This is a genomic window from Citrobacter sp. Cm046 (assembly GCF_030333065.1).
In the GTDB taxonomy this organism is placed as follows: Bacteria; Pseudomonadota; Gammaproteobacteria; order Enterobacterales; family Enterobacteriaceae; genus Citrobacter; species Citrobacter murliniae.
The window spans coordinates 57672-114251 of record NZ_JAOWGP010000039.1 but is presented as its reverse complement, the minus strand read 5'-3'; the positions used below and the strand labels follow the sequence as shown (position 1 = coordinate 114251).

57 protein-coding genes and 1 other RNA gene (2 of these 58 running past the window's edge) are annotated in these 56580 nt (G+C 50.7%); 27 read left to right on the top strand and 31 right to left on the bottom strand.

Annotated features, from left to right (window positions below):
- The 7 genes from truB to mtr form a co-directional block, all read left to right on the top strand.
- A protein-coding gene (gene truB, locus OGX98_RS11720; RefSeq protein WP_286595320.1) for a tRNA pseudouridine(55) synthase TruB crosses the window boundary here: on the top strand, window positions 1-883 show its 3' portion. 62 nt of this gene lie to the left of the window's left edge; the window shows 883 of its 945 coding nt (coding positions 63-945); its start codon lies beyond the left edge, outside the window; it ends in the stop codon at window positions 881-883.
- 273 nt (window positions 884-1156) lie between these two features.
- Window positions 1157-1426, top strand: a complete 270-nt coding sequence (gene rpsO, locus OGX98_RS11715; protein WP_000059465.1) for a 30S ribosomal protein S15 — start codon at window positions 1157-1159, stop codon at window positions 1424-1426.
- 247 nt (window positions 1427-1673) lie between these two features.
- Entirely contained in the window at window positions 1674-3809 is a 2136-nt protein-coding gene (gene pnp, locus OGX98_RS11710) for a polyribonucleotide nucleotidyltransferase (protein WP_045448013.1), read from the top strand.
- 108 nt (window positions 3810-3917) lie between these two features.
- Complete coding sequence (nlpI, locus tag OGX98_RS11705; protein WP_040234121.1) at window positions 3918-4802, top strand: lipoprotein NlpI; 885 nt, start codon at window positions 3918-3920, stop codon at window positions 4800-4802.
- 105 nt (window positions 4803-4907) lie between these two features.
- A complete protein-coding gene (gene yrbN / locus OGX98_RS11700; RefSeq protein WP_010723222.1) occupies window positions 4908-4988 on the top strand; it encodes a protein YrbN in 81 nt (26 codons plus the stop codon).
- A complete protein-coding gene (locus OGX98_RS11695) occupies window positions 4981-6912 on the top strand; it encodes a DEAD/DEAH family ATP-dependent RNA helicase (RefSeq protein ID WP_045448009.1) in 1932 nt (643 codons plus the stop codon). Before yrbN ends, OGX98_RS11695 begins: the two co-directional genes overlap by 8 nt.
- 145 nt (window positions 6913-7057) lie before the next feature.
- Window positions 7058-8302 (top strand): tryptophan permease, encoded by a 1245-nt coding sequence (mtr, locus tag OGX98_RS11690; protein ID WP_045448005.1) that lies wholly within the window; start codon window positions 7058-7060, stop codon window positions 8300-8302.
- A gap of 88 nt (window positions 8303-8390) precedes the next feature.
- On the opposite strand, the gene OGX98_RS11685 is transcribed toward mtr, so the two are convergent.
- The 3 genes from OGX98_RS11685 to ubiU all read right to left on the bottom strand — a co-directional run bounded on the left by OGX98_RS11685 (window position 8391) and on the right by ubiU (window position 11359).
- Complete coding sequence (locus tag OGX98_RS11685; protein ID WP_045448002.1) at window positions 8391-9398, bottom strand: luciferase-like monooxygenase; 1008 nt, start codon at window positions 9396-9398, stop codon at window positions 8391-8393.
- 78 nt (window positions 9399-9476) lie between these two features.
- Window positions 9477-10355, bottom strand: a complete 879-nt coding sequence (locus OGX98_RS11680) for a U32 family peptidase (protein WP_045448000.1) — start codon at window positions 10353-10355, stop codon at window positions 9477-9479.
- A gap of 8 nt (window positions 10356-10363) precedes the next feature.
- Window positions 10364-11359, bottom strand: a complete 996-nt coding sequence (ubiU, locus tag OGX98_RS11675; protein ID WP_045447998.1) for a ubiquinone anaerobic biosynthesis protein UbiU — start codon at window positions 11357-11359, stop codon at window positions 10364-10366.
- Window positions 11360-11578: 219 nt separating this feature from the next.
- On the opposite strand from ubiU, the gene ubiT reads away from it, so the two are divergent.
- Together ubiT and OGX98_RS11665 are read left to right on the top strand one after the other, a co-directional pair.
- The gene (gene ubiT / locus OGX98_RS11670; protein WP_286595319.1) at window positions 11579-12103 is read left to right on the top strand and encodes a ubiquinone anaerobic biosynthesis accessory factor UbiT; all 525 of its coding nucleotides are present in this window, start codon (window positions 11579-11581) and stop codon (window positions 12101-12103) included.
- The gene (locus tag OGX98_RS11665) at window positions 12097-12600 is read left to right on the top strand and encodes a GNAT family N-acetyltransferase (RefSeq protein WP_045447993.1); all 504 of its coding nucleotides are present in this window, start codon (window positions 12097-12099) and stop codon (window positions 12598-12600) included. Before ubiT ends, OGX98_RS11665 begins: the two co-directional genes overlap by 7 nt.
- Here the strand turns inward: OGX98_RS11665 and OGX98_RS11660 are convergent.
- Window positions 12587-12895: a GIY-YIG nuclease family protein gene (locus tag OGX98_RS11660; RefSeq protein WP_286595333.1), complete on the bottom strand. Its 309-nt coding sequence runs from the start codon at window positions 12893-12895 to the stop codon at window positions 12587-12589. The two genes, OGX98_RS11665 and OGX98_RS11660, sit on opposite strands and share 14 nt — an antisense overlap.
- Before the next feature lie 43 nt (window positions 12896-12938).
- On the opposite strand from OGX98_RS11660, the gene OGX98_RS11655 reads away from it, so the two are divergent.
- Both OGX98_RS11655 and OGX98_RS11650 read left to right on the top strand, forming a co-directional pair.
- Entirely contained in the window at window positions 12939-13367 is a 429-nt protein-coding gene (locus OGX98_RS11655) for a YhbP family protein (protein WP_045447987.1), read from the top strand.
- A 38-nt stretch (window positions 13368-13405) separates the two neighbouring features.
- Window positions 13406-14041 (top strand): NAD(P)H-binding protein, encoded by a 636-nt coding sequence (locus OGX98_RS11650; RefSeq protein WP_045447984.1) that lies wholly within the window; start codon window positions 13406-13408, stop codon window positions 14039-14041.
- Window positions 14042-14076: 35 nt separating this feature from the next.
- On the opposite strand, the gene dolP is transcribed toward OGX98_RS11650, so the two are convergent.
- From dolP to OGX98_RS11630, 4 genes are read right to left on the bottom strand one after another with little or no spacing between them, the layout of a single operon-like run.
- Window positions 14077-14652: a division/outer membrane stress-associated lipid-binding lipoprotein gene (gene dolP / locus OGX98_RS11645; protein ID WP_045447981.1), complete on the bottom strand. Its 576-nt coding sequence runs from the start codon at window positions 14650-14652 to the stop codon at window positions 14077-14079.
- Between the two features lie 9 nt (window positions 14653-14661).
- Complete coding sequence (diaA, locus tag OGX98_RS11640; RefSeq protein WP_003024948.1) at window positions 14662-15252, bottom strand: DnaA initiator-associating protein DiaA; 591 nt, start codon at window positions 15250-15252, stop codon at window positions 14662-14664.
- A 34-nt stretch (window positions 15253-15286) separates the two neighbouring features.
- Entirely contained in the window at window positions 15287-15682 is a 396-nt protein-coding gene (locus OGX98_RS11635; protein WP_045447978.1) for a YraN family protein, read from the bottom strand.
- Window positions 15640-17694 (bottom strand): penicillin-binding protein activator, encoded by a 2055-nt coding sequence (locus OGX98_RS11630; protein WP_286595318.1) that lies wholly within the window; start codon window positions 17692-17694, stop codon window positions 15640-15642. Before OGX98_RS11630 ends, OGX98_RS11635 begins: the two co-directional genes overlap by 43 nt.
- Window positions 17695-17756: 62 nt before the next feature.
- Here OGX98_RS11630 and rsmI point away from each other — a divergent pair, with 62 nt between their 5' ends.
- Window positions 17757-18620: a 16S rRNA (cytidine(1402)-2'-O)-methyltransferase gene (gene rsmI, locus OGX98_RS11625; RefSeq protein WP_286595317.1), complete on the top strand. Its 864-nt coding sequence runs from the start codon at window positions 17757-17759 to the stop codon at window positions 18618-18620.
- 120 nt (window positions 18621-18740) lie between these two features.
- On the opposite strand, the gene OGX98_RS11620 is transcribed toward rsmI, so the two are convergent.
- The 12 genes from OGX98_RS11620 to garD all read right to left on the bottom strand — a co-directional run bounded on the left by OGX98_RS11620 (window position 18741) and on the right by garD (window position 32325).
- Complete coding sequence (locus tag OGX98_RS11620; protein WP_045447968.1) at window positions 18741-19802, bottom strand: fimbrial protein; 1062 nt, start codon at window positions 19800-19802, stop codon at window positions 18741-18743.
- A gap of 11 nt (window positions 19803-19813) precedes the next feature.
- Window positions 19814-22333: a fimbria/pilus outer membrane usher protein gene (locus OGX98_RS11615; RefSeq protein ID WP_286595316.1), complete on the bottom strand. Its 2520-nt coding sequence runs from the start codon at window positions 22331-22333 to the stop codon at window positions 19814-19816.
- A gap of 35 nt (window positions 22334-22368) precedes the next feature.
- Window positions 22369-23067, bottom strand: a complete 699-nt coding sequence (locus tag OGX98_RS11610; protein ID WP_286595315.1) for a fimbrial biogenesis chaperone — start codon at window positions 23065-23067, stop codon at window positions 22369-22371.
- 76 nt (window positions 23068-23143) lie between these two features.
- A complete protein-coding gene (locus OGX98_RS11605) occupies window positions 23144-23716 on the bottom strand; it encodes a fimbrial protein (RefSeq protein ID WP_045447960.1) in 573 nt (190 codons plus the stop codon).
- Window positions 23717-24173: 457 nt separating this feature from the next.
- Window positions 24174-24947: a DeoR/GlpR family DNA-binding transcription regulator gene (locus OGX98_RS11600; protein ID WP_045447957.1), complete on the bottom strand. Its 774-nt coding sequence runs from the start codon at window positions 24945-24947 to the stop codon at window positions 24174-24176.
- Between the two features lie 111 nt (window positions 24948-25058).
- Entirely contained in the window at window positions 25059-26102 is a 1044-nt protein-coding gene (gatD, locus tag OGX98_RS11595; protein ID WP_286493266.1) for a galactitol-1-phosphate 5-dehydrogenase, read from the bottom strand.
- 44 nt (window positions 26103-26146) lie between these two features.
- Complete coding sequence (locus OGX98_RS11590) at window positions 26147-27520, bottom strand: galactitol-specific PTS transporter subunit IIC (protein WP_045447951.1); 1374 nt, start codon at window positions 27518-27520, stop codon at window positions 26147-26149.
- A gap of 4 nt (window positions 27521-27524) precedes the next feature.
- Window positions 27525-27809, bottom strand: a complete 285-nt coding sequence (gene gatB / locus OGX98_RS11585; RefSeq protein ID WP_003828616.1) for a PTS galactitol transporter subunit IIB — start codon at window positions 27807-27809, stop codon at window positions 27525-27527.
- A gap of 29 nt (window positions 27810-27838) precedes the next feature.
- On the bottom strand, window positions 27839-28303 hold the full coding sequence (gene gatA / locus OGX98_RS11580) for a PTS galactitol transporter subunit IIA (RefSeq protein ID WP_045447947.1): 465 nt from the start codon (window positions 28301-28303) through the stop codon (window positions 27839-27841).
- Window positions 28304-28317: 14 nt separating this feature from the next.
- The gene (gene gatZ / locus OGX98_RS11575) at window positions 28318-29589 is read right to left on the bottom strand and encodes a tagatose-bisphosphate aldolase subunit GatZ (protein WP_286595314.1); all 1272 of its coding nucleotides are present in this window, start codon (window positions 29587-29589) and stop codon (window positions 28318-28320) included.
- Between the two features lie 133 nt (window positions 29590-29722).
- Window positions 29723-30577, bottom strand: coding sequence for a tagatose bisphosphate family class II aldolase (locus OGX98_RS11570; RefSeq protein ID WP_045447941.1), 855 nt, complete (start codon window positions 30575-30577; stop codon window positions 29723-29725).
- A gap of 176 nt (window positions 30578-30753) precedes the next feature.
- The gene (garD, locus tag OGX98_RS11565; protein ID WP_045447938.1) at window positions 30754-32325 is read right to left on the bottom strand and encodes a galactarate dehydratase; all 1572 of its coding nucleotides are present in this window, start codon (window positions 32323-32325) and stop codon (window positions 30754-30756) included.
- A gap of 402 nt (window positions 32326-32727) precedes the next feature.
- On the opposite strand from garD, the gene garP reads away from it, so the two are divergent.
- From garP to OGX98_RS11495, 14 genes are all read left to right on the top strand, one after another.
- Window positions 32728-34062, top strand: a complete 1335-nt coding sequence (gene garP / locus OGX98_RS11560) for a galactarate/glucarate/glycerate transporter GarP (protein ID WP_045447935.1) — start codon at window positions 32728-32730, stop codon at window positions 34060-34062.
- Window positions 34063-34077: 15 nt separating this feature from the next.
- Window positions 34078-34848, top strand: a complete 771-nt coding sequence (gene garL, locus OGX98_RS11555; RefSeq protein WP_048220501.1) for a 2-dehydro-3-deoxyglucarate aldolase — start codon at window positions 34078-34080, stop codon at window positions 34846-34848.
- 30 nt (window positions 34849-34878) lie between these two features.
- Window positions 34879-35769: a 2-hydroxy-3-oxopropionate reductase gene (garR, locus tag OGX98_RS11550; protein WP_225761427.1), complete on the top strand. Its 891-nt coding sequence runs from the start codon at window positions 34879-34881 to the stop codon at window positions 35767-35769.
- 65 nt (window positions 35770-35834) lie between these two features.
- Window positions 35835-36980, top strand: a complete 1146-nt coding sequence (gene garK / locus OGX98_RS11545) for a glycerate 2-kinase (protein ID WP_286595313.1) — start codon at window positions 35835-35837, stop codon at window positions 36978-36980.
- A 32-nt stretch (window positions 36981-37012) separates the two neighbouring features.
- An RNA gene (rnpB, locus tag OGX98_RS11540) (RNase P RNA component class A) lies at window positions 37013-37389 on the top strand.
- A 784-nt stretch (window positions 37390-38173) separates the two neighbouring features.
- Entirely contained in the window at window positions 38174-39112 is a 939-nt protein-coding gene (gene tdcA / locus OGX98_RS11535; RefSeq protein WP_045447923.1) for a transcriptional regulator TdcA, read from the top strand.
- Window positions 39113-39209: 97 nt separating this feature from the next.
- A complete protein-coding gene (tdcB, locus tag OGX98_RS11530; protein WP_045447921.1) occupies window positions 39210-40199 on the top strand; it encodes a bifunctional threonine ammonia-lyase/L-serine ammonia-lyase TdcB in 990 nt (329 codons plus the stop codon).
- A gap of 21 nt (window positions 40200-40220) precedes the next feature.
- On the top strand, window positions 40221-41552 hold the full coding sequence (gene tdcC / locus OGX98_RS11525) for a threonine/serine transporter TdcC (RefSeq protein WP_045447919.1): 1332 nt from the start codon (window positions 40221-40223) through the stop codon (window positions 41550-41552).
- Between the two features lie 31 nt (window positions 41553-41583).
- On the top strand, window positions 41584-42792 hold the full coding sequence (gene tdcD / locus OGX98_RS11520) for a propionate kinase (RefSeq protein ID WP_045447917.1): 1209 nt from the start codon (window positions 41584-41586) through the stop codon (window positions 42790-42792).
- A 28-nt stretch (window positions 42793-42820) separates the two neighbouring features.
- Window positions 42821-45115 (top strand): formate C-acetyltransferase, encoded by a 2295-nt coding sequence (pflB, locus tag OGX98_RS11515; protein ID WP_048220502.1) that lies wholly within the window; start codon window positions 42821-42823, stop codon window positions 45113-45115.
- 13 nt (window positions 45116-45128) lie between these two features.
- Entirely contained in the window at window positions 45129-45524 is a 396-nt protein-coding gene (locus tag OGX98_RS11510; protein WP_045447911.1) for an enamine/imine deaminase, read from the top strand.
- Between the two features lie 91 nt (window positions 45525-45615).
- Window positions 45616-46980: an L-serine ammonia-lyase gene (tdcG, locus tag OGX98_RS11505; protein ID WP_286595312.1), complete on the top strand. Its 1365-nt coding sequence runs from the start codon at window positions 45616-45618 to the stop codon at window positions 46978-46980.
- A gap of 382 nt (window positions 46981-47362) precedes the next feature.
- The gene (locus OGX98_RS11500) at window positions 47363-48694 is read left to right on the top strand and encodes an SLC5/6 family protein (protein WP_048220504.1); all 1332 of its coding nucleotides are present in this window, start codon (window positions 47363-47365) and stop codon (window positions 48692-48694) included.
- Between the two features lie 24 nt (window positions 48695-48718).
- Complete coding sequence (locus tag OGX98_RS11495; RefSeq protein WP_200010045.1) at window positions 48719-50029, top strand: L-cysteine desulfidase family protein; 1311 nt, start codon at window positions 48719-48721, stop codon at window positions 50027-50029.
- Between the two features lie 69 nt (window positions 50030-50098).
- Here OGX98_RS11495 and OGX98_RS11490 read toward each other — a convergent pair whose 3' ends face one another.
- Together OGX98_RS11490 and OGX98_RS11485 are read right to left on the bottom strand one after the other, a co-directional pair.
- The gene (locus OGX98_RS11490) at window positions 50099-50248 is read right to left on the bottom strand and encodes a protein YhaL (RefSeq protein WP_136345234.1); all 150 of its coding nucleotides are present in this window, start codon (window positions 50246-50248) and stop codon (window positions 50099-50101) included.
- Between the two features lie 25 nt (window positions 50249-50273).
- Window positions 50274-50975 carry a pirin family protein gene (locus OGX98_RS11485; protein ID WP_286595311.1) on the bottom strand — a complete coding sequence of 234 codons (702 nt, stop codon included), beginning with the start codon at window positions 50973-50975 and terminating at the stop codon, window positions 50274-50276.
- A 104-nt stretch (window positions 50976-51079) separates the two neighbouring features.
- On the opposite strand from OGX98_RS11485, the gene yhaJ reads away from it, so the two are divergent.
- A complete protein-coding gene (yhaJ, locus tag OGX98_RS11480) occupies window positions 51080-51976 on the top strand; it encodes a DNA-binding transcriptional regulator YhaJ (RefSeq protein ID WP_045447896.1) in 897 nt (298 codons plus the stop codon).
- 83 nt (window positions 51977-52059) lie between these two features.
- On the opposite strand, the gene OGX98_RS11475 is transcribed toward yhaJ, so the two are convergent.
- From OGX98_RS11475 to yqjA, 9 genes are all read right to left on the bottom strand, one after another.
- Window positions 52060-52425 (bottom strand): DUF805 domain-containing protein, encoded by a 366-nt coding sequence (locus tag OGX98_RS11475; protein WP_045449799.1) that lies wholly within the window; start codon window positions 52423-52425, stop codon window positions 52060-52062.
- A 126-nt stretch (window positions 52426-52551) separates the two neighbouring features.
- A complete protein-coding gene (gene yqjG, locus OGX98_RS11470; protein ID WP_284097010.1) occupies window positions 52552-53538 on the bottom strand; it encodes a glutathionyl-hydroquinone reductase YqjG in 987 nt (328 codons plus the stop codon).
- 178 nt (window positions 53539-53716) lie between these two features.
- Window positions 53717-54109 (bottom strand): DoxX family protein, encoded by a 393-nt coding sequence (locus OGX98_RS11465; protein WP_048220506.1) that lies wholly within the window; start codon window positions 54107-54109, stop codon window positions 53717-53719.
- Window positions 54110-54325: 216 nt separating this feature from the next.
- Window positions 54326-54625 (bottom strand): YqjK-like family protein, encoded by a 300-nt coding sequence (locus OGX98_RS11460; protein WP_045447887.1) that lies wholly within the window; start codon window positions 54623-54625, stop codon window positions 54326-54328.
- Window positions 54625-55020, bottom strand: coding sequence for a phage holin family protein (locus OGX98_RS11455; protein WP_045447884.1), 396 nt, complete (start codon window positions 55018-55020; stop codon window positions 54625-54627). The genes OGX98_RS11460 and OGX98_RS11455 overlap by 1 nt, the downstream gene beginning before the upstream one ends.
- A 2-nt stretch (window positions 55021-55022) precedes the next feature.
- The gene (locus tag OGX98_RS11450; protein ID WP_045447881.1) at window positions 55023-55328 is read right to left on the bottom strand and encodes an ElaB/YgaM/YqjD family protein; all 306 of its coding nucleotides are present in this window, start codon (window positions 55326-55328) and stop codon (window positions 55023-55025) included.
- 33 nt (window positions 55329-55361) lie between these two features.
- The gene (locus OGX98_RS11445; protein ID WP_045447878.1) at window positions 55362-55730 is read right to left on the bottom strand and encodes a DUF1090 domain-containing protein; all 369 of its coding nucleotides are present in this window, start codon (window positions 55728-55730) and stop codon (window positions 55362-55364) included.
- A gap of 147 nt (window positions 55731-55877) precedes the next feature.
- Window positions 55878-56261, bottom strand: a complete 384-nt coding sequence (gene mzrA, locus OGX98_RS11440; RefSeq protein ID WP_045447874.1) for an EnvZ/OmpR regulon moderator MzrA — start codon at window positions 56259-56261, stop codon at window positions 55878-55880.
- Between the two features lie 3 nt (window positions 56262-56264).
- A protein-coding gene (yqjA, locus tag OGX98_RS11435) for a DedA family general envelope maintenance protein YqjA (protein ID WP_045447871.1) crosses the window boundary here: on the bottom strand, window positions 56265-56580 show its 3' portion. 347 nt of this gene lie beyond the right edge of the window; 316 of the gene's 663 nt are visible here — the last part of the coding sequence; its start codon lies off the right edge, out of view — the gene reads right to left on this strand; the stop codon is at window positions 56265-56267.

Sequence of the window (56580 nt, the reverse complement as noted above, 5' to 3'; positions counted from 1 at the left end):
GGGCATGTCCAGCAATGACGTACTGCAAAAAGTAAAACGCATCTACAATGCCAACCGTGCCGGTCACACTGGTGCGCTGGATCCGCTGGCTACAGGCATGTTGCCTATCTGCCTCGGGGAAGCGACAAAGTTTTCGCAGTACCTGCTGGATTCTGACAAACGCTATCGTGTGGTTGCCCGTTTGGGACAGCGCACAGACACTTCCGATGCTGATGGGCAAATCGTGCAGGAGCGTCCGGTGACGTTTACCCCGGAACAGCTTGCGAATGCGCTGGACACTTTTCGCGGCGATATCGAACAAATACCTTCGATGTATTCGGCGCTGAAGTATCAGGGTAAAAAACTGTACGAATATGCACGTCAAGGCATTGAAGTACCGCGTGAAGCACGTCCGATTACTGTTTATGAGCTGCTATTTATTCGTCATGAAGGTAACGATCTGGAGCTGGAAGTGCATTGCTCCAAAGGAACTTACATTCGAACTATTATTGACGATCTTGGCGAGAAACTGGGATGCGGCGCGCATGTCACGTATCTGCGCCGTCTGACGGTCAGCAAATATCCGGTAGAGCGTATGGTCACGCTGGAGCATTTACGCAGTCTGGTTGAACAAGCCGAACAGCAGAACATTCCGCCAGCGCAGTTGCTTGATCCGCTGCTGATGCCAATGGACAGCCCGGCGTCTGACTATCCTGTTGTTAATCTTCCTTTAACGTCATCGGTTTACTTTAAAAATGGTAATCCTGTGCGTACGACGGGCGTGCCTCTGGAAGGACTGGTTCGCGTGACGGAAGGTGACGAAGGCAAATTTATCGGCATGGGGGAGATAGACGATGAAGGTCGTGTCGCCCCTCGTCGACTGGTGGTCGAGTATCCTGCGTAGCGCTCTCTGTCTTGCGATAAAAGGGCGCTGCGAGTAGAATACTGCCGCTTAACGTCGCGCAAATTATTTAACAGTTTGCGCGACGTGTACACAAAATCATTCGAGCTGCATCAAGGCGGCAAGTCTGAGAATCCTCAGGGGCTTACTTAAGTAAGTGACTGAGGTGAGCGGACGCAGCCAACGCAGAGTCAGTTTGAAGGATGAAGTGTATACACTGGGATCGCTGAATTAGAGATCGGCGTCCTTTCATTCTTAACACTTTGGAGTTTTAAAATGTCTCTAAGTACTGAAGCTACAGCTAAAATCGTTTCTGAGTTTGGTCGTGATGCAAACGACACCGGTTCTACCGATGTTCAGGTTGCTCTGTTGACTGCACAGATTAACCACCTGCAGGGCCACTTTGCAGAGCACAAAAAAGATCACCACAGCCGTCGTGGTCTGCTGCGCATGGTTTCTCAGCGTCGTAAACTGCTCGACTACCTGAAACGTAAAGATGTTGCACGCTACACCGCGCTGATCGAGCGTCTGGGCCTGCGTCGCTAATTCTTTCGAGTTTCAGAAAGAGGGGGCCTTCATGGCCCCTTTTTTCCAGCAGATGGCAGCAATTCGCTGGAAACTAATGTATTGTTGCTAAGTATGATCTTCCGTTGCAGAGGTTCGCGCGGCTAATGAGAGGCTTTACCCAATAAGCGTGGGTTAGGGTTGTCATTAGTCGCGAGGATGCGCAGAAGATCGGGTATTAACGATGGCGCATTTGTGTCGTCAAAAAAAATAGAGAAAGGATATTATTTTGCTTAATCCGATCGTTCGTAAATTCCAGTACGGTCAACACACCGTAACGCTGGAAACCGGCATGATGGCGCGTCAGGCGACTGCCGCCGTTATGGTTAGCATGGATGACACTGCGGTATTCGTTACCGTTGTTGGTCAGAAAAAAGCGAAACCAGGCCAGGATTTCTTCCCGCTGACTGTTAACTATCAGGAGCGTACTTACGCTGCTGGTCGTATCCCAGGTAGCTTCTTCCGTCGTGAAGGTCGTCCGAGCGAAGGTGAAACCCTGATCGCGCGTCTGATTGACCGCCCGGTTCGCCCGCTGTTCCCGGAAGGCTTCGTAAACGAAGTACAGGTTATCGCGACTGTTGTTTCCGTTAACCCGCAGGTTAACCCGGATATCGTGGCAATGATCGGTGCATCCGCTGCGCTGTCTCTGTCCGGCATTCCGTTCAACGGCCCGATTGGCGCAGCACGCGTTGGTTACATCAATGACCAGTACGTACTGAACCCGACCCAGGACGAACTGAAAGAAAGTAAACTGGACCTGGTTGTAGCGGGTACTGAAGCTGCCGTACTGATGGTTGAATCCGAAGCTGAACTGCTGAGCGAAGACCAGATGCTGGGCGCTGTAGTGTTCGGTCACGAGCAGCAGCAGGTTGTTATTCAGGCGATCAATGAGCTGGTAAAAGAAGCTGGCAAACCGCGTTGGGACTGGCAGCCAGAAGCCGTCAACGAAGCGCTGAATGCGCGCGTTGCAGCGCTGGCAGAATCTCGTCTGAGCGATGCTTACCGCATCACCGACAAACAAGAGCGTTATGCTCAGGTTGACGTGATCAAATCTGAAACCATCGCTACGCTGGTTGCAGAAGACGAAACCCTGGACGCTAACGAACTGGGTGAAATCCTGCACGCTATCGAGAAAAACGTTGTTCGTAGCCGCGTACTGGCAGGTGAGCCGCGTATCGACGGTCGTGAAAAAGATATGATCCGTGGTCTGGACGTGCGTACTGGCGTTCTGCCGCGTACTCACGGTTCCGCACTGTTCACCCGTGGTGAAACTCAGGCGTTGGTTACTGCGACCCTCGGAACCACGCGTGATGCGCAGAACCTTGATGAACTGATGGGCGAGCGTACTGACAACTTCCTGTTCCATTACAACTTCCCTCCGTACTGCGTAGGCGAAACTGGCATGGTCGGTTCTCCGAAACGTCGTGAAATTGGTCACGGTCGTCTGGCGAAACGCGGCGTGCTGGCAGTAATGCCGGACCTGGACAAATTCCCGTACACCGTACGTGTTGTGTCTGAAATCACTGAATCTAACGGTTCTTCTTCCATGGCTTCCGTGTGTGGTGCTTCCCTGGCGCTGATGGATGCAGGTGTGCCAATCAAAGCCGCTGTTGCGGGTATCGCGATGGGTCTGGTGAAAGAAGGCGACAACTTTGTTGTTCTGTCTGACATCCTGGGTGACGAAGACCATTTGGGCGATATGGACTTCAAAGTGGCGGGTTCCCGCGACGGTATCTCTGCACTGCAGATGGATATCAAAATTGAAGGTATCACCAAAGAGATCATGCAGGTTGCTCTGAACCAGGCTAAAGGTGCGCGTCTGCACATCCTGGGAGTGATGGAACAGGCGATCAACGCGCCGCGCGGCGACATTTCTCAGTTCGCTCCGCGTATCCATACTATCAAGATCAGCCCGGACAAGATCAAAGACGTTATCGGTAAAGGCGGTTCTGTTATCCGTGCTCTGACCGAAGAGACCGGCACCACCATCGAAATTGAAGATGATGGTACTGTGAAGATCGCGGCGACCGACGGTGAAAAAGCAAAATATGCTATCCGTCGTATCGAAGAGATCACCGCAGAAATCGAAGTAGGCCGTATCTACAACGGTAAAGTGACCCGTATCGTTGACTTTGGCGCATTCGTTGCCATTGGTGGCGGTAAAGAAGGTCTGGTACACATCTCTCAGATCGCCGACAAGCGCGTAGAGAAAGTGACCGATTACCTGCAGATGGGCCAGGAAGTACCGGTTAAAGTTCTGGAAGTTGATCGCCAGGGCCGCGTACGTCTGAGCATTAAAGAAGCAACTGAGCAATCTCAACCCGCAGCTGCACCGGAAGCACCGGTGAGCCAGCAGGGCGAGTAAGGTTGCCATTGCCCTCCGTGTGAGCGGAGGGCCTTTAACCCGGCAGGACGCCTTGTTAGCAACCGGGGAACTGGACGTTCATTCAATCGTTGTCTTCGGGAGTGGGAAATGAAGCCTTTTTTGCGCTGGTGTTTCGTTGCGACAGCACTCACGCTGGCTGGATGCAGTAATTCCACCTGGCGTAAGAGTGAAGTCCTCGCAGTACCACTGCAACCGACTTTACAGCAGGAAGTGATTCTGGCACGTATGGAACAAATTCTTGCCAGTCGGGCTTTAACCGATGACGAACGCGCACAGCTTTTATATGAGCGCGGAGTGTTGTATGATAGTCTCGGTCTGAGGGCACTGGCGCGAAATGATTTTTCACAAGCGCTAGCAATCCGACCAGATATGCCTGAAGTATTCAATTACTTAGGTATATATTTAACGCAGGCAGGCAATTTTGATGCTGCCTATGAAGCGTTTGATTCTGTACTTGAGCTTGATCCAACTTACAACTACGCGCACTTAAATCGCGGTATCGCATTGTATTACGGCGGTCGTGATAAGTTAGCGCAAGATGATCTGCTGGCGTTTTATCAAGACGATCCCAATGATCCTTTCCGCAGTCTGTGGCTTTATCTCGCTGAGCAGAAGCTCGATGAGAAGCAGGCTAAAGAAGCGTTAAAGCAGCGCTTCGAGAAATCGGATAAAGAACAATGGGGATGGAACATTGTCGAGTTCTACCTGGGCAACATTAGCGAAGCAACGCTGATGGAACGCCTGAAGGCGGACGCAACGGATAACACCTCGCTCGCTGAGCATCTCAGTGAAACCAACTTCTATTTAGGTAAGTACTACCTAAGTCTGGGGGATTTGGACAACGCTACGGCATTGTTCAAACTGGCGGTGGCTAACAACGTTCATAACTTTGTTGAGCACCGATACGCATTGTTGGAATTATCGCTCCTGGGCCAGGACCAAGATGACCTGGCAGAATCGGACCAGCAATAGCTGACGTACACATCAGCCCGTAATCTTTTTGATTGCCATCACCTTCGCGGGTGAGGGCGTTGTTGTTCGTTAATACACCTACTTTGAGCCGGTTCACACTTTTCAATGAAAATTGCAGATCAATTTCATGATGAGTTATGTAGACTGGCCGCCATTAATTTTGAGGCACACGTACTACATGGCTGAATTCGAAACCACTTTTGCAGATCTGGGCCTGAAGGCTCCTATCCTTGAAGCCCTTACCGATCTGGGTTACGAAAAACCATCTCCAATCCAGGCAGAGTGCATTCCGCATCTGCTGGGCGGTCGCGATGTTCTGGGTATGGCCCAGACCGGTAGCGGCAAAACTGCAGCGTTCTCTTTACCGCTGCTCAACAATCTTGATCCTGAGCTGAAGGCACCTCAGATTCTGGTGCTGGCACCGACCCGCGAACTGGCGGTTCAGGTTGCAGAAGCCATGACGGATTTCTCTAAACATATGCGCGGCGTGAATGTGGTTGCCCTGTACGGCGGCCAGCGTTATGACGTGCAATTACGTGCCCTGCGTCAGGGCCCGCAGATCGTTGTCGGTACGCCGGGACGTCTGCTGGATCACCTGAAGCGCGGTACTCTGGATCTCTCCAAACTGAGCGGTCTGGTGCTGGACGAAGCTGATGAAATGCTGCGTATGGGTTTCATCGAAGACGTTGAAACGATTATGGCGCAGATCCCGGAAGGTCATCAGACCGCTCTGTTCTCTGCAACTATGCCGGAAGCGATTCGTCGTATTACCCGCCGCTTTATGAAAGAGCCGCAGGAAGTTCGTATTCAGTCCAGCGTAACCACGCGTCCTGACATCAGCCAGAGCTACTGGACTGTGTGGGGCATGCGTAAAAATGAAGCTCTGGTACGTTTCCTGGAAGCAGAAGACTTTGATGCGGCGATTATCTTCGTACGTACCAAAAATGCGACCCTGGAAGTCGCTGAAGCACTGGAGCGTAGCGGCTATAGCAGCGCTGCACTGAACGGCGACATGAACCAGTCTCTGCGTGAGCAGACTCTGGAGCGTCTGAAAGATGGCCGTCTGGATATTCTGATTGCGACCGACGTTGCTGCTCGTGGCCTGGACGTTGAGCGTATCAGCCTGGTTGTTAACTACGACATCCCGATGGACTCTGAGTCTTACGTTCACCGTATTGGTCGTACTGGTCGTGCGGGTCGTGCGGGTCGTGCGCTGCTGTTCGTTGAGAACCGCGAGCGTCGTCTGCTGCGTAACATCGAACGCACCATGAAGCTGACCATTCCGGAAGTAGAACTGCCGAACGCAGACCTGCTGGGCAAACGCCGTCTGGAAAAATTCGCCGCGAAAGTACAGCAACAGCTGGAAAGCAGCGATCTGGATCAGTACCGTGCTCTGCTGGCAAAAATGCAGCCGGAAGAAGAACTGGATATCGAAACTCTGGCCGCAGCACTGCTGAAAATGGCTCAGGGTGAACGTCCGCTGATCCTGCCGCCAGATGCTCCGATGCGTCCGAAACGCGAATTCCGCGACCGCGATGATCGTGGTCCGCGTGACCGCAACGATCGTGGCCCGCGTGGCGACCGTCCAGAACGTGGTGGTGAAGATCGTCCACGTCGTGAACGTCGTGACGTTGGTGATATGCAGTTGTACCGCATTGAAGTGGGCCGTGACGACGGTGTTGAAGTTCGTCATATCGTTGGCGCGATTGCTAACGAAGGCGATATCAGCAGCCGTTACATTGGTAACATCAAGCTGTTTGCTTCCCACTCCACCATCGAACTGCCGAAAGGCATGCCGGGCGACGTGCTGCAGCACTTTACCCGTACCCGTATCCTGAACAAACCGATGAACATGCAACTGGTTGGCGATGCAGTACCGCACACCGGTGGTGAGCGTCGTGGCGGTGGTCGCTTCAGCGGCGAACGTCGTGAAGGCGGTCGTGGTGAAGGTCGTAGTTTCAGCGGTGAGCGTCGTGAAGGCGGCCGTGGCGATGGTCGTCGTTTCAGCGGTGAGCGTCGTGAAGGTAACCGTGGTCCGCGCCGCGATGATTCTTCTGCGCCGCGCCGTGATGACTCTGCTGGCCGTCGTCGTTTCGGTGGTGACGCATAAGCCTTACGGTTTAAAAGCGTAAAGTAAAATATACAGCCCCGATCTAAACAATCGGGGCTTTTTTTATTTATTTTGTACTCGTGTACTGGTACAGTGCGACACATTAAAATGTAGTCACAATATAATTGACTGGAGAGATGGCTGAATGGCAACACTAACCACCACCCAAACGTCACCTTCGCTGCTCGGCGGCGTAGTGATTATCGGCGGCACCATTATTGGCGCAGGAATGTTTTCTCTGCCAGTGGTCATGTCCGGGGCGTGGTTCTTCTGGTCTATGGCGGCGCTCATCTTTACCTGGTTTTGTATGCTGCATTCCGGGCTGATGATCCTGGAGGCCAATCTGAATTATCGTATTGGATCCAGTTTTGACACCATTACTAAAGACCTGTTGGGCAAGGGCTGGAACGTTGTTAATGGTATCTCGATTGCTTTTGTACTCTATATTCTGACCTATGCATACATTTCTGCGAGCGGTTCGATCCTGCATCACACCTTCTCGGAGATGTCGCTGAATGTTCCGGCACGTGCGGCAGGATTTGGTTTTGCTCTGCTGGTAGCGTTTGTGGTGTGGTTGAGTACTAAAGCGGTCAGTCGCATGACCGCCATTGTACTGGGTGCGAAGGTAATAACGTTCTTCCTGACCTTCGGCAGTTTGTTAGGGCATGTGACACCGACTACGCTGTTTAACGTGGCGGAAAGCAATGCTTCATATACGCCGTATTTGCTGATGACGCTGCCGTTTTGCCTCGCCTCATTTGGCTACCACGGCAACGTACCGAGTCTGATGAAGTACTACGGCAAAGACCCGCGCACCATTGTTAAATGCCTCGTTTACGGCACGCTGCTGGCGCTGGTGCTGTACACCGTATGGTTGCTGGGGACGATGGGCAATATTCCGCGTCCTGAATTTGTTGGTATTGCACAGCAGGGCGGTAACATTGATGTGCTGGTGCAGGCGCTGAGTGGTGTGTTGAACAGCCGTAGTCTGGATCTGCTGCTGGTGGTGTTCTCTAACTTTGCGGTAGCGAGTTCGTTTCTTGGAGTGACGCTGGGGCTGTTTGACTATCTGGCGGATCTGTTTGGTTTTGACGATTCTGCAATGGGCCGCTTTAAAACGGCATTACTGACTTTTGTTCCGCCGATTGTGGGTGGCCTGCTGTGGCCGAACGGTTTCCTGTATGCAATTGGTTATGCAGGATTAGCAGCAACGATTTGGGCGGCAATTGTCCCGGCATTACTGGCGCGTAAATCTCGTCAACGCTTCGGTAGCCCGAAATTCCGTGTATGGGGGGGCAAGCCGATGATTGCTCTGATCCTGGTCTTCGGCGTCGGCAACGCGGTTATCCACATCCTGTCGAGCGTGAATCTATTGCCTGTGTACCAGTAACCTTTTAGTGCCGGATGGCGCTACGCTTATCCGGCCTACACGCTCTCGTAGGTCCGGTAAGCGAAGCACCACCGGGCAAAACAACGCCCTACCCAACCAACTCTTCTTTCACCTGCATCGCTAAATCAAACGAATGTAAACGTGCCTGGTGGTCGAAAATCTGCCCATTGACCATAATTTCATCCGCTTGTGTTTCACGCAGAATCGACTCCAGTCCATGACGTATTTTCACTTTATCTCCCACCAGCGACATACTCAGTGCCTGCTGAACGCCATACTGCTCAGAAGCGGACCACAGCTGATGCATATTTTCTACCGGAGGTGGTAACTGTCCGGTTTCACCCCGACGCAATTTTACGAATGCCTGCTGCATCGAGGTAAAGAGAAATTCGGCATCACGATTGCTGTCAGCGGCAATGATATTGATGCACACCATGGCATACGGTGTTGCCAGCCGTGCTGAAGGTTTGAACTGAGTGCGATACAGATGCAATGCCTGGTGCAGCATATCTGGTGCGAAGTGTGAGGCGAAGGCAAACGGCAAACCAAGCTGTGCTGCCAGTTGTGCACTGTACAGGCTGGATCCCAGTAACCAGACCGGAATTTGCTCACCATAGCCGGGAACCGGGCGTACTTGTGGATTAGGATCGCATGCGTCAAACCAGTCCACCAGTTCCGCCACATCGCGCGGGAAGTTATCGATATCACCGCTCATATGACGGCGCAGTGCGCGCATGGTGGGTTGATCGCTGCCTGGCGCACGTCCAAGGCCCAGGTCGATACGGCCAGGATACAGCGTATTCAGCGTCCCGAACTGCTCAGCGATCACCAACGGTGAATGGTTAGGTAGCATGACCCCACCGGATCCCAGACGCAGGGTGGTGGTATTGGCTGCCAGATAACCTATCAGTACAGAGGTTGCTGCACTGGCGATACCGGTCATATTGTGATGTTCAGCCAGCCAGTAGCGATGGTAGCCGCGCTTTTCAGCCAGTTGAGCGAGATCCAGAGAGTGCGTAAAAGCCTCTTTTGCACTGGAACCTTCGGGGATCGGTGCCAGATCCAGCACCGAGAACGGAATAATTTTGTCAGTCATAACGGCTCACTTTGTTACCGGTTAATCTTTTAATACTGCATTAAAATTTGATTACCGTTGTTAACAAAGTGAGCTTTTTTACGCCTGAAGCTCCAGACCTGCCAGACGTTTCCAGTAGCCGTTACAGTCGCTGTGGGCAGTAAGTGGTAATGGGGCACAGCCATTCTCATTGGCACGGAAGGCATCAAGCATCGCGAATGTCTCGGTTCCTAATGGGGACAGACGGACGATATCAACCAGGCCCTGCATGGACGTCAGTTCATTACCGAGGTTGTAGACATAACCGCTCATGGTCTGAATCCCATTCAGGACAAAGACCTGCTGGTTCTCTTGCGACAGGACATCGCGGCCATTTGGATATTTGATGCAGCAGGTTTCGCATTCGTCTTTTGGTCGGTCCTCAGAGCGTGCGGTAAAGCAGCGGGCAGAGTACGCTAAAGGTAGATGCCCGTAGCTCAGAACTTCGACTTCAAACTGGTTGCGAATACCCAAGTCATCACACTGGTTGAGCAGATTCACCAGCCAGTCGCGGGATAGTTCTACTGGCATACACCAGCGCACCATGCCTTGTTTAAGCAACAGACGAAGGGTCACGGCGTTGTAGCAGTTGAGCGCATGCCCGGCGACAAATGGCAGTTTACGTTCGGCGCACATGTTCACAACGCCCAGATCGCTGGCTTCCAGTAGGAAGTCGCCATTTTCTACATAGCGCTTCAGCTCACCCAGCTCCGATGATGCCTGAACCAGCGCCAGCGTGGACAGCACCACCTGTTTCCCGCTACTGGCGAGTGATTTTGCCATATCAATCCAGTCACCCGTTTTGGTGGCGCGGCGTTTGCTACACACAGCTTCCCCAAGATAGATAACGTCGGCATTACTGGTAGCGGCCTGCTGATAAAAATCTTCCAGCGTTTCTTTCGACCAGTAGTAGAGCACTGGTCCTAAGGAATATTTCATTGCTTTTCTCACTGCCATTTACGGTGATACGCACCAAGCGTAGTCTGCGTGCCTTCGGACATTGAACCGAGTGTTTCCATCCAGGCGCTTTGCGGAACAAAGTTCTGCGGATCGGCTTTGCAACGGTCAATCGCCTGGCGCCACACTTTCGCCACCTGGCTGACGTAAGCCGGGCTACGCTGACGTCCCTCAATTTTCACCGAGGCGATGTTGGCTGCCATCAGATCGGGTAGCAGTTCTAACGTATTAAGGCTGGTCGGCTCCTCCAGCGCATGATAACGCTCACCGTCCACAAGATAGCGTCCCTTACAAAGCGTTGGATAACCTGCGTTTTCACCGTCCTGATAGCGGTCAATCAGCACTTCATTCAGGCGAGATTCAAGGCCTGCTGGGGTTTGCTGCCAGCGAACAAATCGGGCAGGGGAGCACGCACCAACGGTGTTGGGGGATTCACCCGTCAGATAAGACGAAAGATAGCAGCGACCTTCCGCCATAATGCACAGACTGCCAAAGGCAAACACTTCTAAAGGAACTGGTGTTACGCGAGCGAGCTGTTTTACCTGATGGATTGATAGCACACGTGGTAGAACAACGCGTGCGACGTCAAAGTTGCGATGGTAGAAATTAATCGCTTCCTCGTTGGTTGCGGATGCCTGAACGGAGACATGGCGCTCAATATGCGGGTAGCGCTCTGCGGCATACTCAAGCATAGCGAGATCGGCGAGGATCAGCGCATCAGCACCCAGTTGCGCCGCCATATCAACGGCTCGTTGCCAACGTGCGTAACCATCCGGGTGCGCAAAGGTGTTAATTGCGATGTGCAGCTTACGGCGGTGTTGATGGACAAAATTCACCGCTTCCTGCAATTTTTTCTCGGTAAAATTAAGGCCGGCGAAATGACGGGCGTTGGTGTCATCTTTCAGCCCGATGTATACAGCATCAGCGCCGTTCTCGATGGCCGCCTTAAGCGCCGGGAGATTTCCGGCAGGGCAGAGCAGCTCCATAATTTATCCTGAAAGTTGCGCCACCAGGGCGCAAAAATGTTAACGAAGAGGGATTTTAGTTAACCTTGCTGAGACAATTTTTGATTTGAGGCAGTTAAAGTCGTATTGGTGACACCAATAAAGAGGTAACAATTTCGCATCGAATTGTTGATTTATGCCGCTATGTCGTTTATTTGATATGGCAAAATAGCAGGACTATTGAAACAGGGAGTAAAGCTCGTGTTGGATATACTGCGTTCACGCTTAGTACATTTTGGTCCTTCTCTGATGAGTGTACCGGTTAAACTGACGCCCTTTACGCTGAAGCGCCAGGTTCTGGAACAAGTCTTGAGCTGGCAATTTCGCCAGGCGCTGGCCGATGGAGAACTTGAGTTTCTCGACGGTCGCTGGTTGAGCATAAATGTTCGCGATATTGGCCTCAGATGGTATACCTCTGTTGAGAACGACAAACTTATCGTCAGTCAGGACGCAGACGCTGATGTGAGTTTTAGCGCAGATGCCAGCGATTTATTGATGATTGCAGCGCGCAAGCAGGACCCGGATACGCTTTTCTTCCAGCGTCGCCTGGTGATTGAAGGCGATACAGAATTAGGGCTACATGTGAAAAATCTGATGGACGCCATTGAACTGGAGCAGATGCCGAAACCGTTGCGTGTCATGCTGCTGCAACTGGCGGACTTTGTTGAGGCGGGTATGAAACATTCGCCAGAAACCAAACAGACCTCGGTAGGTGAACCATGCTGATTCGAGTTGAAATTCCCATTGATGCCCCTGGTATTGATGCGTTGCTGCGCCGCTCATTTGATAGCGATGCAGAAGCGAAGTTAGTACATGACCTGCGCGAAGATGGCTTTCTGACGCTGGGTCTGGTTGCGACCGATGACGAAGGCCAGGTTGTGGGCTATGTCGCGTTCAGTCCTGTTGATGTACAGGGTGAAGACCTGCAATGGGTCGGAATGGCTCCACTGGCGGTTGATGAAAACTACCGCGGACAGGGTCTGGCGCGTCAACTGGTTTATGAAGGGCTGGATTCGCTGAACGAGTTTGGTTACGCCGCGGTGGTCACACTGGGCGATCCAGCATTGTACAGTCGCTTAGGTTTTGAACTGGCCGCTCACCACGATCTTCATTGCCGCTGGCCTGGTACCGAAAGCGCATTTCAGGTGCATCGCCTGGCGGAAGATGCGCTGAATGGTGTGACGGGTTTGGTGGAATACCACGATCACTTCAATCGTTTTTAAGCGCCGGGGTTTGCAGGCTGCTCAGTAGCGCCTCAAACCCTTCGCCTTCTACAAGGCGTTCTTTCTGACGCTTTGTAAGCTGTTTAATACGATATTCTATGCGCAGGGCCAGCGAACGGTCGCCGACTTGTGCCGCAAATGCCAGAGTTAATTCCCCCTTCCCGCGCAGTGCTTTTGCGCCTTTTCCACTCTGATGCTGCTTATAGCGGCGTTGCACATCGGTTGTTATTCCGGTGTACAGGGCGTTGTCTGTGGTACGGATCAGGTACAGATACCAGGGTGTCATTGTCACCATCGACGTGATAATTTTCAAACTTACAGTATAAAAGAGAACAGAAATGGAAACACTGACTGCGGTGACTCGTTGGCTGGCAAAACAGCACGTCGTGACCTGGTGTGTGCACCATGAGGGTGAATTGTGGTGTGCCAATGCATTTTATCTGTTTGATGCACAAAAGGTGGCGTTCTATGTGCTCACCGAAGAGAAGACGCGCCATGCACAGATGTCCGGCCCGCGCGCACCCGTTGCTGGAACGGTAAACGGCCAGCCCAAAACGGTGGCGCTGATCCGCGGTGTGCAGTTTAAAGGGGAAATCAGGCGTCTGGAGGGAGAAGAGAGTGACTTAGCGCGTAAAGCTTATAATCGCCGCTTCCCTGTCGCCAAAATGATGCCTGCGCCCGTCTGGGAGATTCGGCTGGATGAAATCAAATTCACTGACAACACATTGGGTTTTGGTAAAAAAATGCTTTGGCTACGTGATCTATAGTTAGATGAATGATAGTGGGCGCAAAGGAAGGAGAAGCGATGAGTCAGGTGTTAATTACAGGTGCAACGGGGCTGGTGGGGGGGCATTTATTGCGTATGCTGCTGAATGAACCGCGGATCCACGCCATTACTGCTCCAACACGCCGCCCACTGGCCGATACGGTTGGGGTCTATAACCCGCACGATCCGCAACTGACAGATGCGCTGGCACAGGTGAACGATCCGATAGATATCGTTTTTTGCTGCCTGGGAACCACCCGACGAGAAGCGGGCAGCAAAGAGGCATTTATTCACGCAGACTATACCCTAGTGGTGGATACTGCCCTGACGGGTCTTCGCCTGGGGGCCCAGCATATGCTGGTAGTCAGCGCTATGGGAGCCAATGCCAACTCCCCATTTTTTTATAACCGGGTTAAAGGTGAAATGGAACAGGCGCTGATTGCTCAGAACTGGCCACGGTTAACGATTGCACGGCCTTCAATGTTGTTGGGGGAACGGGATAAGCAGCGGGCAAATGAAATGTTCTTTGCACCGTTATTCCGGCTGCTGCCCGGAAACTGGAAATCGATTGAGGCGCGTGATGTTGCGCGGGCAATGCTGGCGGAAGCTATCTCACCTGCTCATGAAGGGGTGTCAGTTCTTACTTCATCCCAGCTTCGGGAAAGAGCGAAATAACCCGGCGAGTATGGCCTCACCGGGCTATTTACGCGTTATTTGATGAACGTAAAGGCTGTGGTGACGCGCTTCACGCCACTTACCCGGCTGGCGATATCTGCTGCAGCCTTCGCTTCACGCTCGGTGACCAGACCCAGCAGGAATACTTCTCCATTCTCGGTTGTCACTTTAACGTTAGAGGATTTCACCTGATCGCTGGTCAGCAACTGGGAACGAACTTTGGTGGTGATCCAGGTATCGTTGGACGCTTCGCCAAGACCGATTGGCTGGCCCTGACGGATCTCGTTAAATACTTCCGTCGTTCCTTCTACGCCCATAGCAATTTGTTTTGCTCGTGCAGAAAGCTCGCTATTAGGAGACTGACCGACCAGCAGCACCTTACCCTGATAGGCGCTGACGTTGATGCGCGCTTCTTTCTTAATTTGGGCATCTTTTGACAACGCCGTATTGACGCGTAATTCCAGGGTACCATCATCTACCTGGGTGCCGACACTGCGAGGGTCTGTTGCGGCTTTAGTCCCGACAGCTGCAGTTCCGACAACGGCGGCAGCTACACAGCCTTGCAACAGCAACGCAGAAATAACGACTGCGAGCGGCGAAAATGCCTTCATGTGTACTCCTTAATCATCCTGGTGAGGGAAAAGCGTGTTATCGATGAGATCGCAAAGGCAGTTTACCGTCAGCATATGCATTTCCTGAACGCGGGCGCTGTGGTGTGAGGGAATGCGGATTTCGACATCCTGTGGCCCCAATAATCCGGCCAGTTCACCCCCGTCATAACCGGTCAGCGCTACGATCGTCATGTCACGCGTGACGGCAGCTTCAACGGCTTTAACGATATCGCGGCTATTACCACGCGTAGAGATAGCCAACAGAACATCACCTGCATGTCCCAGCGCACGGACTTGTTTTGCATAAACTTCGTCGTGCAGGCGATCGTTGGCAATCGCAGTTAAGACCACATTATCAGTATTTAGTGCAATAGCAGGTAAACTGGGGCGTTCTGTTTCAAAACGGTTGATCATGCTGGCAGCAAAATGCTGTGCGTTGGCAGCGGACGTCCCATTACCACAACAGAGAATTTTGTTGCCATTGAGCAGGGATTGAACCAGCGTCATGGCTGCACGGGAAATCGCATCCGGAAGCGCTTCAGCCGCAGCAATCTGAGTTTGAATGCTTTCTGTAAAGCAGACTTTAATTCTATCTAACACGCTAATCCTTAAGAACCAGGCTCTGTATCTTCAATTATGAGTGGTCATTAAACGCATCCTTAAACCACTCAACATCATTTCCGGTGAAGGCTAACACATCGAACCGGCAATCCACAGTATCAAAACTCCCATTATGACGGGCGAGCCACAAACGGGCGGTCTGTAATAATTTGTGTTGTTTGCTACGGGTCACACTTGCTGCCGCGCCGCCAAAAAGGGCTGAACGGCGGAAACGGACTTCAACAAAGACGGTCGTTTTGCCTTCACGCATTATCAGGTCAATTTCGCCGCCACGTTCACGTACGTTGGCGGCAATAAAACGCAGTCCTTTGCGTTCCAGCCAGTCACGCGCGGTAGCTTCCCACGCGTCACCGGTCTCTTTACTCGTTAACTGGCGGGGACGACTTGCCCTTGCTGGTATTTGAGCCATGATAACTTCCTGTTAATCACGCAATCCTGAGTCGCGGTTAATGCACCGGTGTTGCCATTAATTTCGAAGCCCTGCACCTGACGCATTTGCGAAAAGTGGTTAGCCAGCGACCAGGCATCGACACCCATTGCGTACATGCGCGCAAGCGAGTAGTCGTTATGCACCGCGCTTAGCGCTTGTTGCATGAGAGGCTCGTTACCGCCGGCCAACATCGGGATTTCGCTGTACTGCAAGCCTTCCATTTCCAGTCGGAAGTCAGGGCCGGCTGTGCCTTGTGCGCTACGAGAGCTGGCGTAAAGGGTTGCACCGCTCTGGCTGCCGTTACGCATAGCAATCATCGGTTTAATAAACGCGATTTCTTCTGGCGTTGCCAGAATATACACGGCATCAACGCGACCACCGCCACCGGTGATTTGCGCATCGCTTGGTGGAGCTGGAATTGTCAGGCCACCAATCGTCACGCCAGGCTGCGAAGGTATAGAGGATACAATAGGGCTACCCGTCAGGGAGATCCCTGAACCGCCGTTGACGCCCATTTTCAGTTCCGCGGTGGAGCCGAATTTCTGCTGTAACACCACGCCGCCACCAAGCGCCTGCCACTCCTGAGCAAAGGCGTTGGACACGCGATCGCCAAGCGCGCTACGAGGGATAAGCAGCAGCGGGGCCTGCTTACCCTGCGAGTGAATATGGCGTGCGGCATCGCGAGCTTCGTCTTCTGGTGACAGAGCGAAATAGCAAATATTTGCCAGATTCTGCACCGCCTCAGGTTGGTTAAGCGCCAGCACATTCAGCGGTGTGTTGCTTTTCATCAGTTCTTCAACATTGTTTTTCAGCAGCGGGCCGACAACAATGCTGGCGCCATCCTGCTGAACCTGGGCCAGGATTTGATTTAGCGGTTGTGATGAGGTGTCGTAGATTTTCAGCTCAGCGGATGGATTCGCTGGCGTGCTTGCCGTTGTCGCCGGGGCTGCTGCAGCTTGCGGTGTGCTGACAGCAGCTTCTGGCTGTGCTGGCGCATCCTGTGTCAGATCGCTCACCGAGGCCTGAGAAGGGCTGGCAACACCGTCGGCAGACTGCGGTTGAGTATTCGCTTCAGTGTTGCTCGTAGCCAATGCGGTGGGGGCTGCAACAGGAGTAGCTACGGGTTGCGTGCCCATATTTTTAGCCGCTTCAAAGCCCTGTTGAATAGTACGACCAAAAACAGCAGCTTGGCCATTCAGAGGCAGCAACAGCGCAATTTTACTGGTGGATGCTGGCTTAAAGCTCTGGACGTTTATCAACTGAGTGGGCAGTAATTTCGCACCAGGGTTTTGCGGATAACGTTTTTGCCAGTCGGCAATACCCGCTTTCATCATATCCGGGTCGCTACGGTTATCGAACCACACGCGTTGCAGATCCAGCCAGCCTTGCAGAACGTTTTCATCCGCATTGATGACCAGTGTCTGTGCCTGCTCTTTCGTCATTGACGAGAGAGCCAGCCAGGTGGCATCGATGTTTTTCTGCTTGTCCTGTGCTGACAGTAGCGGTTCCTGAGCAATCAGAGCGCGCAGCAGTGTTAACGATGGACGCCCCTGGCTGGCATCGATCTGCGCTTGCCAGTAGCGAGCCTGCTGGTTGTGATCGAAATCGGCCGGAGTGAGTTTATCCAGCAGCGCCTGCGCGCCAGCAATGTCTTTTTGTGCCAGCTTGATTTCAACAGCCAATAAAGACTGTTCGCGACGTTGTGTATCGTTCAGACTCTGTGGGAGTTGCTTGAACAATTCGACAGCCTGCTGGGTCTTGCCTTCTTTCAGCAGCGCACGAATGGCGAGTAATTGCCAGTTGGTCTTGCTATCATCTGAGCTTTGCTGCATTTGCTGCAGATAAAAGCCGGAATCAGCCTGTGCGGTGCCCTGCATGTGGGCTGCACTTTGGTCTGGCGCCTGGGTGCCACAGCCGGCGAAGATCAATGCTGCCAGGATTACTGGCAGAGCGCGCGCGGCTTTCAAACGAGAAAATGTTGAGGGTACCATACTGTATCCAGTGATATTTTTTACGCAATGCTCAATATTAAATCGGCAATACGGACGACACAATGAAACAACACGAATCGGCGGATAATTCTCAAGGCCAACTCTTTATTGTACCTACTCCTATCGGAAATTTGGCTGATATTACCCAACGAGCGCTCGAAGTTTTACAAGCCGTTGATTTAATTGCCGCAGAAGATACCCGTCATACGGGATTATTGTTACAACACTTCGCGATCAGCGCCCGTTTGTTTGCACTGCATGACCACAATGAACAGCAAAAAGCTGAAACGCTGGTGGCGAAGCTTAAGGAAGGCCAGAACATCGCGCTGGTTTCCGATGCTGGAACACCGCTGATTAACGATCCGGGCTATCACCTGGTGCGTACCTGTCGTGAAGCCGGTATTCGTGTGGTTCCTCTGCCTGGCCCGTGTGCTGCCATTGCCGCGCTGAGCGCAGCCGGTTTGCCGTCGGATCGTTTTTGCTACGAAGGTTTCTTACCGGCGAAATCGAAAGGCCGTCGTGATGCGATGAAAGCCATCGAAGCTGAACCACGTACATTGATTTTCTATGAATCAACCCATCGCCTGCTGGATAGTCTGGAAGATATGGTGGCTGTGTGGGGGGAATCCCGCTACGTGGTCCTGGCGCGCGAGCTGACCAAAACCTGGGAAACCATTCACGGCGCACCGGTCGGCGAACTGCTGGCATGGGTAAAAGAAGATGAAAATCGCCGTAAGGGTGAAATGGTGCTGATTGTCGAAGGGCATAAAGCGCAGGAAGATGAACTGCCTGCCGAAGCATTGCGCACGCTGGTATTGCTGCAAAAAGAGCTACCGCTGAAGAAAGCGGCAGCCCTGGCGGCAGAGATCCACGGCGTGAAGAAAAATGCGCTGTATAAATATGCGCTGGAGCAGCAGGGCGAGTAATATTTCATCGGGTGTCGCTGTGCTTACCAAATACTACAATGATGTTAAATTTCAATAAATTGTACTTTTTTGTGGTTCTGGCCAGCGACGCGTTATCCGATTTCTTCATTCGTCATAGCGTTATCTGACAATAATTGTGATGGTGGCCGTGCCACTGAATTTTCCCGGAGCCAGCACGCCGCCGACCAGGTTGACGGGGTACGCGGACATATGGGCTGCGCCGGAACCTGACGAGTCGATAAAAACAATGCCGCCAGTAAACGGAATATTCGTTGCTCCACCGTCGGTATGCCGCATACGAATACCTACATCCGGAACGTTATCCCCGCTTCTGCGCCGAGCCACGAGAATGTACTGATTGATGATATCGTCAGCGTCAAATCTCATCTGTAAGGTATTTGCGATGGTCGAGGTATCGCCACAATCGTAGGTAATATCGAATGTTACCGGCGTATAGCCGTCGGGCATGGTGTCTTTGGTGGTAAAGCGGTTGCCGTTAATAAAACCAAGATTGACCTGAACCACGTCGCCCTGATTAATTTTGCAGTTCTGCGGTACGGTGATCCGCCCGCTGATGGAAAGTGTAACCAGGTTTTTATAGGCGCCAGGGCTTTGAGGAGAGGATACATTGTTGCTCCACGCGGCTTTAATCACCGCTACATCCGTCTGCGGGATAATCAACTCCCCTAAAAACGGTTTAGTAATGCGCAGTTCAAACTGAGTTTGTGCGCCGATCGATACGGCGGCGGCACGTTTGCTGGGGTCATCGTCGCGACACAAACCGTTGTCGGATCTCTCCTGATAAAGCACGCTCTCTTTCACGCTCGTCATGGGAACAACCTGCTCGCCTTTTCCGGGAATGTCTCTGAGCGTGGTGCGAATATCCAGGCTATCGTTCAGCTTGTAGTAACCCGTAGTTTGTCCCTGGGTCGGGAGCAGTGAGTCCGCCCTGTAATAGGGATTAACCCCGGTGTTTTTCGGGCAGTCGCAAGTGATTTGATAACTGTTTCCCGTGACCGGGGCAGTCGATGTCGAGTTATGCCCGACAACGTTGTCAGCTTCACTCCAGTCGGCAGAAAGATCGCTGGAATAGACCTCATTGGCTTCACAACTGCCGAAGGCAGCCTGCGCAGAATGGCTGCTACACAGTAAAATAGCCATGATAAACGCGCTTTTTTTCATTGTTTTTATCCTTAGAGACACTGGGCAGTGCCACGCAAAACTGAGGCCTTGCTGGCTTTGCCGGCAGGTAAGCTGAAGGTAAACTGGCACTGTTGATCGGCCTGATTCCCCCACTGCACAGTCCAGGGCTGTGGCTGCGTAGAGACCCCCGCCAGATAAAGAACGCCGCCTTCATCGACAATACTTTCCTGCCCGCTATCTGGATTGCTGGCCCGTGCGCCAAATGGCACAGGGTTGCCATTTTTGTCGCGCAGCGTGACCAACACGCGCAGGCCGATATCGGCAGTAAAACGGGCGGTGACCACTGCACCATTGTTTGGCACAACCACTTGTGTGGTTTGCTGCACGTCAACGTCATCAGGCATTAGCGTGGTATCCAGTGAGATCCGGTTTTCCTGGTACGAAGTCAGATAAGGGATCACCGCGTAACCGAACGGATCGGTGGCGATACCGGGATAGTTCTGCACGCGTACGCCGGGTGCGCCGTTGAGGTCGATCAGCGCGAAACTGTTACCCAGCGGTTGCGACAGCGTGACGCCGTGCCGATGCATCACGATGCCGCCGGACGCGCCGTAGCTGTACTGGCGGCTGTCATTGCTGTAGTCGTAATTGGCGTTGAAAGTGCCATAGGCTGAGCGATAACTACTGCCAAGGCTGCTGCTGTGGTTGTTATCAGTATCCTGGGTTTGCTTGAGCGAGTAGCTCAGACGGTTGTCCTGCAACAATGAGCCATCGAGGCGGGCTTCATTCTGAGTGGCGCGGTCTTTCTGATTTGTCATGCGGTACGACGCCCGACTATGTGGTAGCCAGCGATCCAGTGGAATGCTGAGGCTAAGCGAAAGCGTGCGGTCGTTATCCTCTTCGTCATAGTCGGTGAACTGCCCGCTAAGGTTGTAGCCAATTCCGGCTATCTGGCCGTTAATCCCCAGCGATAAGTTGCGATCATGCCCACCGCTATTCCAGTAATCACGTTGCGAGCCAGAGGTGTAAAAACTCACGCTGCCAAACAGCGACTGGCTAAGGTTGAGCTGAATTTGGCTACGCTGGCGTTGGCTACTGTCCTGACCGTGTGCATTCGCATCTGAGAAGGTAAAGAAGCCGCTGCTGGTGTAGCGATAATAGCTCAGCGACAGGTTGGTTCCTGTTTCCGGGATCTCTTTGGTGTATTGGGTTCGCCACTGGTAGCCCGATGCAGACTGTTGATCGTCGAACTGACTGTCGGCACGAGTGATGTCCACCGCCAGTGCCCCAATCATCCCCAGTGTGCTGCCGACGCCTGCGCCCAGCGACTGATAGTTTTCTGCTCCGAGCAGGCCACCGTAGAGCGTGAGTGTGTTATTCAGGCCATATATCGCCGTCCCTTCGGCAAACTCGGGTTCGTCGCTATCGTTGCTGTTAGTGGCGCGAAATTTCCCGGCGGTGACGCTGTACTTCAAACGCCCTGGGCGCTGCATCAACGGTAGCGAGGAGTAAGGCTGGACAAAGTGGCGAAGGGAGCCGTCGCTCTCTTCAATGGTGATATCCAGGTCGCCGCTGGAGGCGCTAGGGTAAAGGTCGTTAATTTCAAATGCCCCGGCGGGTACATTACTTTGATAAATGATGTAGTCGTTTTGCCGTACCGTGATGATGGCGCTGGTATTGGCGATGCCGCGAATGGTCGGCGCAAAACCGCGCTGGCTGTTGGGCAGCATGTTGTCGTCAGAGGCGAGCTGCATCCCGGTGAACTGATAGCTGGAAAACAGGCTGCCAGTGGTGGCACTTTCACCTATCAATAGCTGAGATTTCAGCGTCTTAATATCGCGCTGGAGATAACTGTTAATGGTATTCCAACTGGACGACCGATCGTCGCGGTTCCAGGTGCTGTAGTTGCGCAGCCGCCATGGGCCGACGTTGGCACCATTTTGCAAATTAAGATATTGGCGCTCGCTCTGGTCGCCTCGCTGGTAGCGTGTATCAGAGCCGGAAAAGCTGTAATTGGTGAATAGGGCTGGGACGCCGCTATCCCAACGGGAGGGGGCAACGTAGCCTCGGGCATCACGATAGAGCGCAATCAGCGGAATACTCATATTCAGCCGGCTGTGGTTGAAGTCGAAGTCTATGGTCGTACTGGGGATAAGCGACGGCAATGCGCTGATTATCGCGTCGTCGCTTTTCTCGGCTAACGCCGGAATATCATCCACCTTTACCCCCAGTTCACGTAGCTGAGCTATGGTGAACTGCGGTTCCAGCTGCTGGCTGGCGTTGGCGGTAAAAGTTAGCGTCTTTTGCCCGATTTTATTTTTATTGAGATAAATATCTACGCGGTAATCGCCCGGAAGCTGCGATTTTTCCTGTGAAAATAGCGACAGATCGGTAGGTTGCATGCCACTTTTTTGAGTTTCCAGCATGGACGAATCAAAATAATATTCTGCGGTATAGGCTGTGCTACAGACCAGCCCACTGGCGGAAAAGACCAGCGGTAAACTGTGTTTGACGAAAACCGTCAAATGGTTAAAAATCAGCCTGCTCTTGGGAGCTATGATTATTTTCATTACTGGAATCCGTAATTTTGTTTGCTGTTATGTTCTTATTGCAATTGACGGGTTTCCGGTTCAGTACTGCCACCGTAATAATTTATTGCCGCCCATTTCACGGTATTTCCAGTGTTCGCAGGCAGCGGCAATGTTTTATTTTCGCCGGGAGCCAGATAATCAATACTCTGCGTTAATTCGGTTTTTCCAACATTCATTCCTGCGAAAACAACATAATATTCAGACGGGTTATAAATATTGAGTGAATTACCGCTACGTTTAAATACCACCGTTTTCCAGGCATCGACAGCCCGTCCTTTAAGCTGCGCAGGACGGTAAAAAAGCTTGATACGGGTCTTAAAAACCAGCGTCAGCATGTTCTTGTCGGCGGTAGATTTATTTTGCGCAGGAATGGCTCGCACATTGATATAAAACATTGATTCTTTATCGTCAGGTAATGAAGCATCCGTTTTTATAATACGCAATGACGAACTATCACCGGCATCAAGACGAAATAGCGGTGGCGTAATAATAAATGGGCCGCGCTCGCCGTCCTGGAGATTATCAACCCAGGATTGCAGCAGATAAGGCATTTTATCGCTGTGGTTGAGCAGCGGTAGCGCCGCCTCTTTACGATCGGCGTTATAGATAACCCGCGTTCTCTGTAATACTACGCCTCCGGCCTGCGCCTGGCTGACAAGGGTGTTACACAACAAGGTTATTACTACCGTGATGATCCGTATCAAGATGGTCATTTTTCTACCTGATGCTGCAAAAACAGGGGGAATGGGTACAGCCCGTGTAAATGCGCAGGCTGCACCGCAGTGACGATTAACGGTAATCGAGTGTGACATCAACGGCAGCGTCGGCTTCACCGGCGGTAATGTCAGCGGGAGCTTCTGTTGAAACGTAGTAGGCGAACAGGTCGACGTTCATCGTGGCCCCCGTAATCTTGTAGGATATTTTCGGCGTGGCCAGCCTGTTCAACGGTATGATCGTTTGGGTTTTTGCATCCTCAATCTGGATACCGACCCCGTCAGCGGCGGTGGTCATACTGCTGACTTTCGCCAGGTCTGGGTGGTTAACGACCGTGCCGCCTGAGCGTGTTTCCAGCCATAACTGGAATGACGCATCCTTGGTTCCATCAATGTGCTCCCATGCGGTCATTGGGCAGTTGATTAATGGAAGAGTGAACGGAATTTTTGGGCTGCGGTCGCCAGCGGCCCTGAACTGGTACCTATTGTAGCTTCCCAGTTCGACATTAACTTCACGGTTAGGAGTGTTGATTTCGCAGGTAGATTCGATGATCTCGCCATTAAAGATTATTTGCCCATCGGTTGCGGCAGCATTGCCTGCGGCTAAAGCTAGCGCGCCCACAATCAGCATTTTGTTTATTAACGTCATAATAACCTAATCCTTGTGATATTTATTTCATGAATGAATATTATTTTAGCGATAAGTTTGTAAGCTTTTTATTGTATGATTTATGTTTGTAAATTAGAACGAATACATGTATTTTTGGGAATAAATTTATATTCATTTTATGTTTTTTATTACGTTGATAACGATTTTGGAATCATTATTTAGCGCATGATTTACTGATGTTTATAGGTGATGTTGATTTTTTTAATGGTAACGTTGTGCGTATAATTATACTAGCTCGTTATGACATTATCGAAGGTTGTATGTTTTTTGAGGATTGTATGTTTGAGGGTATGTTATATAATATATGAAGGAATATTTGTCGTATTAAGTAAGTGTGATACTTCAATATGCAATTTATTGTAGGCATCAACCAGAAAGCGTTGCAGCAAAAAGATAGGCTGCAACACTCTGGGGGGAAACGGGAAACCTGGCACCTCTAAACGACCAGTAATTCAACGCCTGTTTTTGTCAGTGCTGATTTATCCTGTTTGCTAATGCCGTCATCGGTAATCACGCAGTCAATCTTCTCCATCGGTAATACCTGATTAAAACCACGTCGATTGAACTTAGTCGCATCCAGTACGGCAATGACCTTATGCGCCGCCGCTGCCATTACGCTGCTAATGGAATAACCTTCATTGAATGTGGTAATACCATTCGTGGCATCAATCCCATCGGCGCCAACAAACATCAGGTCAGCGCTTATCCCTTGTAATGAACGTTCCGCGATGGTGCCATGCATTGAATGGGTTTTGTGGCGTACCGTTCCCCCACAGACAACCAACGTAATGTCTTTGTTTTCTGACAGCGTAAATGCGGCAGGCAGGCTATTGGTAATCACGGTAATATTGCTTTTCCGGTTTAACGCCTCCGCGATCAGTAAGGTAGTGCTTCCGCTATCCAGAATCACGGTCATCCCTTCTTCAACCATCGCAGTAGCGGCCTGGGCAATCCTTTTTTTGGGATCACTGGCGAGCTGATACCGTTCTTCTAATATCACTTCCTGATTGTCACCTTCGGCCAGATGGCTTCCAGGTTTTGCCGCACCACCGTGAAAACGGGTGACAAGCCCCTTCTCTTCTAATAATCGCAGGTCGGCGCGAATGGTTACTTCAGAAATACCAAAGGTATTCGAAAGATCCATTACCAGTACGCTACCTTGCGTATTAATCAGGTCGACAATTTTGTTCCTTCTCTCAAATGAGTTCATATTGATTTGCCTGACAATTTAATTGTCACTAGTTTAATCGAAGGATTGCGAAAGGTGAACGCCAAATTTCGAAAGTAAATGTGAGCCAGCGCAGGTTGCTGGCTCGTGAGATCAGGATAGTTTAAGCAGGATTTTTCCCTGCATCGGCGCGCCATTAAGTGACTTAACGGCACTGGCGAAGCTCTCGGCATTACCGCTGTGGGCGATTAAAGGTTCCAGTTGCAAGCGTTTTTCAGTCAGTAAACGTGCTGCGATTTCCCATTCTTCTCCAGGCCATGGACTGGAATAGTTCATCCAGCTACCGAGAATGGTTAACTCTTTACGCAATATTTGACCAAATACTCCTGAAGCCAGCGTCAGATCGTGATGCAGTGTTCCGACCAACGCCACCTGCGCGCGAGGGCCTGCAATTTCGACAGACAAGGTTACAGTTTGTGGGGTTCCTGCGGTTTCCAGTATGAGCTGGTCAAACTGAATATCGGTAAGGCTCGAGTGAATCTCCGTAGCACTCATTTCCCGGCTGTTAAAAACATGAGTTGCTCCCAGCTCTTTTGCTAATGCCAGCTTCTGTGGGTTGATATCAATCGCAGTGATGCTTTTCGCGCCGAGTTCGCGGGCGCATTGCATTGCCAGCAAACCGATAGTACCGGCACCCACAATAATCACATTTTTACCTTCGCAACCCTGAGCCAGGTGAAACGCATGCAGTCCGACGGTAATAGGTTCGATGAACGCCCCATCATCGATCGGCATATCTGAAGGCAGGCGGAACAGATTGGCGCGTTTTACGACTACATATTCCGCGTTACCGCCTTCGCTACGTGAACCGACAAACTGATATTGCTTGCACAGCGAGAAGTATCCTCGCTCGCACTGTGGACAGTGAAAACAGGGGAGTAGCGGTACGCAGGCGACGGCATCGCCGGGCTGCATGTCAGTAACACTTGCACCGTACGATTCAACATAGCCGCTGAATTCATGGCCTAGCGTTATCGGGTAATAGTGTGCACCATGATTAAAAATGCGGGGAATATCTGAACCGCAAAGTCCCGAGCTAACAACCCTGACCAATACATCGTCTTCAGTTTGCAACGGTGGTACGGGACGTTCTTCAACGCGCACGTCTCCCTCAGCGTGAATAACCACTGATTTCATAAAAGTCTCCAGAAATGTGAAGGGGAGCAAATGCCCCCCAGAAATTAAGATGCGGGCTGGCTTTCTGAGATAGAGGCGGCTTTTTCCGCAGCGGTGAAGTTACGCGCCCGACGCCAGGTCAGCAGAACACCAGTCAGATAAATGACGGCAATAACAATGAAGCCCACAACGTTTTGCCAGGTAAAGAGCTGAATCAGCAGCCAGGTTATTGGGGAACCCCCCTGGTCCATTGATGCCACCATTCCACCAGCTTTCAGCGCGCCTGCATTGGCGGCGAGCTGAGTATGTAAGCCAATGGTTTGTGTGGCAATCCAAAGGGTGATGCCCATGATGATGACGCCGGAGATCAGCGTGCGGAACAGATTACCCTGATGCACCGCAACGGCCATTGCCACAAAGAAACCGATGGTTGCGAGGTCGCCGAATGGCAGTACCTGGTTACCAGGTACTAGGACGGCAATCAGAATGGTCAGCGGAATAAAGATTAGACTGGCGGAAACCACCGATGTATGGCCGAGCAGCAACGCAGGATCCAGACCGATTAAGAATTCCTGACCGCCAAATTTGGCCTGCAGGCGTTTACGTGCATGCTTCGCAATCGGCGTTAAGCCATCCATGATTGGTTTGATCACGCGTGGCATCAGCAGCATCACCGCCGCTGTTTTGACGGCCAGTTGCAGAACCCCTTTCGCGTCGTAACCAGCCAGCATACCGATGACCAGACCCATAACAAAGCCAACGGTAACCGGCTCGCCAAAAGGACCGAAGCGTTTTTGTACATCGTCTGCGCTAAAATGGATGCGATTCAGACCGGGTATTTTTTCAATGATGGTATCAACCAATACCGCTATTGGCCCCAGATAGGCTGATGATCCGTGCGGTATAGCTATCCCTTCAAGACCGAAAAAGTCTCGCGTATCTTTCGCGAACCAGTCGCCAAGTTTGTAGACGAAGGCGGCATGAACGATCACACCCAGAATACCTAGCCAGTAAGACCCCGTCGCCAGATGTAACATTGCGCCGGTAAATGTCATATGCCAGATATTCCAGATATCGACGTTCACCACGCGGGTCATTCGCGTGACCAGCATCAGGATATTGACTCCGATGGCGACAGGGATTGCAATCAGCGCGATCTGTGATGCCCACGTCATCGGAGATGACCCCGGCCAGCCCACATCAATCACATGCAGGTTGATTTGAAACTGTTCCGCCATGGCTTTTGCTGCAGGGCCAATAGAGTCGAGCATTAGGCCGATAACCAGTCCGATACCGACGAAACCAATCCCAATATGCAGACCGGATTTAAAACAATCCCCGAGTTTCATCCCCAACAGTTTTGAGAAGATGATGATCACTAACGGCAGCATGACCGTTGGACCTAAATCAAGGATATAACGCATAATTTCGCTAAACATGGCGTTACCCCACGAGAATGGTCAGGATTTTTTGCTGTAATGCTTCGATACCCACGCCGGACACAAAAGGCATGCCGTGAACCACAGGAATATCACCAAAAGTACGGTCAACGCGGGCGGTAGTGCAGATGAGGTCTGCGCCATCCATATAGGTCTCGATTTCAGTTACCCGGCACTGCACCAGGTCGAGTTGGATATTGTTGGCTTCGCACAGTTCTTTAATTTCTTCCGCAGCCATTGTTGAAGTTGCTACCGCACCGCCACAGGCCACAATTACTTTACGCTTCATAGGGTATTCCTTTTATTATCAGTTTTTTATCAGGCCTGCGCACATGGCTCAGACTCAAGGATTGATTCCCGAAAGAGCATTTCCAGTTCAGCTTCTGGAGCATTCAATAATGCTTCAATGGTGTTCGGGTTTTGTAGCTCACTAAACAGACGGCGCAGGAGTTTCAGCTGTGCCGCAGGGTTCTCAACGATTAAGGCGATAATTAAAGAGACAGCTATCTCTTCGTCATCATCTGCTTGTTGAAAATTGACAGGTGTATCCGGGCGAATCAGATAGATAGCTGGAGATTTTGCATGGATAGCTTCACAGTGCGGAATAGCGACTGCATGACGCTCCAGCGCTATCCCTGTCGGGAATGTTGCTTCACGCTCAATCAAGGCTTGTGGGTAGCTTTTATGCACGACCCCTTTGGCCAGCATCTCCTCCCCAATGTGTGTCAGCGCATGCTGACACGAGCTAAAATTAATACCGGTTCGGACAAAGAGTTGGCTCATATATTCTCCAGATTTCAGGCTATAGCTGGCGCGCAACCAAAGCGATAGGCGCGCAGGACGTCCTGGATTTTGTCGATAATCAGATTATGGGGTGAGGCAGTAATCGTACCTTCGGTCAGGCGTTCAAACTGCACGGGCAAAAATTGGCTTATTAACCCTAACGGTAATTCGACGTCATTCAGGTTGCTGATTAACTTTTCCACGCCTTGACGAATACGTGGATGAGGCCAGTAATAACGAATGCGGTCGGAAAGGCTAAAATGAATATCGACCATTGCCTGACTCCAGGTAGGGCGATAGTACTTTTTCCAGTAATCCGGCTCATTCAACATGACTTCATCAATCACCTCCAGCACCTGACTCCGTTGTTCCGGAGCGATGAGTTCATTTTCCATTTGTGCCAGTGCAAAAATGGCTTCACGGAGGGCGAAGGTCAGCGCCGGACCGACTTTCAGAATCGCATAGTGATCGTGTACGAGGGCACGATAGGCCTGACGGGTCTGATAGTCAGTAGAGTGTGCCTCGTAGACCATTGGTGTCTCTTTGATCCAGGCGGAAAGCGCTTTGGCAGCCTGAGGCTGGTAATGAATGATTTGAGTGTGATCAAACTCTACGCCGGGTTGGACCACAATCGCGATCACGCGGGTTAATGCGTCTTCGAGCCCTAATGCGCGAAAGGCGACCTGATGTGTTTCCAGTGTACGGGCGGCATCTTCTTCACGCGTGACGTGAACGGTACCAATGGTACTGGCTTCTCCGCCCGGCACAGGAACTTCCGTACCAATAACATAAGTCAGTTGGTGTTTCTGTTCTTCGGTGGCTGTCTCTTCTGCAGCCTGACAAAGCACGGCTGCACGCTGGGCGACGGTCACCGGGTCCAGCGGCATGGGGTCGCCAGCACAGGACATTGAGGCATCAAGATGAATTTTGCTGAAACCTGCAGAGACATAGGCCTTAATGAGAGCCACGGATTTTTCCATAGCTTCTGCTGCTGGTTCATTTTGCCAGCAGTTAGGGCCTAAATGATCGCCCCCTAAAATCAGTCTTTCGCGTGGGAAACCAATGTTTTGCGCGATGTTATAGACAAAATCACGAAAATCGGCGGGTTTCATTCCGGTGTAACCGCCAAACTGGTTGACCTGATTGGACGTTGCTTCAATCAGGACTTTACTGTCCGTATTGAGATCAAAACGTAATGCGGATTCAATGACCAGCGGATGTGCTGAACAAACAGAGCAAATTCCTAAATGTTCACCTGCTTTATGACGAGAGATTATTTCTTTCACTTCTATCTCCGATATCTTTTGTTTATCTTCATAATATTTTTGGATTGAAGGCAAAGGTCAAAAGCCTCTTTCGTGATCCAGCTTTAAAAACAAACCTTCGTCAGAACCCGTGCTATTCAAATGAATTAATGGATTACAGCTTTCCCTCGCAGCCGCAGTCAGCTATGACTTTGCTTACTACTTCCTTCATGGCCGCCTTGGCGGGAACCATGTAGTGCCGTGGGTCACTTGCATCGGCGTGCGTGCTCAAATAGTTTTTTAGCGCATTAGAAAAGGCGATTTTGAGTTCAGTAGCGACATTGACTTTGCAGACTCCCAGCGAGATAGCTCGCTTAATATCCTGAGGGGGCAGGCCGGATGCGCCATGTAGAACCAAAGGGATATCAACGCGTTGACGAATTTCTTCCAGCCGTTCAAAATCCAGTTTTGGCTCTGCGGTATATAGGCCATGTGCTGTACCGATAGCTACCGCCAGGGAATCAATACCGGTTTTTGTAACGAACTCGTGAGCCTGCTCTGGGTGGGTATACAGAGCATCCTTTCCGTCGACGATCAGATCATCTTCCTGTCCACCCAAACGTCCCAGTTCAGCTTCTACGCTGACGTCGTAGCGGTGGCAGTAGTCAGTCACGTTTCTGACCAGGGCGATGTTGTCGGCAAACGGTAAATGCGAACCATCGATCATGACCGAGCGGACACCTGCAGCGACCTTCTCTTGAATGTCGATAATTTTTTCATGGTGATCGAGATGAATAGCGAGGGGATGGTTCCAGCTTCTCGCCAGTTCGCTGGCGATAGCAACGATATTGCCAACTCCTGCGTAGCTAAAGGTGCCAGGTGTTCCGGCGACAATTAATGGCGAACGTAACTCTGCAGCAGTTTCTACTACCACTTGTAAGGTTTCGAGATTGTGGATGTTAAAGGCAGGCACCGCATAGCCTTCTTGCTGGGCCTTCCTGAGCATCGTTTTGCTTGAAATAATGAACATCCTTCCTCCGATTTCTTTCGATTTCTTTTGTCGAAACAAAATATAGGGTTTCGTAATGTTATTTTGTGATTTTGATCGGAAAAATGAAAGTTTCGAAAGGAATGGGAGGGTTATGAAAGCTACAGGCAAAAAAAAACATGCCCGTAGGCATGCTTTTTAACAGCAGGATGAGATAATCAGGTCACTGGCGCCGGGTTAAACACGGCCAGCTGGTTATGCAGTCCCCACTGATCCGAGAAGGTTTTCTTACGCCCGCTGGCGACGTCGAGAATAAATTCGAACAGCTTCAGGCCCACCTCTTCGATGGTTTCTTCTCCGGTGGCGATGGTCCCGGCGTTGATGTCCATCAGGTCAAACCAACGATTAGCCAGTTCGGTGCGGGTCGCCATTTTAATTACCGGTACTGCCATCAGGCCGTACGGCGTGCCGCGACCGGTGGTGAACACCTGCACGGTGATCCCGGAAGCCACCTGTTGCGTACCGCAGACAAAATCGCTGGCAGGCGTTGCGGCATAAATCAGGCCGCGTTTGGTAGGGCGCTGACCTGGCGACAACACTTCCACAATCGCACTTTTGCCTGATTTCGCAATGGAACCCAGCGCTTTTTCGACCACGTTCGCCAGACCTCCTTTTTTATTGCCCGGAGAAGGGTTAGCACTGCGGTCAGTTTTGCCCATATCAAGATAGTTATCGTACCAGGCCATCTCCTCCAGCAGACGTTTGCCCACTTCTTCGTTGATCGCGCGCGGGGTCAGGAGGTGTATCGCATCACGCACTTCGGTCACTTCTGAGAACATGACGGTTGCGCCGCAGCGTACCAGCAGATCGGAGGCGTAGCCTACCGCCGGGTTGGCCGTTACGCCGGAAAACGCATCGCTGCCTCCGCATTGCATCCCAACCACCAGTTCAGATGCTGGACAGGTTTCACGCTGGCGCAGATTGAGTTTCGCCAGATGACGCTCGGCGACCTGCAAAATGTCATCAATCATGGATTTAAAGCCAACGTGTTTTTCATCCTGCAGGCTGACGATACTGGCGCTGTCCACCGGAATACTTTTTACATCATGAGTACCTTCCAGCAGTCGCTCCGGCTGGAGCTTTTCGCAGCCCAGGCCGATAACCATCACTTCGCCGCCGAAGTTCGGGTTCAGGGCGATGTTGTGAATAGTTCTAATGGGCACGATGGCTGCTGGCGCGTTGATCGCCACACCGCAACCATATAAATGGTTCAGACCCACAACACCGTCTACGTTCGGGTATTTTGGCAGCAGATCGCGCTCAATTATTTTCACCACATAATCCACAACGCCTGCCACACAGTGCACGCTGGTGGAGATGCCGAGCAGGTTCTTGGTGCCGACGCTACCGTCTGCATTGCGGTAGCCTTCGAAGGTGTAACCTTCAAGAGGTGGAAGTGGCTCTGGTACTTTGGTTGCCAGCGGCAGTGTCTCCAGTGGCGGGGCTTTGGGCAGCTCAACCATCGACTCATCAATCCAGCTACCGCGTGCGATGTCGCGAACGGCATAGCCGATCACTTCGCCATAGCGCACAATTTCACCGTGAACAGCAATATCCGTGAGCGCCACTTTATGACCCTGGGGAATATGTTCAATCAGCGTCAGTCCGTCCGGGAAACGCGTCCCGGCTTTCAGACCATTGTCATTGACAATAATCGCCACATTATCCGTGTCGTGTACTTTAATATAAAACGCCGTAGGCGATTCTTGCCTAATTTCGATGTCGGCCATTGTCCAGTATTCTCCAGCCAGGTGGTGATAATAGTGCGAATATGTATATTGAATCTAATTATAAGTAATAAAGACTCTTTGTCGTTAAATAAGAATGTCAGGAGTTTAATTTGAAGAATGTGACCAGGATCACTTAACATCAGGAAAGCCTTGCCATCGGGGATAGCAATACGTAAATGTGTGCATTAGCGCCCATGATTATGTGCATATGACCAAAATAATCTTTTAACGGTATGTCTTAAATGAGCTTTTGCACAATGATTAACAGCGCGCAGCTGATTATACTGAATCACGGTTTAATAGCGTCTGATAAATTATCGTATATCTTTTTATCGGTAATTCATCACCACGAATACCCACCAAATAATAATAAAATGTTTTTATGTACCCGAGGTAAATAGAATGATGTTGGATACGGTAGTAGAGGAAAAGAAAGGTACGCATACCAGATATTTAATATTGCTGATAATATTTATTGTTACAGCCGTTAACTATGCGGATCGTGCGACGCTATCTATTGCTGGTACCGAAGTGGCAAAAGAGTTGCAGTTAAGCGCCATATCCATGGGTTATATTTTCTCCGCCTTCGGCTGGGCCTATTTGTTGATGCAAATCCCCGGCGGCTGGCTGCTTGATAAGTTTGGTTCGAAGAAAGTCTACACCTACAGTCTGTTCTTCTGGTCGTTGTTTACCTTCCTGCAGGGCTTTGTGGACATGTTCCCACTGGCCTGGGCAGGGATATCAATGTTTATCATGCGTTTCATGCTTGGTTTTTCTGAAGCGCCTTCTTTCCCGGCTAACGCCCGTATTGTTGCGGCCTGGTTCCCGACTAAAGAACGTGGCACGGCATCGGCGATTTTTAACTCGGCGCAGTATTTCTCTCTGGCGCTATTCTCGCCATTGTTAGGTTGGTTGACCTTCGCCTGGGGCTGGGAACATGTTTTTACCGTGATGGGTGTGATTGGTTTTGTCCTGACCGGGCTGTGGGTCAAGCTTATCCATAATCCAACTGATCATCCGCGTATGTCGCAAGAAGAGCTGAAGTTTATCTCTGATAACGGCGCGGTAGTGGATATGGACCACAAGAAGCCTGGCACTGCGGCTGCGAGTGGCCCGAAATTGCACTATATCAAGCAACTGCTGACCAATCGCATGATGCTGGGAGTGTTCTTCGGACAGTACTTTATCAACACCATCACCTGGTTCTTCCTGACCTGGTTCCCGATTTACCTGGTGCAGGAAAAAGGCATGTCGATTCTGAAAGTCGGTCTGGTTGCCTCAATTCCGGCGCTTTGCGGGTTTGCTGGCGGTGTACTGGGCGGAGTGTTCTCTGATTATCTTATTAAACGTGGTTTCAGTATCACTCTGGCACGTAAGCTGCCGATTGTGCTCGGAATGCTGCTGGCTTCGACCATTATTCTGTGTAATTACACTGATAATACCGTCCTGGTCGTTGCATTGATGGCGCTGGCGTTCTTTGGTAAAGGCTTTGGCGCTCTGGGGTGGCCGGTGATTTCCGATACTGCACCAAAAGAGATTGTTGGCCTGTGCGGTGGAGTCTTTAACGTATTTGGTAATGTCGCTTCTATCGTAACCCCTCTGGTAATTGGTTATCTGGTGAGCGAGTTGCACTCATTTAATGCTGCGCTGATGTTTGTAGGGTGTTCGGCGCTGATGGCGATGGTTTGCTACCTGTTTATTGTCGGTGACATTAAACGTATGGAATTGCAGAAATAAACAAAGGTATAGGCGATGAATAACACAATCTTCCCGAACAAGTTTAAAGCGGCCCTGGCGGCGCAACAAATTCAGATTGGCTGCTGGTCCGCGCTGGCTAGTCCCATCAGCACCGAAGTATTAGGTCTGGCTGGTTTTGACTGGCTGGTACTGGACGGTGAACATGCGCCAAACGATGTTTCGACGTTTATTCCGCAACTGATGGCGCTGAAAGGCAGTTCCAGCGCGCCGGTAGTGCGCGTACCGACCAACGAGCCGGTGATCATTAAACGTCTGCTGGATATCGGGTTCTATAACTTCCTGATCCCGTTTGTGGAGACGGAAGAAGAAGCCGTCAGCGCGGTGGCGTCTACCCGCTATCCGCCAGAAGGTATTCGCGGTGTATCCGTTTCTCACCGTGCCAATATGTTCGGCACCGTACCGGACTACTTTGCGCAGTCGAATAAGAACATCACCATTATCGTACAGATCGAAAGTCAGCAGGGTGTTGATAACGTTGATGCTATCGCTGCAACTGAAGGTGTTGACGGTATTTTTGTTGGCCCAAGCGATCTGGCTGCTGCGTTAGGGCATCTGGGCAATGCGTCCCACCCCGATGTGCAGAAGGCTATCCAGCACATTTTTTCCCGCGCTAAAGCGCACGGTAAGCCAAGCGGTATTCTGGCACCGGTAGAAGCGGATGCCCGTCGTTATCTGGACTGGGGAGCAACGTTTGTTGCCGTGGGCAGCGATCTCGGCGTGTTCCGTTCTGCCACGCAGAAACTGGCTGATTCCTTTAAGAAATAACCACCATCGACAGTATAGAGAGATAAATATATGACAATGAAAGTTGGTTTTATTGGCCTCGGTATTATGGGTAAACCAATGAGTAAAAACCTCCTCAAGGCAGGTTACTCGTTGGTGGTTGCTGACCGTAACCCTGAAGCGATTGCGGAAGTCATTGCCGCAGGCGCAGAAACCGCTACCACGGCGAAAGCTATTGCTGAACAGTGCGATGTGATCATCACCATGCTGCCAAACTCGCCGCACGTGAAAGAGGTAGCGTTGGGTGAAGGCGGCATTATTGAAGGTGCTAAGCCGGGGACTGTGCTGATCGACATGAGCTCCATCGCACCGTTAGCAAGCCGTGAAATCAGCGAAGCGCTGAAAGCGAAAGGCGTAGATATGCTGGATGCGCCGGTCAGCGGTGGTGAACCGAAGGCGATTGATGGCACGCTGTCAGTGATGGTCGGCGGTGATAGAGCGATTTTCGATAAATATTACGATCTGCTGAAAGCGATGGCGGGTTCTGTGGTGCATACCGGTGACATCGGTGCGGGTAACGTAACCAAGCTGGCAAACCAGGTTATTGTGGCGCTGAACATCGCCGCTATGTCTGAAGCACTGACGCTGGCGACCAAAGCAGGCGTTAACCCAGATCTGGTATACCAGGCCATCCGTGGCGGTCTTGCCGGGAGTACCGTGCTGGATGCTAAAGCACCGATGGTAATGGACAGAAACTTTAAACCAGGCTTCCGTATTGATCTGCATATAAAAGATCTGGCGAATGCACTGGACACCTCCCATGGTGTGGGCGCCCAACTGCCGCTAACTGCTGCAGTCATGGAGATGATGCAGGCGCTACGTGCAGATGGGCTGGGCACTGCTGATCATAGTGCTCTTGCATGCTATTACGAAAAACTGGCGAAAGTGGAAGTCACTCGCTAACAAGAAGGGCGCCTTCTCGCGCCCTGTAATTCTTGCCTTGCGCGGCACTGTCAGGCTACATAACTATGAAAATCGTAATTGCCCCAGACTCTTATAAAGAAAGCCTCTCCGCCATTGAGGTCGCTCAGGCGATAGAAAAAGGATTTCGGGAAATCTTTCCCGATGCGCAATATGTTTCAGTTCCCGTTGCCGATGGTGGTGAAGGGACGGTTGAAGCCATGATTGCCGCCACCCATGGGACTAAACATTCAGCCCTGGTGACTGGCCCGCTGGGCGAAAAAGTGAATGCCTGCTGGGGCATGTCCGGGGATGGTAAAACTGCTTTTATCGAAATGGCGGCAGCCAGTGGGCTGGCTCTGGTTCCTCCTGAAAAACGCAATCCATTAGTGACTACATCGCGTGGCACTGGAGAATTGATTCTGCAAGCGCTGGAAAGCGGCGCGAAAAGCATCATTATCGGCATTGGCGGCAGTGCAACCAATGACGGTGGAGCGGGCATGGTGCAGGCTCTGGGGGCAAAACTGTGCGATGCCAATGGGACTGAAATTGGCTACGGCGGCGGTTGCCTGAATAGCCTGAACAGCATTGATATTTCAGGATTGGATCCGCGATTAAAAAACTGTTCTATCCGTGTTGCCTGTGATGTGACTAACCCTCTGACCGGTGACAAGGGCGCTTCCCGTATTTTTGGCCCTCAAAAAGGGGCAACCGAGGAACGTATTATTGAGCTGGACCGTAATCTTTCTCACTATGCCGATATCATTAAAAAATCGCTGCGAGTGGATGTGAAGAACGTTCCTGGTTCAGGGGCTGCGGGGGGGATGGGGGCGGCATTAACGGCATTTTTAGGTGCAGAGCTGCGCAGCGGTATTGAGATTGTTACCCAGGCCCTCAATCTGGAAGAACATATTCACGACTGTACTCTGGTGGTCACAGGAGAAGGCCGTATCGACAGCCAGAGTGTTCACGGAAAGGTACCGGTTGGTGTGGCCAGTGTGGCGAAGAAGTACCACAAACCAGTAATTGGTATTGCGGGCAGCCTGACGCGGGATGTAGGCGTCGTACATCAATATGGTATCGATGCGGTATTTAGTGTATTGACCAGCATAGGTACGCTGGAAGAGGCATTTCGCGGAGCATTTGACAATATTTATCGGGCGTCACGAAACATCGCAGCTACGCTGGCGATAGGAATGCGTAGTGCGGGGTGACATTGGCCCGCAAACCCTCTATACTGCGCGCCGAAGCTGACCAGACAGTCGCCGCTTCGTCGTCGTCCTCTTCGGGGGAGACGGGCGGAGGGGAGGAAAGTCCGGGCTCCATAGGGCAGGGTGCCAGGTAACGCCTGGGGGGGAAACCCACGACCAGTGCAACAGAGAGCAAACCGCCGATGGCCCACGCAAGTGGGATCAGGTAAGGGTGAAAGGGTGCGGTAAGAGCGCACCGCGCGGCTGGTAACAGTCCGTGGCACGGTAAACTCCACCCGGAGCAAGGCCAAATAGGGGTTCATAAGGTACGGCCCGTACTGAACCCGGGTAGGCTGCTTGAGCCAGTGAGCGATTGCTGGCCTAGATGAATGACTGTCCACGACAGAACCCGGCTTATCGGTCAGCTTCAACTTTTAAGAAAACCCCGCCTCGGCGGGGTTTTTGCTTTTGCAGCATGGACAAGCCGTTTACACCATTATCCTGCAGGTCGATTTACGGGCAGGCGTTGCAAACGCACTACATTAATTCTTTGCGAATCTATTTTTTATTTCTGCTTATTTCCGTATCGGGATTCCTCTATTAGAGAGAGATGTATCGAGGGAGATTTCTGATTTTGTGATGGCTAACACAAAACGCTACCTTTGGTAATTTTTGATAGAGAAAACGAACGCAATCGATCGCTATCACAAAATTAGTTGCTGATAAACTGCGCAAAAACCGTGTTAATATATTGTTGCGCATAATAATTTATTGTATGAATAAGTTTAAATATCAATAAATGCAATGTTTCTTTACAAACATATGGGGCAAAAAAATGTGACCCATAACATTATTTAACCACAATTATGATATAAATATAATTATATTTGATAAGTTACTCATTAAATTTAAGCGTAATTCAGCCCGATAAATACTCTGTAATTGCTTGAAATATAGCCTTTCACGATCTTTTGAAATATCTAAGAAACCTGGTGTGTTATTGCCATAAATTTTTGTTATCCCCCCATCTTTTTTTGATTAAAATCAGGTTAAAGTGAGATCGCGTTTTTGTATTGCATTGATTAATAAGTGATTAATAGATTTATAATAATCTTACAAAATGTAAGTGAAGGGGATTTGTGAGTGGTCGCACATATCCTTGTTCACTTAATTTGGTACACTCCCTGCCGTCAACAAAGTAATTAACGCAGGTCGATATGAATACTATTACTCTCCCTAAAACACAGCACTTAGTGGTCTTTCAGGAAGTCATTAGAAGTGGTTCTATCGGCTCAGCTGCAAAAGAATTAGGATTAACTCAACCTGCTGTCAGTAAAATCATTAATGATGTTGAGGCTTATTTTGGTATTGAGTTAGTGGTTCGTAAAAATACAGGCGTTACGTTGACTCAGGCTGGTCAGGTGATGCTCTCGTGGTCTGAATCCATTACCCGTGAAATGAAAAACATGGTGGATGAGATGAACAGCATGACGGGCAATGCAGTTGTTGATGTGTCGTTTGGCTTTCCTTCACTGATTGCCTTTACCATCATGTCCGGCATGATTAAGAAGTTTAAAGAGGTGTTCCCGAAAGCGCAGGTTTCCATGTATGAGGCTCAGCTATCCTCATTCTTACCGGCGGTTCGTGACGGGCGACTGGATTTCGCTATTGGTACACTGAGTGATGAGATGAAACTACACGATCTACATGTGGAGCCGCTCTTTGAGTCAGAGTTCGTTCTGGTAGCCAGTAACTCCCGAACATGCACCGGCATCACCACGCTGAAAGCGTTGAAAAACGAACAGTGGGTGTTGCCACAAACGAATATGGGGTACTACAGCGAACTTCTTACCACGTTACAAAAAAATGGCATCAGCAGTGAAAACATCGTTAAAACAGACTCCGTCGTCACGATTTATAATCTTGTTCTCAATGCTGATTTCTTAACAGTAATTCCCTGCGATATGACCACTCCATTTGGTTCAAACCAGTTTATTACTATTCCGGTAGAAGAATCCTTACCGGTTGCGCGTTATGCCGCCGTTTGGTCTAAAAATTATCGAATAAAAAAAGCAGCATCAATTTTGGTTGAATTAGCCAAAGAATATTCATCTTACAATTCTCATAGACGAAAGCAGTTAATTGAAATTGATTAATGATTGAATTTGTTTAATACGGAATTAACGCCATCTGTCTATATCAGACGTTGGTAACGGCTATCTATTTACTTTAATACCCAGGTAAGAGGTTCTAATGCACATTACATACGATCTCCCAGTTGCAATTGAAGATATCCTCGAAGCGAAAAAAAGACTGGCGGGGAAAATTTATAAAACGGGAATGCCTCGCTCTAACTATTTTAGTGAACGTTGCAAAGGGGAAATTTTCCTCAAGTTTGAAAATATGCAGCGTACTGGCTCATTTAAAATCCGTGGTGCTTTTAATAAGCTCAGTTCATTAACAGAGGCGGAAAGACTGAAAGGTGTGGTGGCTTGTTCCGCAGGTAACCATGCGCAAGGGGTGTCTCTCTCCTGCGCAATGCTCGGTATCGATGGCAAAGTAGTGATGCCAAAAGGTGCGCCGAAGTCTAAAGTGGCTGCAACCTGCGATTACTCAGCAGAAGTTGTGCTGCACGGCGACAACTTCAACGACACTATCGCGAAGGTAAGCGAGATTGTAGAGACTGAAGGCCGTATCTTTATTCCTCCTTATGATGATCCGAAAGTGATTGCCGGTCAGGGCACCATTGGCCTGGAAATTCTGGAAGATCTGTACGATGTCGATAACGTGATTGTACCAATTGGCGGCGGTGGTCTGATTGCTGGTATTGCTGTAGCAATTAAATCCATCAACCCGACAATTAAAATTATTGGCGTACAGTCTGAAAACGTTCACGGCATGGCGGCATCTTTCCACGCTGGAGAAATAACCACGCATCGAACGACCGGCACCCTGGCGGATGGTTGTGACGTTTCCCGCCCGGGTAATTTGACTTATGAAATCGTTCGTGAATTGGTAGATGACATTGTCCTCGTCAGCGAAGATGAAATTCGCAACAGTATGGTGGCATTAATTCAGCGAAATAAAGTTGTGACTGAAGGTGCCGGTGCTCTGGCATGTGCAGCATTATTAAGCGGGAAATTAGATAGCTATATCCAGAATAGAAAAACAGTCAGCATTATTTCTGGTGGTAATATCGATCTTTCTCGTGTATCCCAAATTACTGGTTTAGTTGACGCTTAATATTTTCGTTGAGGATAGGATATGAGTACTACTGATAGCATTGTATCCAGCCAGACAAAACAATCGTCCTGGCGCAAATCGGACACCACCTGGACACTGGGTTTATTTGGTACAGCCATCGGCGCCGGGGTGCTGTTCTTCCCTATCCGCGCAGGTTTTGGCGGGCTGATCCCCATTCTGTTAATGTTGGTGTTAGCGTACCCCATCGCGTTCTATTGCCACCGTGCACTGGCACGCCTGTGTCTTTCCGGCTCTAATCCTTCCGGTAACATCACAGAAACGGTTGAAGAGCACTTTGGTAAAACAGGTGGCGTGGTCATCACGTTCCTCTACTTCTTTGCGATTTGCCCACTGTTGTGGATTTATGGCGTCACCATTACCAACACCTTTATGACCTTCTGGGAAAACCAGTTGCAGATGCCAGCGCTTAACCGTGGCTTCGTGGCACTGTTCCTGCTGCTGTTGATGGCATTCGTCATCTATTTTGGTAAAGATTTGATGGTTAAAGTGATGAGCTTCCTGGTATGGCCATTTATTGCCAGCCTGGTGCTTATCTCTCTGTCCCTGATCCCTTACTGGAACTCAGCGGTTATCGATCAGGTGGATCTCAGTAATATAGCGCTGACCGGGCATGACGGTATTCTGGTCACTGTATGGCTGGGTATTTCCATCATGGTGTTCTCCTTCAACTTCTCGCCGATTGTCTCTTCCTTCGTAGTTTCTAAACGTGAAGAGTATGAGAAAGATTTTGGTCGTGAATTTACCGAGCAGAAATGTTCAAAAATCATCTCCCGCGCCAGTATGTTGATGGTTGCGGTGGTGATGTTCTTCGCCTTCAGCTGCCTGTTTACCCTCTCTCCGGCTAATATGGCTGAAGCGAAAGCGCAGAACATTCCGGTACTTTCTTACCTGGCGAACCACTTTGCTTCACTGTCCGGTACGAAATCGACTTTCGCAACCATTCTGGAATACGGTGCTTCTATTATCGCACTGGTTGCCATCTTCAAATCTTTCTTCGGCCACTATCTGGGCACGCTTGAAGGTCTGAACGGTCTGGTACTGAAGTTTGGTTACAAAGGCGATAAAACCAAAGTTTCAATGGGCAAGCTCAACACCATCAGCATGATCTTCATCATGGGTTCCACCTGGGTCGTGGCTTATGCCAACCCGAATATCCTGGACCTGATTGAAGCGATGGGCGCGCCAATTATCGCCTCACTGCTCTGCCTGCTGCCGATGTACGCCATCCGTAAAGCGCCGTCACTGGCAAAATACCGTGGCCGTCTGGATAACGTGTTTGTTACCGTGATTGGTTTGCTGACCATCCTGAACATTGTCTACAAACTGTTTTAATCCTTAAGCTCAGGATGAGCGGAGTAGTGAAATGAATGAGTTTCCGGTAGTACTGGTTATTAACTGCGGTTCATCTTCAATTAAATTCTCAGTGCTGGATGCAGCTAACTGTGATGTTTTAATGGCGGGAATTGCGGACGGTATTAATTCTGAAAATGCGTTCATAGCAATTAATGGAGGAGAGCCAGCTAAGCTGGCTCACCACAGCTACGAAGATGCATTAAAAGCAATTGCAGTTGAACTGGAGAAACGTAATTTAATGGACAGTGTGGCCTTAATTGGCCACCGCATTGCCCACGGCGGAAGTATCTTTACGCAGTCAGCAATAATTACTGATGAAGTTATCGATAATATTCGCCAGGTATCACCTTTAGCACCGTTACATAATTATGCGAACCTGAGCGGGATTGAATCCGCGCAACATCTTTTCCCGGGAGTGCAGCAGGTTGCTGTATTTGATACCAGCTTCCACCAGACGATGGCACCTGAAGCTTATCTGTACGGTTTACCGTGGAAATACTTTGAGGAGTTGGGGGTTCGTCGTTATGGTTTTCATGGCACCTCGCACCGCTATGTTTCTCAGCGCGCACATGAGCTTCTCGGCCTCCAGAATGATGATTCTGGTTTAGTGATCGCTCACCTGGGTAATGGTGCTTCCATCTGTGCGGTCCGGAATGGGCAAAGCGTTGATACCTCAATGGGTATGACGCCGCTGGAAGGTCTGATGATGGGGACGCGCAGCGGTGATGTGGATTTTGGTGCGATGGCATGGATTGCGAGTGAAACCAACCAGACACTGAGCGACCTTGAGCGCGTGGTCAATAAAGAGTCTGGCTTACTGGGTATTTCCGGTTTGTCTTCTGACTTACGTACGCTGGAGAAAGCCTGGCACGAAGGACACGAGCGTGCGCAGTTGGCAATTAAGACGTTTGTACATCGTATTGCACGTCATATCGCCGGGCATGCCGCATCGCTTCATCGTCTTGATGGGATTATTTTCACCGGTGGAATTGGTGAAAACTCGGTCTTAATTCGCCGTATGGTAATTGAACATCTGGCCGTATTCGGAGTGAATATCGACAGCGATATGAATAGCCTGCCTAATTCCCACGGTGAGCGAATTATTTCAGGTAAAGATGCCCGAGCTATTTGCGCTGTTATTCCAACGAATGAAGAGAAAATGATTGCACTCGATGCCATTAATTTAGGCAAAGTTAACGCACCAGTGGAATTTGCATAATTAATTTTCAGTAGAGAGATTATTTTTCATGAAGGTAAATATCGATACCAGCGATATGCTGTATGCCGAAGCATGGCTTGGCTTTAAAGGTACGGACTGGAAAGAAGAAATTAATGTCCGTGATTTTATTCAGCATAACTATACGCCTTATGAAGGGGATGAATCTTTCCTCGCCGAAGCGACGCCAGCGACCACAGCATTGTGGGAAAAAGTGATGGCGGGCATCCGTATTGAAAACTCGACGCATGCGCCGGTTGATTTCGATACCAACATTGCAACAACGATTACCGCACACGATGCGGGTTATATCGAACAAGAACTGGAAAAGATCGTTGGTCTGCAAACGGATAAGCCGCTCAAGCGTGCCCTACATCCGTTTGGCGGCATTAACATGATCAAAAGCTCTTTTGATGCCTATGGTCGTGAGATGGACGCGGATTTTGAATACCAGTTTACTGAGCTGCGAAAAACCCATAACCAGGGCGTATTTGACGCTTACTCCCCGGATATGCTGCGCTGCCGTAAGTCCGGTGTATTAACCGGTCTGCCGGATGGTTATGGTCGTGGCCGCATCATCGGTGACTATCGCCGCGTCGCACTGTACGGGATCCGTTATCTGGTGCGTGAACGTGAATTGCAATTTGCCGATCTCCAGTCGAATCTGGAGTGGGGGCAGAATCTGGAAGCTACGATTCGCCTGCGTGAAGAGCTGTCTGAACATCGTCGTGCACTGCTGCAAATGCAGGAAATGGCGGCGAAATACGGTTGCGATATTTCCCGTCCGGCGCGTAATGCTCAGGAAGCTGTGCAGTGGGTCTACTTTGCTTATCTGGCAGCGGTGAAATCTCAGAACGGCGGCGCAATGTCTTTGGGCCGTACCGCATCGTTCCTCGATATTTATATTGAGCGCGACTTCAAAGCCGGGCTCTTAACCGAGCAGCAGGCTCAGGAACTGATCGACCACTTCATTATGAAGATCCGCATGGTGCGTTTCCTGCGTACACCGGAATTCGACACCCTGTTCTCGGGCGATCCTATCTGGGCAACGGAAGTCATTGGCGGTATGGGGCTGGATGGTCGTACGCTGGTCACGAAAAACTCCTTCCGCTACCTGCATACACTGCACACCATGGGGCCAGCACCTGAGCCGAACCTGACGGTACTGTGGTCTGAAGCTCTGCCGATTGCATTCAAAAAATATGCTGCACAGGTCTCTATCGTCACTTCATCTTTACAGTATGAAAACGACGATCTGATGCGTGCTGACTTTGACAGCGATGACTATGCCATCGCCTGCTGTGTCAGCCCGATGGTTATCGGCAAGCAAATGCAGTTCTTTGGTGCACGTGCCAACCTCGCCAAAACGCTGCTGTACGCAATCAACGGCGGTGTGGATGAGAAGCTGAAAATCCAGGTGGGTCCGAAAACGGCTCCGCTGATGGATGATGTGCTGGATTACGACACGGTGATGGAGAGCCTGGACCACTTTATGGACTGGCTGGCAGTGCAGTACATCAGTGCGCTGAATATCATTCACTATATGCACGACAAGTACAGCTACGAAGCCTCACTGATGGCGCTGCACGATCGTGATGTCTATCGCACGATGGCATGTGGCATGGCGGGTCTTTCCGTCGCGGCGGACTCCCTGTCGGCTATCAAATATGCGCGAGTGAAACCGATCCGTGATGAGAGCGGTCTGGCAGTCGATTTCGAAATTGAAGGCGACTATCCGCAGTACGGTAACAATGATGAGCGCGTAGACAGTATTGCCTGCGATTTGGTTGAACGCTTTATGAAGAAAATTAAAGTGTTACCGACCTATCGTAACGCGGTACCGACGCAGTCTATTCTGACCATCACCTCCAACGTGGTGTACGGACAGAAAACCGGCAACACGCCGGACGGACGTCGCGCAGGTACTCCGTTTGCACCAGGGGCAAACCCGATGCACGGTCGCGATCGCAAAGGTGCCGTTGCGTCGTTAACCTCAGTTGCCAAACTGCCATTTACCTATGCCAAAGATGGTATCTCGTACACCTTCTCCATTGTGCCGGCGGCGCTGGGCAAAGAGGATAGCGTACGTAAAACCAACCTGGTCGGTCTGTTGGACGGTTACTTCCATCATGAAGCGCATGTCGAAGGCGGGCAGCACCTGAACGTTAACGTCATGAACCGCGAAATGCTGATGGATGCGATTGAGCACCCGGAAAACTATCCGAACCTAACGATCCGCGTGTCTGGCTATGCGGTGCGCTTTAATGCACTCACCCGTGAGCAGCAGCAGGATGTTATTTCACGTACTTTCACCCAGGCGCTTTAACGCCGGAGGGGCTATGAGAAAAATTATTGCAACTGAATGTGCGCCAGGGGCCATTGGGCCTTACGTGCAGGGTGTGGATCTGGGCAGCATGGTGCTGACCTCAGGTCAGATCCCGGTGTGTCCACAAACGGGTGAAGTGGCAGAAAACGTGGCCGATCAGGCGCGTCAGAGCCTGGAAAACGTTAAAGCGATCGTGGAGTCTGCGGGTTTGAAAGTGGGCGATATCGTGAAGACCACCGTATTTGTTGCTGATCTGAATGACTTCGCCACGATTAACCAGGTGTATCAGCAGTTCTTTGATGAGCATAAAGCAATCTACCCAACGCGCAGTTGCGTGCAGGTTGCTCGCTTGCCGAAGGATGTGAAGCTGGAGATTGAAGCCATCGCCGTACGTGGCGACACGTTGTAATCCCCCCCGCGGGGCGATCGTCAGGATCGCCCCAATCCTGTAATGAGTGTGAAACCTGGTCTTCACTGAACGGCAATCCGAGGGTGTGGATATGATTAGCGCATTCGATATTTTTAAGATTGGCATTGGACCTTCCAGCTCCCATACCGTGGGACCAATGAATGCAGGTAAACGTTTTATCGACCAACTGGTCAGTACCGGAGAATTACCTCAGACCACGCGCATTGTCGTCGATCTTTATGGTTCGCTTTCCCTGACCGGAAAAGGCCATGCGACCGATGTCGCCATCATGATGGGGCTGGCAGGTAACAGCCCGCAGAGCCTGAATATTGACGCAATTGCTGGTTTTATTCAGGAAGTGACCCGCTCCGGACGTTTGCCGGTTGCCGGGGGTACACATGTGGTCGATTTCCCTCCAGAGAGCAACATTCTTTTCCATACAGAAACGCTACCACGTCATGAAAATGGAATGCGGATTACTGCATGGAATGGCGAAGAGAAGTTGTTAAGTAAAACCTATTACTCCGTTGGCGGTGGTTTTATTGTTGAAGAGGAACATTTTGGCCTGGCGCACGATACCGAGGCGCATGTGCCGTACAACTTCCATTCCGCCAGCGAATTGCTGAAGCTGTGCGAGAGAAACGGGCTTTCTGTTTCCGGCCTGATGATGCAAAACGAACTGGCGATGCGCAGTAAAGAAGAGATTGATGCGGGCTTCGCTCAAATCTGGGACGTCATGCATGCCGGTATAGAGCGTGGCATGAACACTGAAGGCGTCCTGCCTGGTCCTCTTAACGTTCCACGTCGCGCTGTGGCGTTACGCCGTTTGCTGGTTTCCAGCGATAACCTGTCCAGCGATCCGATGAACGTCATCGACTGGATCAACATGTTCGCTCTGGCGGTGAGCGAAGAAAATGCGGCCGGGTGTCGGGTCGTTACCGCACCGACGAACGGCGCATGTGGGATTATCCCCGCGGTGCTGGCCTATTACGACAAGTTCCGTCGCCCGGTGAATGCGAATTCAATTGCTCGTTATTTACTGGCCGCAGGGGCGATAGGTGCGCTTTATAAGATGAATGCGTCTATTTCTGGTGCTGAAGTGGGCTGCCAGGGAGAGATTGGTGTGGCGTGTTCAATGGCAGCAGCCGGGCTGACTGAATTGCTTGGCGGCAGCCCATCACAGGTCTGTATTGCCGCTGAAATCGCGATGGAACATAACCTCGGGCTCACCTGTGATCCGGTGGCGGGGCAGGTACAAATTCCATGTATTGAACGTAACGCGATCAACGCTGTAAAAGCCGTAAACGCCGCGCGTATGGCGCTGCGTCGCACGTCTGAGCCACGTGTATCACTCGATAAAGTTATCGAGACGATGTACGAAACCGGTAAAGACATGAACGATAAATACCGTGAAACTTCTCGTGGCGGTCTGGCGATCAAAGTGGTTTGTACCTGAGGTGATAGCTGTGCCTGATGCTACGCTCATCAGGCCTGCGGTTTACGCGCGCTTGTGACTTTTGTCGATCAGATAAGGCGCAAGCGCCGCCATCCGACGGTGAATTAATCAAAATGGCATGATAAAAAAGGTGCACTTAGGTGCACCTTTTTTGTTGTGATCTGCTTCAAAAATAGAAACTCAATTCTTAATTTTCCTATAAAAGAGAAAATATTTCTTAACTTTTAGAAATTACAGGGGCTTGTTTGTGAAGTTTTTCTCTGACCCTGCGCGTATGATTTCTTCATTCAAACAACTCGCCTGCATCTCATGTACTGCGTATCGCCTTGAGGCAGTACGACAAAAATAAAAAAACCTCTACCTACACATTGAGCGAGAAATTATGGAAACGGCAACGAATAATAGCGTAATACTCGATGCATCCGCTCCGGCGCGTCGGGCTGGCATGACCGAAAGCGAATGGCGGGAAGCCATTAAGTTCGACAGTACGGATACTGGCTGGGTCATTATGAGTATTGGAATGGCGATTGGTGCGGGGATTGTTTTTCTTCCCGTTCAGGTGGGCCTGATGGGGTTATGGGTTTTCCTGTTATCCTCTGTTATCGGCTACCCCGCCATGTATTTGTTCCAGCGTTTGTTTATCAATACGCTGGCTGAGTCTCCTGAGTGTAAAGATTACCCGAGCGTCATTAGCGGCTATTTAGGCAAAAACTGGGGCATCCTGTTAGGTGCTCTGTATTTTGTGATGCTGGTTATCTGGATGTTCGTTTATTCCACCGCCATTACTAACGATAGCGCCTCATATCTGCACACGTTTGGCGTTACAGAAGGTCTACTGTCTGACAGCCCGTTCTATGGTCTGGTGCTGATTTGCATTCTTGTTGCCATCTCGTCACGCGGCGAAAAAATGTTGTTTAAAATCTCCACCGGTATGGTGTTAACCAAACTGCTGGTGGTGGCGGCGTTGGGCGTTTCGATGGTCGGGATGTGGCATCTTCACAACATTGGCGCGCTGCCGCCGATGGCGCTGTTGATTAAAAACGCGATTATCACACTGCCATTCACCTTGACCTCAATTCTGTTTATTCAAACCTTAAGCCCGATGGTTATTTCGTACCGTTCTCGTGAAAAATCCATTGAGGTCGCACGTCATAAAGCCCTTCGCGCTATGAATATCGCGTTCGGTATTTTGTTTGTCACCGTCTTTTTCTACGCAGTTTCTTTCACTTTAGCAATGGGTCACGACGAAGCAGTTAAAGCGTATGAGCAGAATATTTCCGCTCTGGCGATTGCCGCGCAGTTTATCAGCGGGGATGGCGCTGGTTGGGTGAAAATCGTCAGCGTAATTCTGAATATCTTCGCCGTTATGACCGCTTTCTTTGGCGTTTACTTAGGCTTCCGTGAAGCGACCCAGGGTATTGTGATGAACGTACTGCGCCGCAAAATGCCGGCCGAAAAGATCAATGAAACACTCGTTCAGCGCGGCATCATGGTATTCGCCATCTTACTGGCCTGGAGTGCGATTGTGCTCAATGCGCCGGTACTGAGCTTCACTTCTATTTGTAGCCCAATCTTCGGCATGGTGGGTTGTTTGATTCCGGCCTGGCTGGTCTACAAGGTTCCTGCACTACACAAATATAAAGGCGCATCTCTGTATCTGATTATTATCACAGGTCTGCTGTTGTGCGTTTCTCCGTTCCTGGCATTTTCTTGAGTTATCTGAGCAAAGGTCGTTGTTATGTTTGAGACTACATTGAATCCAATATGGGATAGTTTTATCCGCGCGGTGCAGGAAGAGGTTAAACCTGCACTGGGTTGCACCGAACCTATCTCTCTGGCTCTGGCCGCAGCGGTGGCATCCTCTGAACTGAGCGGCGCGGTTGAACGCATTGATGCCTGGGTATCACCGAACCTGATGAAAAACGGTATGGGCGTCACCGTGCCGGGTACCGGAATGGTAGGTCTGCCCGTCGCGGCTGCACTGGGTGCGCTGGGGGGAAATGCTCGCGCAGGTTTAGAAGTGCTGAAAGATGCATCCGCTGAAGCCATTACGGATGCAAAAGCCATGCTGGAAGCCGGGAAGGTTGCGGTGATGCTGCAGCAACCTTGCGAGGATATTCTCTTTTCGCGCGCTAAGGTTTATAGCAGTGAAGGGTGGGCGTGCGTCACCATTGTAGGCGGTCACACTAACATTGTGCACATTGAGACTAACAACGGCGTGGTGTTTACCAAAGAAGAGTTGGCGCAGGACGACGAGCAGGTATCACCGCTGGCAGTGTTATCCCATACTTCGCTGGAAGAGATTTTAGCGTTTGTGAATGCGGTACCGTTTGAGTCGATTCGCTTTATTCTGGATGCGGCAAAATTGAACGGTGCATTGTCCCAGGAAGGATTACGCGGAACCTGGGGATTACACATCGGTGCCACACTTGAGAAGCAGTGTGCTCGTGGTTTGCTGGCAAACGACCTTTCAACCGCCATTCTGATCCGTACCAGTGCGGCATCGGATGCGCGTATGGGGGGGGCGACACTGCCTGCGATGAGCAATTCAGGATCTGGTAATCAGGGCATTACCGCCACGGTACCGGTAATGGTGGTTGCTGAACACTTTGGTGCCGATGATGAAAAACTGGCGCGGGCGTTGATGCTGTCACACCTGAGCGCGATTTACATTCATCATCAGCTTCCACGCTTGTCGGCTTTGTGCGCGGCGACCACTGCGGCGATGGGCGCGGCGGCAGGTATGGCATGGCTGGTAGACGGTCGTTACAATACTATCGCGATGGCTATCAGTAGCATGATTGGCGATGTAAGCGGGATGATTTGCGATGGCGCTTCAAACAGCTGCGCGATGAAGGTCTCTACCAGTGCGTCTGCGGCGTGGAAGGCGGTACTCATGGCCCTGGATGATACAGCCGTGACCGGTAACGAAGGGATTGTGGCACATAACGTGGAGCAATCTATTTCGAATCTGTGTGCGCTGGCATGTCGTTCGATGCAGGAAACCGACAAGCAGATCATAGAGATTATGGCCAGTAAAGCGCATTAACTACCCGGCCGGATAAGGTGCGTTAGCGTCGGTATCCGGCAAGGTGATCCTGTATCAGATGCCGCCTTATCAGGCGGCATCTTCCTCTTCCAGCCGGATCTCGGCATCGGCAACAATCGCTTCCAGTTCAGTCAGCATTTCTTCGTAGCCGAAAGTGACCGTTTCCTGTGGTTTGGGCTCTACTTTTGTTTGCCGTTTTTTTGACGATTTTTTGCTCATAGCCGCACTCCCTTGTTTTCCCTGACTATACGGGCAAATCTATCAGCAAAGCGCGTAATGGCGTATCGGCAACCAACGTTATGTTAGCTTCGTCACGAATAAATGCGCCATCGCCACAGGTCAGTGCTTCTTTCTCCGCTCCAGACGTTAACGCATGGAAAGTACCGTGGATTGACTGCAAATAGGCCCGTGGTCCATGTAACTGAAAACTTAGTGATTCACCTTTTTGCAGTTCAACATGGTGTACCCATACCTGCTGGCGAAGATGCAGACTGCCTTGCTCACCGTCCGGGGATGCAATTAACTGATGTTTACCTGCGCTCAGCGTATTTTTCTGTACACAAGCATTTTCCCGCTGTGGGCAGGCATCCAGCCACAGCTGCATTCTGGTTAATGGCTTATCTTTGCTGAGATTGTGCTCGCTGTAGCTTATTCCTGGCTGCGTGGCGAGCAGTAAGACTTCACCGGCTTTAGCCTGAATATGGTTGCCTTCGCTGTCGCGATATTCAGCTTCCCCTTCGAGGATCAGGTTTACGATATCAACCTTCGGATAGGTACGTGGCTGGAAAGAGGCTCCCGGTGCCAGAACTTCCTGGTTCAGAACACGCAGTGAGGCATAACCCAGCAGTTTAGGATCAAAATAGTGTCCAAAGGAGAAGGTATAACGGGCCTGCAGCCAGCCGTAGTCTGCTTGTCCGCACTGTTTGGCTGTTCGGGTAGTAATCATAGTTCTTGACCTCTCTTTACTTCCTTTTATGTTAAATGGCTAGACGCTGCATTGTTAGCCAGATATTCTGCCCGGTATGTTCAAATTTCCTGAATGAGAACGAAATGGCCAAAGAAAGGGCTTTAACGCTTGAAGCGCTACGCGTTATGGATGCAATTGACAGACGTGGCAGCTTTGCCGCTGCGGCAGACGAACTGGGGCGTGTACCTTCCGCACTCAGCTACACGATGCAAAAACTGGAAGAAGAGCTGGACGTCGTATTGTTTGACCGTTCAGGTCATCGTACAAAATTCACCAATGTGGGGCGGATGTTGCTTGAGCGTGGGCGCGTGCTGCTGGAAGCGGCAGATAAGCTCACCACCGATGCTGAAGCGCTGGCTCGCGGCTGGGAAACGCATCTGACGATTGTCACCGAAGCGCTGGTGCCAACGGCCGCATTTTTCCCACTCATCGACCGACTCGCTGTGAAGGCGAATACTCAGCTTTCCGTTATTACCGAAGTATTGGCAGGGGCATGGGAGCGTCTGGAACAAGGGCGAGCAGATATTGTGATTGCCCCGGATATGCATTTTCGCTCATCGTCAGAAATTAATTCCCGCAAACTGTACTCGCTGATGAACGTCTATGTAGCTGCACCGGATCATCCTATCCATCAGGAGCCAGAGCCGTTGTCAGAGGTCACTCGTGTGAAATACCGTGGTATTGCGGTCGCAGATACCGCCCGAGAGCGCCCGGTGTTAACCGTTCAGCTTCTGGATAAACAACCCCGCCTGACGGTGAGTTCGATAGAAGATAAGCGCCAGGCGTTGTTGGCCGGGCTGGGGGTGGCGACCATGCCGTATCCGCTGGTGGAAGAGGATATCGCGGCAGGCAGACTGCGGGTTGTTAGCCCGGAATCCACGAATGAAATTGATATCATCATGGCGTGGCGACGGGACAGTATGGGTGAGGCGAAATCCTGGTGTTTACGGGAAATTCCGAAGCTGTTTGCCGGAAAGTAGCGCAAGCACCGTTACAGGCCTGCAAATATAGCCATTTGTAGGCCTGATAAGCGTTACGCTATCAGGCATCCACATATACCGCGTCAGGACTGGTTTTTTGGGTCCGACCCGAAGCGGTTACTACCCGGCGTACCGTTTTGACAGTTGAAAATGACGATTATCAACCAGCCAATGATAGGGATCAGCAGCACTAACAGCCACCATGCTGAGCGATCGGTATCATGCAGACGGCGGAACTGCACTGCCCACCACGGTATAAATACCAGAACCCCATAAATTGTCGTTAATATGCCTTCTCCCCCGGCGCGTTGCCAACCAAACATTCTGTCCAGAATGCCCAGTACGAACGTAAAGATGATGTTGACCAGAACAAACATCCAGTACTCTTTGCGGCGTGCACGGCCGCTAAAGCCAAAGTAGTTCTTTAATACGTTTAAATACCAATCCATTTTTGCCTCGTTCTGCATTCAATTACTTGTTTTTAAAGCAATCAAAATAAGAATAGCTGTGATTGGTTCGTGGGTAAATATTTACGATGTTAATTAATAAGGCACCCTGAAGGGTGCCTGTGTAAATTATGCGAAACGGCTATCACGTCCGTGCGGCTCGTTGAGGTCCTGCCATGGCCCAATGGAAATAATACCGGTCGGGTTGATGGTTTTGTGGCTACGGAAATAGTGATTACGGATATGGTCAAAGTTAACGGTGTCCGCAATGCCCGGCACCTGGTAGATATCGCGCAGGAAACCGTAAAGATTCAGATAGTCACTAATACGGTGTTTGTCGCACTTAAAGTGGGTGACATAGACCGGATCAAAGCGCACCAGCGTGGTCCACAGGCGAATATCAGCTTCTGTTAACTGGTCACCGATCAGGTAGCGATGCTGACCGAGAATTTGCTCCAGCCGTGCCAGGGATTCAAACACTTTTTCCACTGCGTCGTCATACGCCTGCTGGCTGGTGGCAAAACCGGCTTTATAGACACCGTTATTAACGTTGTCATAGATCCAGCTATTCAGCTCGTCAATTTTACTTTGCAGGGCTGGTGGGTAGTAATCACCGGCTTTTGCGCCCAGCGCATCAAAGGCGGTGTTAAACATACGGATAATTTCTGCCGATTCATTACTGACAATGGTGTGATTTTTTTTATCCCACAGTACCGGAACGGTAACCCTGCCGCTGTAATGCGGATCGGCGTGTAAATACAACTGATAGAGAAACTCGTGCTGGTAAAGCGTATCGCCTGTCGCTGCCGGGAAATCGTCATCAAACGTCCAGCCGTTTTCCAGCATCAGCGGATTTACAACAGAAACGGAAATAAACGGCTCCAGCCCTTTGAGCTTGCGCAGAATTAGCGTGCGGTGCGCCCACGGGCAGGCAAGAGAAACGTACAGGTGATATCTGTCTTTTTCGGCGGCAAACCCACCTTCGCCAGTTGGACCCGGCGAGCCATCAGCGGTGAGCCAGTTACGGAAAGCCGATGCAGAACGTTGAAATTTTCCTCCGGTAGATTTGGTGTCATACCAGGTGTCATGCCAGACGCCATCAATCAGTTGTCCCATTATCTCTCTCCCGGATAGCAAAACGAGGAGCTAATCCCCTCGTCTTTTTTCTTTGAGTATATACCCTAAATAATTCGAGTTGCAGGAAGGCGGCAAGGGAAGAAATCCCCAGGAACATTAATAACTATGTGACTGGGGTTTCTGAGTGTAGCCAACACACCGGCAATTTATAGCTTGCTTACCACTTTTTATTCAGTACGCGGTCGATGCTGAATGCGCCCGGACCGGTGATAGCCAGCAGCAGGAAACCGCCTGCAATGGTCAGGTTTTTCATGAACATCAGCGAGTTCATGCCTTCCGCAAAGTTGCTATGGAAGATGAACGCGGTCAGCAATGTGAAGCCTGCAGTGAACAGCGCGGTAGTACGAGTCAGGAAGCCAAACAGAATGGCCAGACCGCCGCCGAACTCAAGCAGGATTACCAGTGGCAACATAAAACCAGGGACGCCCATGGCTTCCATGTACTGTTGGGTACCCGCATATCCGGTGATTTTTCCCCAACCTGCAGAAATAAACAGGATTGGCATCAGAATGCGCGCTACCAGTACACCAACATCTTCTAATTTTTTCATCGTACTCTCCAGGAAACCACTCAGGCGGTATATTTTGTTTTTTGTGCATCAACGCTGTATAGCGCGTCATTGCTGTCGATGGAGAGAATAATAAACGTGGATAATGACAATTGTTAGCAAGGAAAACTGTCAGTAATTTTCAAAAAATTTGAGTGATGAGAAGCGAGAAATTTGCTGCCTGAAAGCGATGCGCCATCAGGCATGGGAGTGAGGAGATTAACCGCGCAGCTGCTGCTGTCTGATTGTTGCCTTCACCAGCCGCCATGCGCTCCAGACGCTAAAACCACGTTTGGCCCAGCGTACGAGCAGGTTAGGATTACGGATCGTGCGAATCGCCATGATGCTGCTGCCGACTAACACCCAGGAGCGCAGGTTCAGTAGTGTATTCCAGCCGCGATCGTACGCACCAGTTGCCTCGAGCCAGTCGCGTCGGGTGGCTGTCAGATCCAGCCGTTGCTGCTGGATCTGACTAAGCAGCAGTGCCTTACGTTTTTGACGCTCGACTTTACTGCTCATTATGCATCATCCTCCAGGGCCCGCCTGTCGTTAGCGAGTTCATTGCGGGTATGGCGTAACAGTGTTGACTTGCGGGCCTTACGTAATGTCCATAAGCCGCCAATGAGGGCCAAAAGCAACAGCACCACGGTGGTGGCAATCATCGCGTTGAGGCGGTACTGAGGGTCAATGGCCCAGATGATAAGTACCATCAGGCTCATCAGACCAAAAGCAGCGAACAGCATGGTCAGCCCCAGCATCAGCAGAAGCTGAAAGAGGTTGGCTTTTTCCTCTTCCAGTTCAACGACGGCCAGCCGCAGGCGGGTTTCGACTATTTCAACGAGGATCGTGATGATCCGTTGTCCGATACCCAGTACGCTCTTGCCTGGACCTTGTGCGTGATGAGAATCCGCCATTGTTAACGGCGCGACAGCAGTACGCCAAGTACCACACCGACCGCAGCGCCGATGCCGACGCCTGTCCATGGGTTTTCGCGCACATAGTTATCGGCACGGGCAGCGGCTTCACGGGTTTGCTTGGCAATCACGTCGCTGGTTTCTCCCAGACGATTACGGCTCTCTTTCAGTGCTCGTTCAGCCTTGCTGCGAATTTTACTCAACTCTTCTTTCGACTTATCGCCAGAGGAGCTCAGTACCTCTTCAAGCGTATCCGCAAGGGATTTCAGCTCAGCGCGCAGGTGTTCCGTAGCATTATCTTTTGACATAGTTCTCTCCAGGTGAGTGGGTAGTTACCGTACTTAGTAATCGCGAGATTCAAGTTCTTTCAGCTCTTTCTGAGCTTCCGCGAGCTTATGTTCGCGCTTTGCGATTTTATCCGCATCGCCTTTTTGCTTCGCCTCGGCTAAATCACGCTGACGCTCAGCTATCTCATCTTTCTGCTCTGAGATTTTTTTCTGATGGTCGGCGCGCAGTTTACTGTCAGTACAGTTTGCCCGGACTTCGCTAAGTGCCTTGTTCAGGCCATTGATGCGGTTCTGATTATTGTGCTTTTCGGCATAGCTAATCTCCCGCTGAATATCTTGCTCTTTTTCCTGACAAAGGGTGTTGGCGTAGCTGCCGGCACTGAGTGTGAAAAGGGTAATAGCCAAAGCGATGCGGTATTTCATTCTTGAACCTTCCATTGTGATTCGACCCTGTTACTTGGGGGTCGTTGCTCCAGGTAATAAAGCATGGGCCATAAACCCAGTTTATTAATCATAGGCACTAAACGGCGAAATCACCAAAGTGAGTGATATAATTCAGATTCCTGGAAGTTAACCAAAACGATGCGGATTATCACGTAAGCGCGACAACCACTGCACTGCCTGATTGCCATCATCCTGCTGAGCGATGACGAAGCCATGCGGTAATGTTCTGTCCAGCACGACCTTAGCTGCTGCACTTTGCGCGCTGGAATCAAAGGTGATCAGCAGCGCGTCTTTCTGTGGAGTGATACTTTTAAAACGAATTCCGTTAGCATCAAGATGATGCCAGATGGAGAAACCGTCAGGGATGCTGGCGCCCTGGTTAACGGCGCGAATGGCGAGTGTCGATTCCTGATGACGAATGGCTGACCAGGTCAGGATCAGCCCGCCTACAAACAAGATAAAGGTGGTTGTCCAGGCCAGCCGTCGAAGTGTTATGCGTGGTTTCAGCATAATTTACCCTCGGTTCCCGTATTTCTTCTTCCATAGCACAACCAGTGAACCTGCCAGACCAAACACCAGTAAAACAACCGGAAGCAGCATCAGGCATGACATGAGCTGATCTTCGTACTTGAGGAAAACCGGTGTTTTGCCCAGCAGATAACCCAACGATGTCAGGATGAGCACCCACAACAGCCCGCTCATCCAGTTGAAGAACTGAAAACGTGCATTATTCAGGCCTGACAATCCTGCAATGGTCGGCAGTAACGTTCTGACAAAGGCAATAAAACGGCCCACCAACAGCGCAGACAGGCCATGTTTGTGGAAAAGG

What these genes read in the sequence shown, in the direction of transcription:
- OGX98_RS11500 (WP_048220504.1), top strand. Translation starts at nt 47,363, where the DNA reads ATGGAAACGGCAACGAATAATAGCGTAATACTCGATGCATCCGCTCCG.
- rsmI (WP_286595317.1), top strand. Translation starts at nt 17,757, where the DNA reads ATGAAACAACACGAATCGGCGGATAATTCTCAAGGCCAACTCTTTATT.
- gatD (WP_286493266.1), bottom strand. Translation starts at nt 26,102, where the DNA reads ATGAAATCAGTGGTTATTCACGCTGAGGGAGACGTGCGCGTTGAAGAA.
- tdcB (WP_045447921.1), top strand. Translation starts at nt 39,210, where the DNA reads ATGCACATTACATACGATCTCCCAGTTGCAATTGAAGATATCCTCGAA.
- OGX98_RS11650 (WP_045447984.1), top strand. Translation starts at nt 13,406, where the DNA reads ATGAGTCAGGTGTTAATTACAGGTGCAACGGGGCTGGTGGGGGGGCAT.
- OGX98_RS11600 (WP_045447957.1), bottom strand. Translation starts at nt 24,947, where the DNA reads ATGAACTCATTTGAGAGAAGGAACAAAATTGTCGACCTGATTAATACG.
- garD (WP_045447938.1), bottom strand. Translation starts at nt 32,325, where the DNA reads ATGGCCGACATCGAAATTAGGCAAGAATCGCCTACGGCGTTTTATATT.
- OGX98_RS11680 (WP_045448000.1), bottom strand. Translation starts at nt 10,355, where the DNA reads ATGAAATATTCCTTAGGACCAGTGCTCTACTACTGGTCGAAAGAAACG.
- yrbN (WP_010723222.1), top strand. Translation starts at nt 4,908, where the DNA reads ATGAAAATTGCAGATCAATTTCATGATGAGTTATGTAGACTGGCCGCC.
- garK (WP_286595313.1), top strand. Translation starts at nt 35,835, where the DNA reads ATGAAAATCGTAATTGCCCCAGACTCTTATAAAGAAAGCCTCTCCGCC.
- gatB (WP_003828616.1), bottom strand. Translation starts at nt 27,809, where the DNA reads ATGAAGCGTAAAGTAATTGTGGCCTGTGGCGGTGCGGTAGCAACTTCA.
- yhaJ (WP_045447896.1), top strand. Translation starts at nt 51,080, where the DNA reads ATGGCCAAAGAAAGGGCTTTAACGCTTGAAGCGCTACGCGTTATGGAT.
- OGX98_RS11460 (WP_045447887.1), bottom strand. Translation starts at nt 54,625, where the DNA reads ATGAGCAGTAAAGTCGAGCGTCAAAAACGTAAGGCACTGCTGCTTAGT.
- mzrA (WP_045447874.1), bottom strand. Translation starts at nt 56,261, where the DNA reads ATGCTGAAACCACGCATAACACTTCGACGGCTGGCCTGGACAACCACC.
- pflB (WP_048220502.1), top strand. Translation starts at nt 42,821, where the DNA reads ATGAAGGTAAATATCGATACCAGCGATATGCTGTATGCCGAAGCATGG.
- OGX98_RS11455 (WP_045447884.1), bottom strand. Translation starts at nt 55,020, where the DNA reads ATGGCGGATTCTCATCACGCACAAGGTCCAGGCAAGAGCGTACTGGGT.
- mtr (WP_045448005.1), top strand. Translation starts at nt 7,058, where the DNA reads ATGGCAACACTAACCACCACCCAAACGTCACCTTCGCTGCTCGGCGGC.
- OGX98_RS11495 (WP_200010045.1), top strand. Translation starts at nt 48,719, where the DNA reads ATGTTTGAGACTACATTGAATCCAATATGGGATAGTTTTATCCGCGCG.
- OGX98_RS11570 (WP_045447941.1), bottom strand. Translation starts at nt 30,577, where the DNA reads ATGTTCATTATTTCAAGCAAAACGATGCTCAGGAAGGCCCAGCAAGAA.
- ubiU (WP_045447998.1), bottom strand. Translation starts at nt 11,359, where the DNA reads ATGGAGCTGCTCTGCCCTGCCGGAAATCTCCCGGCGCTTAAGGCGGCC.
- tdcD (WP_045447917.1), top strand. Translation starts at nt 41,584, where the DNA reads ATGAATGAGTTTCCGGTAGTACTGGTTATTAACTGCGGTTCATCTTCA.
- OGX98_RS11685 (WP_045448002.1), bottom strand. Translation starts at nt 9,398, where the DNA reads ATGACTGACAAAATTATTCCGTTCTCGGTGCTGGATCTGGCACCGATC.
- tdcC (WP_045447919.1), top strand. Translation starts at nt 40,221, where the DNA reads ATGAGTACTACTGATAGCATTGTATCCAGCCAGACAAAACAATCGTCC.
- OGX98_RS11635 (WP_045447978.1), bottom strand. Translation starts at nt 15,682, where the DNA reads ATGGCTCAAATACCAGCAAGGGCAAGTCGTCCCCGCCAGTTAACGAGT.
- OGX98_RS11590 (WP_045447951.1), bottom strand. Translation starts at nt 27,520, where the DNA reads ATGTTTAGCGAAATTATGCGTTATATCCTTGATTTAGGTCCAACGGTC.
- OGX98_RS11620 (WP_045447968.1), bottom strand. Translation starts at nt 19,802, where the DNA reads ATGAAAAAAAGCGCGTTTATCATGGCTATTTTACTGTGTAGCAGCCAT.
- OGX98_RS11445 (WP_045447878.1), bottom strand. Translation starts at nt 55,730, where the DNA reads ATGAAATACCGCATCGCTTTGGCTATTACCCTTTTCACACTCAGTGCC.
- OGX98_RS11490 (WP_136345234.1), bottom strand. Translation starts at nt 50,248, where the DNA reads ATGAGCAAAAAATCGTCAAAAAAACGGCAAACAAAAGTAGAGCCCAAA.
- OGX98_RS11465 (WP_048220506.1), bottom strand. Translation starts at nt 54,109, where the DNA reads ATGAAAAAATTAGAAGATGTTGGTGTACTGGTAGCGCGCATTCTGATG.
- garR (WP_225761427.1), top strand. Translation starts at nt 34,879, where the DNA reads ATGACAATGAAAGTTGGTTTTATTGGCCTCGGTATTATGGGTAAACCA.
- OGX98_RS11610 (WP_286595315.1), bottom strand. Translation starts at nt 23,067, where the DNA reads ATGACCATCTTGATACGGATCATCACGGTAGTAATAACCTTGTTGTGT.
- tdcA (WP_045447923.1), top strand. Translation starts at nt 38,174, where the DNA reads ATGAATACTATTACTCTCCCTAAAACACAGCACTTAGTGGTCTTTCAG.
- OGX98_RS11695 (WP_045448009.1), top strand. Translation starts at nt 4,981, where the DNA reads ATGGCTGAATTCGAAACCACTTTTGCAGATCTGGGCCTGAAGGCTCCT.
- rpsO (WP_000059465.1), top strand. Translation starts at nt 1,157, where the DNA reads ATGTCTCTAAGTACTGAAGCTACAGCTAAAATCGTTTCTGAGTTTGGT.
- garL (WP_048220501.1), top strand. Translation starts at nt 34,078, where the DNA reads ATGAATAACACAATCTTCCCGAACAAGTTTAAAGCGGCCCTGGCGGCG.
- OGX98_RS11450 (WP_045447881.1), bottom strand. Translation starts at nt 55,328, where the DNA reads ATGTCAAAAGATAATGCTACGGAACACCTGCGCGCTGAGCTGAAATCC.
- garP (WP_045447935.1), top strand. Translation starts at nt 32,728, where the DNA reads ATGATGTTGGATACGGTAGTAGAGGAAAAGAAAGGTACGCATACCAGA.
- dolP (WP_045447981.1), bottom strand. Translation starts at nt 14,652, where the DNA reads ATGAAGGCATTTTCGCCGCTCGCAGTCGTTATTTCTGCGTTGCTGTTG.
- gatA (WP_045447947.1), bottom strand. Translation starts at nt 28,303, where the DNA reads ATGAGCCAACTCTTTGTCCGAACCGGTATTAATTTTAGCTCGTGTCAG.
- OGX98_RS11655 (WP_045447987.1), top strand. Translation starts at nt 12,939, where the DNA reads ATGGAAACACTGACTGCGGTGACTCGTTGGCTGGCAAAACAGCACGTC.
- OGX98_RS11475 (WP_045449799.1), bottom strand. Translation starts at nt 52,425, where the DNA reads ATGGATTGGTATTTAAACGTATTAAAGAACTACTTTGGCTTTAGCGGC.
- nlpI (WP_040234121.1), top strand. Translation starts at nt 3,918, where the DNA reads ATGAAGCCTTTTTTGCGCTGGTGTTTCGTTGCGACAGCACTCACGCTG.
- OGX98_RS11510 (WP_045447911.1), top strand. Translation starts at nt 45,129, where the DNA reads ATGAGAAAAATTATTGCAACTGAATGTGCGCCAGGGGCCATTGGGCCT.
- OGX98_RS11665 (WP_045447993.1), top strand. Translation starts at nt 12,097, where the DNA reads ATGCTGATTCGAGTTGAAATTCCCATTGATGCCCCTGGTATTGATGCG.
- OGX98_RS11615 (WP_286595316.1), bottom strand. Translation starts at nt 22,333, where the DNA reads ATGAAAATAATCATAGCTCCCAAGAGCAGGCTGATTTTTAACCATTTG.
- OGX98_RS11605 (WP_045447960.1), bottom strand. Translation starts at nt 23,716, where the DNA reads ATGACGTTAATAAACAAAATGCTGATTGTGGGCGCGCTAGCTTTAGCC.
- tdcG (WP_286595312.1), top strand. Translation starts at nt 45,616, where the DNA reads ATGATTAGCGCATTCGATATTTTTAAGATTGGCATTGGACCTTCCAGC.
- yqjG (WP_284097010.1), bottom strand. Translation starts at nt 53,538, where the DNA reads ATGGGACAACTGATTGATGGCGTCTGGCATGACACCTGGTATGACACC.
- OGX98_RS11630 (WP_286595318.1), bottom strand. Translation starts at nt 17,694, where the DNA reads ATGGTACCCTCAACATTTTCTCGTTTGAAAGCCGCGCGCGCTCTGCCA.
- OGX98_RS11660 (WP_286595333.1), bottom strand. Translation starts at nt 12,895, where the DNA reads ATGGTGACAATGACACCCTGGTATCTGTACCTGATCCGTACCACAGAC.
- OGX98_RS11485 (WP_286595311.1), bottom strand. Translation starts at nt 50,975, where the DNA reads ATGATTACTACCCGAACAGCCAAACAGTGCGGACAAGCAGACTACGGC.